Origin of the sequence: uncultured Bacteroides sp. (assembly GCF_902472605.1) — a bacterium.
In the GTDB taxonomy this organism is placed as follows: Bacteria; Bacteroidota; Bacteroidia; order Bacteroidales; family Bacteroidaceae; genus Phocaeicola.
This window is the reverse complement of the sequence record NZ_CABROP010000023.1, coordinates 1-49,836: the sequence shown is the minus strand read 5'-3', so window position 1 is coordinate 49,836 and position 49,836 is coordinate 1. Positions and strand designations below refer to the sequence as shown.

Genomic DNA, 49,836 nt, shown 5'->3' with positions numbered 1-49,836 from the left:
TGACCGTGATGGACCTGGCTCCCCTACACAACTATGACGGGAAGGTATATGACATCACACAGACACAGAAAATCAGTACAAAGGGCTGGAAGCATAACATCTATGCTGAATATGGCTATCAGATAAACGAAGACAACGAGTTGAGCGTGGGCTACAACGGTGCCTTGTCGAACAATGGCAAAGGTACGATTGATGTAAACGGAAACTTTCAGGACAGCCACAACGACAAGTTGCAGGACAGCCGGCTGCACAATGTCTTTGCCCGCTATTCTTCCGGCTTCGGACTGGATTTTGGTGTGGATTATACGGACTACACTATGAATGACAAGAATCGTCTGGAAAGTAAACTGACAGACAATACTCGTCAGCTGCTGGACTATACTTCGGACCAAAAGATACGCAAGTTCTCTGTATATGCCGACCAGAGCCACAGTCTTGCCAATGATTGGACTTTGAAATATGGTGTTCGTTATGATTATACCGATAACAAGAACAGCCAGTTGTTCAATCAGGCGGAGGGAAAGGGGAACGTGGATAATTCCTCTTCGCGCCTTTATGAGCAGATTACCAACTTTTATGCCGGGTTCGACAAGGAGTTTGAGAACGGACTTTCCCTTTCTCTCTCGGCAACCGGTGAGTATTACACCATCGGAAACTATCACAAATGGGCGGTCTATCCGCAGGCCAGTCTGAGCTATTCGCTTTCGGAAAAGCATACGTTCATGCTGGGCGTTTCGTCGCAAAAGGATTATCCCACTTATTGGGACATGCAGACCAGTACCACCTATATGAATGCCTACGAAGAGATTCAGACCATCGAGGGACTTCGGCCTGCCAACGTGTACAGTGTGAATGCCAATTATCTCTTTCTTCAGAAGTACATGCTGTCGCTGTTCTATGAGCGGACCAACGATTATTTTACGATGGACATGTATCAGGCGAAGGATCGTCTGGCACTTGTGTACCGCACACAGAACTGGAATTATTACCAGTCTTTCGGAATGAGTGCCAATATTCCGTTCAGCATCGGAAGCTGGCTTTCCTCTCAGGTAAACGCTACGGTTATGAATGACCGTAACCGTTGCGACAATTTCTGGGATATTCCCTTCGACCGGAATAAATGGGCGTGTATGCTGGCCATGCAGAATCATTTCTCGGTAGGTTCCAATGTTGGTTTCGATCTGGATGCAACGTATCGCTCAAGTATGATTTCCGGTATCAGCGATACGAAACCAGTCTTTACGGTCAATGTGGGGGCGCAATGGAACTTCCTGAAGGATAAGGCAACTCTAAGCCTGACGTGTTCTGACTTGTTTGATACCATGCGCATGAAGGTGAGAAACCGCTATGCAGGACAGCACATCGACTTGAATATGGGACAATACAGCCGTACCCTTTCAGTGAAGTTTGTCTATCGTTTTGGCGGCAGCATCAGCAAGGAGAAGAAAGAGGTGGATTCTTCACGCTTCGGAAGATAATGTATTTTGAACTACAGTTTTTGACTAAAATTTATTGTATAAACTTGACTAATGAAAAAACTATTTTTAGCTATAATGCCCAGCCTGATTTTGCTGCCGGCTTACAGCCAGTATGCTGTCAAAGGAAAAATCATGGACTCAGAGAATGCAGTGATGCCGATGGTGAATGTGGCATTTCTGAACCAGGCAGACAGTACCCTTGTCAGCGGAGCGGTATCCGATTCTTGCGGGATATACAGCACATCGATTGCCGGGGGTAACTATCTTATCCGCTATTCTTATCTCGGTTATAAGACACAGTATAAGAATATTCAAATCAGCGCGAATCTAACTTTGCCTGTGGTGCGGATGGAAGTGGCACAGACGGAGCTGGAAGGAGTGGAGGTGACCGCATACAAAAAGCCATTCAAGCTGGACCGGGATGGCCTCATAGCCGATGTGCCGAATACGATTCTTGCCAAAGAAACCACGCTGAATGACCTGCTTTGTAAGCTACCGGGCATACAGCAGCGGGGCAGCGAGATTGAAGTAATCGGGAAGGGAACGCCCACTTATTATCTCAACGGCAGGGAGGTGACAGATCGGACCGAACTGGATAATCTGGCTATCGACCAGATTCAATCCGTCAAGCTGGTTACGAATACAGGCGTACGCTATCATTCGGAGCAGCGCGCGGTGATTGAAATCAAGACCAAACGGCTGGGGGAAGGACTGGCCTTTAATGTCAAGGGGAACCTGTTGCAGGGAACGTATTTCAGTCAGAATTATCAGATGAACGGAAGTTACAACTATAAGAACTGGGATTTCTTTTTCTCCTACAATTATAACCGTGGAAAGAAGGATTCGGATCTTGACATTTACCAGCAGACCCAAAGTGACACTGTCTGGAATCTGACCAATCTGAACCGGAAGCGCATCTTTCAAGAAAGCCATGCCTACACGGGAGGGGTCTCTTATCATTTTTCGCCGGAATCGGAAATCGGGTTGAAATATGAAGGCAAATACAGTCAGGGTAACACCTTCTCGAACGATACCCTTTCCATGATACCGGACAAAGGAGTTTCTACCTTCATCAGGAATCTCAGTGAGGTGGGTGACAAGTCGGTCAGCAACCATCTTAATCTGTATTATACAAACAACTGGGAGAACGGGTGGAGAATGAATGCATATGGTGATTATCTTCATAAGACCGACCGCAGTCAGGGTAATATCCGTGAATGGGAAAGTGACCGTTCGGAAACCTCTATGGACTATTACCGCAAGGCAGACTGGGATTTGTTTGCGGCCAAGTTCTCTTTGTCGTATGAAACGGAGAAGGCGGGAACTTTCAGCCTCGGTTACGATTTCAGCCACACCAGCGGAACCGACTATATAGAATATGTCCGTGCGTTGAATAATGGCCGTACACGTAATACGGAGATGAAGAATTCGGTCTACCTGTCATACGATTATACCTGGAAGAACCTGTCGTTGGGGGCAGGCTTGCGCTACGAACAGATACGGAGTGACCTGAAAGAAACCCATGAGAACAAAAGCCAGGACCAGACTTATCACAATCTACTGCCCTCTGTATCGCTGGGTTATAATACGGAGAAGTTGCAACAGTCTCTTACTTACTCCATTCATACGGAACGTCCGCCGTTTGATGTGATGAACGACAATGCGGTGTACACAGACCGATTTACCTATCAGAAAGGAAATCTTTATCTGAAGCAGGCCTTAACTCACGACCTGAACTATATGCTGTTTTATAAGTTCCTGTTCCTGAATTTGAATTATACCCTTACCCGCAATCCGCTGGTTACGGCTTTCTACAGTATGCCGGGGAACTCGGCGGTGACGGTCAGCTACACGGATAATTTCGATAAAATGCACAATTTGACGGGTATGGTCAATGTGCAATATCCTGTGAAGTGGTGGATGCCTTCCCTCACGCTGACCTGCATGAAGACCTTCTTCCATTATCCCGGCCCGGATGGAATTACCCTGAAAGCGGGACATCCGTTGGTGATGCTGAACTTCAACAACAGTTTCACACTTCCTTCTGGATTCCTGTTGTCTGCCGATTTTAATTATGGGTCCAAAGGATATTATCAGTTGTACGAATCGAAGAGTTATACCTCCTTCAACCTGAGCCTGAAGAAATCGTTCCTGAATGACAGGCTTCAACTTTCGCTGGATGGGTACGACATCTTCAACAAGAACAATACACGTGCTTCAGCCCGTCTGAATGATATTATCATGTACAGTGTCGGAAAGGATGATACGCGGAAAATCGGCTTTACAATTACCTACCGTTTCCGTACTGAACGGACAATGAACAACCAGAGTGCGGCTGAAAGTGAAATGTCGCGATTGAATATGGGTAATCAATAGAAAAGACGAATGAACAGTATCCAACGCTATATGGTTTTGAATTCCTTTTTGCTGGGAGTGATACCGGCAATGGGCCAGCAAAAGGAAGACAAGGAAATCAAACTGAATGAGGAAGCGATAAAGCACATTCAGTTTGACTTCCTTCCAGAGAATATGGAGCATTATAACAAGCCCCTGGAAGCTCCGCTGGAAAAGAAATGGATGGAAGTGGACAATCCATTCGAAAGAGGTATCCCCCGAAGTTTGACAGATACCTTTATGGTGAGGAAACCGAAGGGATATATCCGTATGTGTCCTTATTCTATCTGGACAAAGCGGGGAGAGGACCCTGTATATGATGTAACCATGGAAGGCCGTCCTCCGGAACTCATTATGAATGAGGGTCCGGATCTGAGTAAAAAGATTCAGACAGATTACGGACATACCCTGAGACCTTCTACGGGCAGAATGTACGATATGCTGAATAATTCCACACCCATTGAAGTGGGCAAAATCTTCAAGAAATATATAAGACCAATTTTTAAGAAAGATAAAAAGTGAGTGTATTCCTTATGATTTTTAGTCTATCTCAAATTTTCAATCCGTGAAGTTTCTGGTAAACTATAGTTTCTCAAGGTACATAACCCGTGAGCAAGGAAAGGATATTGACAAGATCTGTTCGCTGAATTTAATTTGTTTAAGTAAAATAGATACTTTCTAATCATCTGTTTTACAATATGTTTTTATATTTGTATTCACTAACATAGCCAACGGTATGAGCATCAGGATTTTTTTAATTACAGTATTATACTGCATTACAGGCAGTGTATATGCTCAGGAAAATATCTCCGGACTGAAGAAAGATAGTCTGAAGACAATGTCGAATGAATATGTAGGGAGTGAAAATCCTATGGTGAACCCATTCGCTGTAAAAGAAGAAATGCCGGAAATAAAGTCAGAAACGGATATTCCTCAAATGGAGATTCAGAAAATAAGGTATCGTCGCCCATTTTATATGCCTTATTACACAAATCCTTCTCCGATGTTCTACGGCGATTACAGCACAAACGGAATGATTGCTCCGAATCTGTACGGCTATGGTTCACAATCTACATTGCCCGGAATTGGAAGAATCAACGAAGCTTCACTGATGTACCGATATGATATAAACGACTTTTGGGAAATTCAGGGAGGAGTGAATGCTACAAAGTATAATTTCCCATTCAGTACAGGTCAGGCTTTCGGTGCGACTGGAGCCCTCATCTACAGACCAACCGACAAACTGAGTATCAGGGTCTTTGGAACATACACTCCCACAAGTGCCTACGGGTTTTACATGAATCGTTACGGAGGGACAATCAGCTATGAGTTCAACGATCATTGGGGAGTGGAAGTGGGCGCTGAAAGAATGTATGATCCCATGAGAAAAAGTTGGGATACTCGCCCTATAGCAATACCTTACTATAAGTTCAATAAGACCAAGATAGGCTTGGATGTGGGAGGTATTCTGTATGAAATAGTAAGAAGCGTTAAATTTAAAAACCAAGGTGGCAATCCTACCATAATGCCGGGACGATAACTTTCCACGCTTTATGTGAAGCCTGAATGTATTTGCTTTTTCTCTGCTAAGTGAAATACTTTTTAATCATTATTTGAACGGACGGTCTTTTGAATTCTAACTTTTATTCTAAAGTCTAAAAATATTGAATAAGATTATAAAACCAATTTTTAAGAAAGATAAAAAGTAAACTTGTATTCTTTTTATTCCAAAATAAACATATAAATTAGACACCGAATCTTACCCATTAAAGGATTACAGATGAATTTGTATAATATGAGACTTAAACTAATCGTTCTGCTGACTTGCTGTATCATGCAGGTGGGCTGTGCATCCCTTTTGGGAGTGCAAAACAGTAAGTTCACTTCCGAAAAGATTGAGATAGGAATGAGTAAGAGTGATTTTCTGGCACTTGTCGGTGACCCTTACGCGAAGGAAATGACAATGGATATGCATAACCGTCCCCTTGAACGGCTGTTGTATCAGGAAAGTCTTTACGACCGGGAATGGTACACTTTGACTACGGCATTTACTTTTCAGGATGGAAAACTGGTGAGTCAGGAGGTGATAAACAAAGAATATGTAGACAGAAAGACTCATTGATAACCTTGACAATACGATGAAGAGCACACTCCTTCTCTTGATGTTATATGTTCCGTTTTTAGTAAACGCCCAATCACGTACTCTCTCAGGAAAGGTTTCTGATAAGGCGACTGCTTTGCCCATTGGAAGAGTGAATGTGATGGTTTATGTAGAAGAGACCAACAAGCTTGTCAAGTTTGGGACAACCGGAGAGGATGGCCGGTTTGCCATCCAATTGGCTGAAAATCTGACCGCTCCCATGTATGTCAGGTTCTCATGCATCGGCTATGAAACCTGTAGGAAGAGACTGGAAGAAGGGAAAGAAATGGAAGTCTTTCTGTCTCCCCAGGATATAGAAATCAAGGAAGTGGTGGTAAAGGCACCGAGGGTCCGCCTGCAGGGAGATACGATAAAGTATGACGTGCAGCTTTATTCAAAGGAGGGAGACCGCGCCATCGGAGATGTCCTGAAAAGGCTTCCCGGTATAAAGACATCGGAAGACGGTAAGATAAGCTACAATGGAGTACCGATTAACCGTTTCTATATAGAGAACAGCAACTTGTTGGGCACCCAGTATGGAATAGCCACGAACAATATCCCTCAGAAGGATGTGGCAAGCGTGGAGGTCATGCAGAACCATCAGCCCATAAAGGTGCTCGAAGGACTTGTCTTTTCCGACCAGGCTGCCATTAACCTGAGATTGAAATCCGGTGCCAGGATGAAATGGATCGGTACCTTGAAGGCGGCAGGAGGTATCGGAGACGGGGAAGGACTGTGGAATGGAGAAGGAACGGCCATGCGTTTCAGCAAAGGGTTTCAAACCTTGAATACCCTGAAATCAAATAATACGGGACAGGATATCTCAAAAGAATTGAACTCCTTTAATCGTAATGAGATAATCAATGCCCCCAATCTATTGAGGGAGTATATTGACCTCACACCACCTTATTCATTGGGTCTGTCAAGAGATCGCGAACTTCAGAACCGGACGCATCAGGTGACATCTCACAATCTGTTTAAGTTGAAGAGCGGTCAGGATATAAAGTTCAGTCTGACCTATCAGAACCATCGTGAGAATACCTTGAAGAAGACCCAAAGCGTTTATTATGATCCGGCCGGCAATGAGCAATGGAGGATGGATGAAGTGGAAGACGGAAATTTTCACAAGAATGTGCTCAATGGGAAGGTCTCTACCGAAATCAACAGGAGCGACTATAACCTTACGGAGAATCTGGATGTGACATTGGACTGGAAAGACCGGGACGTGCGGTTGGGCGGCTATCAGTCTAACAGCCAGAATATGTATGAGGGAGGGAAGAAACTCGCCAACGACCTGTTTCTGATGAAAAGGAATGGGAAGAAGTTCATCAATTTCGCTTCTTACCTTTTGTATCAGGCTCAGCCGCAAAGACTGAGTGTATCCAGGGAGGAATCGGCTGTCATGCAGCATATCCGGCCCTCAGAATTTTTTACAGACAATTCCGTCAGTTGGGGTGCGGTGAGTGGCCTTTTCACTTTTGACTTCAAGTCCAGTCTTGGCGGTATGTTCCGGAAGTTCGAATCGGATTCATACGGCTTGGAAGCAGCGAATGTGGCGGAACGGAACAATATGGAGATGGGATTTGTCAAGGCCGGTTTCAGTCCGGAAATGAAATATCAGGATGAGAAGCTGGTTGCCACCCTGAGTTTTCCCCTCGATTATTACCATTATCGCAGTGAGGCGGACAACAGCACATTGCGCCACGACAAACTTTCATGGCAGACCTCACTCTATGCGGAATATCGATTGAACAGCAGGATAAAGATTCAGGCCAGAGGAGACTACAGGGAGAATCCGGTCAGTCTGTCTGGCTTCTATCCCGGATCCGTGCTGACCACTTACCGTACACTGACGGAAGGACTGACAGATTTCTTTCATACGGTGGATGCGTCTGTGGGTGGCGGAATAGAATACAATATACCGCTGAGCGAGTTCTTTTCCAGCATCAGGTTCCGAAAATCCTGGAACCGTTCACCGTATACCGTGTCTCAGCGGATGCAGGACCAGTATATTCTGTCAGGATATGTGGCTGTTCCGCAGAAAGCAAATACGACGAATCTGGATTTCAGTGTCACCAAGGCTACCGGATGGGCGAAGGCAAAATTTACGCTGGATGGCGGATGGTCACGCAGGGATGCATTTCTGTTCCGAAGCGAAGGGAAGGTGGAGAGCCGTCAGGATAATTTTACCCTGAGTCCGGAAATCGATATGAATGTCCTCTCGTGGATGAACGTCAATTATCGGATGGGATTCTCGCATACCAGGTTTCACATTAGTGACAGTGAGGAGAAAGAGAAAACCTACCAGCTTCAGCAGAAGCTTTCTGTCAGGTTCCTTCCTTCCGAAAAATGGAGCTTTACGGTATGTGGAGAACACTTTGCCAACAAAATAAGCCAGACCGATACCCGGCATTTCTTTTTAGGGGACATACAGGCCACTTATAAGGCGACGAAACGGCTGCACATAGACTTTCATCTGAACAACCTGTTCAACGAAAAGGAATACGCCTATACGACCTTCCTGCCGGATGCCACTAAAATAAGCCGGAGCTATACGATTCGTCCGAGGAATATCATGGTGGGTGTGTACATTTTGTTTTAGCTCCTGAGCTTTTATCTGGTTTTTATGACTTAAATACATTACGCTATATGAAGAAATTGTGGTTGCTTTTGATTCCTTTGGCTTTCTCCCCGTCCTTATGTAAGGGGCAGCAGAAAAAGGTACTTGAACCGGCATTGCTCGAATGTCATTATACACATCTGGTTAAAAGGGATACTCTGACAGAGAACGATATTCACAGAGACAGTATGATTCTTCGGCTGGGCAAGCGGTTCACTTCGTTTGTCAGTTACTATACTTGTCAGGATGATTCCATTGAGGTTCTGCCGGGGCATGCAAGACTGAAATTGCAGCGCTTCCACGCAAGGGTGTCTAATTTGGATTCCATCCGCAGAGCCGGCATCTCTACGACCAGCGAATACCTGTACAAGGACAGGCAAAAGGACTCCTGTTATGTATATGGGAGAGTTGGAGAAATAGGAAGAAAAGAAGCCGTGGTGGTGAAAGAGAAGATACCTGTAATGAAGTGGATGCAGCAGGACTCGGTGAAAATGGTGTGCGGGTATCGGTGCCGGAAGGCGACAACCAGTTTCAGGGGAAGGACGTATGTGGCCTGGTATACTCCGGATCTGCCTTTTCAGGAAGGTCCCTGGAAATTGTGCGGCTTGCCCGGTCTCATACTGGAAGCCTACGACAAGGACCGGCATTATTTCTATTCTGCGGCCGAGATAGTTCTCTCTCCCGGTTATCCGGTCACATTCTATAACTGGTATGAAAAGGAGCATAAGCCGATGGAACGGACGGAATATCTGAACCGTCTATATCAGCAGGAAAGCCAGTATCCGATTGTGTATCAGGGAACGGAACATGGATATGACTTGCAGGAGAAGGATTATAAAAACAATATTGACTTATAACAGAATCTGATGATGAGAACATTATTGACACTTTTTATTTTCATGGGCTGCACCAGTGTGTGGGGGCAGATTGACAGATATATACAGGCACTGGAACCATCCATAATGGAGTGTGAATACGACTGTACGGAACAAACCGATACATTGGGTACGGATGTCACTACCGAAAGAGTGATCTTGCGTATCGGGAAAACAATCAGCCAGTGTTACGGTTACCCCATGTTTTATTATGATTCCTTGTTTTACGACCCCACAGGACGCAAAATATGGGGTGAAATGATGATAGGGAATATCCGGAAAAGGGACTATGCTTCTTTGCCCATACCCAGAATCCTGCATGACTATATTTATAAGAATTATCCGAAAGGTAAGATGACCTCACAGGTAATGCTTGGCACCACTAATGGAATCGTCAATTGTCATATAGAGGAAGAATATGTACCACAGGACTGGGTCCTTCGGGACAGTATCAGAACCATTCAAGGGTATGCCTGTCAACTGGCTACCTGTCACTATCACGGTCGTGATTATGAAGCTTGGTTCACACCGGAAATTGCAGTGAGTGAAGGGCCTTGGAAATTCAACGGGCTGCCGGGGCTTATACTGGAAGTATATGATACCAAAAAGCATTACCAGTTCAAGCTTGTGGGCTTGAGAAAGGAAGCACCGGATGTATGTCTGTTTAAGTTCAGGGACCATGGGGAAAAAATAGACCGTATAAAATATCTAAGGATGGAAGAGAAGGCGGAAAATAGAGGGATAACCGTAAAGCAGAAAGGGAGCGGAAGGGCGATAAGGAAAAATGCCCAGGGTCAGATTATTGCGCATGACTTTATGGAAACTGACTATCATTGAAGCAATGATGGTAGAAAAATGAAACCTACGATTAGGGGCATACTCTCAAAATCTCCCAGCAAGATGTACGACATGCTGAATATTCTGATTAATAAATATTAACTATGAGCTCATAGTGGTTTTCTGCCCAATGGCAGTTTTCAAAGAAAAAACCATTATGAAGAAATTTGTATGTATCCCTAACAATTTGGGTACTTTAGCTTTATTCGCTGTAATAAGTATCCTCTTGGGGTCTTGCCGCAAAGACGAGTATTCCCCCATGTCAGCCACACAGGAAAACAACCGGATCCTGATAACCTGCAATGATGAAACCGGTAAAGATTTGCTGAGCAATAAGGACTTTGCGGCAGCTGTCTCCGCTTTTGGAAACGAATCACAAGCAATGCTTCCCTGCCAGATAAAACAGATAAAAGGGAAATCTTATCTGTTAATTTCGGCTGATTTGCCTAATAGGAAGAATATAAAATTCTCTGCAAACCGGACACAAGGCACTGCTACGACAGAAATTACCTTAAAGATTCACAAGCAGAAAGTTACTTTAAAATGTGTATTTCAATATCGGGATATGAGCAAACCTCCTATGCCGATAGCTAGTCATACTTCAATCACCATCGAAAGTATTACATTAGACCGGAGAACGATAAAACGATCAGGCAAGAATGTGGTGAACGATGGTCTGGTATTGGCTCTTCAGATAGACCCTAAAGGAAATATACACTGATTGATAATGTGCTATTGGGAGGTTCTGTTCCAATGGTTAAAACCGAAGAATATGAAAACAAAACACATCTTTTTTCTTGCTGGAATATTATTTTCACTCATCAGTCTTGGAGAAGTTGCAGGGCAGGAACTCCAGAAACCGATTAAAAACGCCCCGAAATTCCATGTGCTGTTGGACTATCACTATAATCTGGGACTGGCAAACAAGTTGCAATGGAACAGCGGTAGCATGGCGGGACATTCTCTTCACCTGACGGCCCTGTACGATTTTACCTCCAGATTCGCTGCCGGAATCGGTATCGGGGCCGACCGGTATACTCACCCCGGTTTCAATACCATCCCCGTTTATGCCACATTCCGTTATAAGCCTGTTTCAAGTATTCCGAAAGGGTATATCTATACGAATCTTGGGTACGGATGTTTTTCTAATATTGCCATAGATCCCGGTTGGATGTGGGATTTGGGTATCGGCTACACGAAAATGTTCGGCCGACATTTTGGATTGAATTTTCAGATAGGATACAACTTGAAGGAATTTGCCGGTATTCCTTCCTACGATTACAATCTTGATACTGGAAACATAACCTATTTGGGTACAGTAAGCGATTTTCGTCATTCACTTTCTATGGGAATAGGATTGGTTTTCTGAGTATAGGTTGCATATAGAGGAGAATTCCGGCTTGTCAGGCATAGCCAGTCATTTCTTTGTGGCTATGATAACTGTTTTACGTTGGTATGACGAGACGCTGGATATAAAAAAAGAGTATCACTATCTCCTCTAAAAGAGGGAGAGTGACACTCTTTTTCATGTTATGAAGAGTTAAATGGAGACTTATTCAGCGATACAGATACTTACACGGTTTTCTTCCATTGTGCTGAATGGTTGTACCGTATCACCTTTATGATCTACCGTAATGCGCTGACTGTCGATGCCTTTTTCTTTCAGCATGGCAGCCACAGCTTCTGCACGTTCTTTAGAAAGGCGTTCGTTGATTTCTGCATAACCTGTTTGTTTGTCTGCATAACCACAGATGGTCACCTTGCAGTCTGTATGGTTCTTCATGAATTCAGCCAGTTTGTCAATCTTCTGTGCTTCTTCAGTACGTATCTCAGACGAGTTGATCGTAAAGAATACATTTTCGGTCATGCTGACCTTTGCCGGTTTTACTGGAACTGGCTCTTGTACCTGTTTAGGCTCTTCCTTGACAGGAGGTGCCGGTTGCGGAGTCGGGTCGTAGTATACAGGCTCTGTCTTACGTGAAGTCTTGCCGAACTTAATTGTAAATCCGGCCAGTGCATTAAACTGCCAGTCTGCATTGCCTGCCTTCTTTGAGTTGAACTTATCCGACAGCACATTGGCATTCACCTCAATGTTGAAGAACAAATGAGAAGTCAGTCGCAGATTAGTGCCTAATCCGAATCTTCCTACTGGACTGATTTTGTTGTCATTCCATAAATAACGCAGGTCATAGCCTTTTTGGGCCAATGCCACAGCTTCATCGTTGTTGAACGCTCCGTTCAGGCCTACACCTGCAAACAAGTATGCATTGAAGAAACGGTCTGGGTTGTAATGACAGAACAGATTGCTCAAATCCAATGTAGCATCAACATTTCCTTGCAGGTAATTGTACTTGTATAGTTGATTATAGGCAGCCCATCCTCCTTTAGCCTGCCAACCACTTATTCCGACACGCAGTCCCCAGAGCGGTGTAAACTGATAGCCCCCGTAGATGGCAGCTGCCGGAGAGATTAAATCTCCGAATTTTGCTTCACCACGGGTGTGTGCGGCACCGGCTTGTACTTGCATAAACCAGTGAGGAACAAACTCAGTCTTTCCTTCTTCCTTGATTTGACGAGAAGGCTGATTCTCTTGTGAAAAAACTGTAACTGGCATTAAACCAATACACAGCATTGTTAAAACTTTATTCCAATGCATAATATCAATGATTTAAGAGTTAATTACTTTCCGTAATGAGTAAAATAGATGCTTTAAGCAAGGGGCATTTGTCTTTATAATTTGCATTAATCTGATAGGCAAAGTCTCCATCCTCCAAGATAATTCATGGGTTTGAAGCTGATTTTGCTGGACACCGATTGTCTGTCCTTAATGGTAAACTTACATTCTACTTCATTGTCTACTGCGGTTTTAAATTTTATTTTGCTGATTTCGAAGCTTTGCACCGGAAAGAGCTTTAATGCATTTATTACTTTTTCCATTTCCTCATTGGTGAGAGAAACGGGCTCACTCCATATATCTGCTGTGTCGGGTTTGAATAACATCGCGGCAGCTTCGGCATATTGTCCGTTCTGTGCGTACGTCATATAATCGTTTACCAGTTTTTTTACAGCTAAGGTATCTTCTTTTACCAGTCCGTCGGTAAAACTATTTATTTCAGTGGATACAGATTCTTCTGCCTTCTGGTCTTTTTTCCCAGACTGGCATGAAAGTAAACTGAATAAGCAGATTGCAATAGCAACAATATTAAGTCTTTTCATCGTTTTATGTTTAAAAGTAAAAAATAAGGGGCTTTTTCAAGCCCCTTATCTTATTGTCTTAAGAATTCTAGGCATTGGCTTAGTTAGCTTCTGTCTGAGAAATCTTGCATACTACCCATACTTTGATTGTACCCCAATCGTATGTAACATCAAATGGAACCTTGATCTGGAAGTTACCTACTGTTGTACCATTATTCAGGTATGTAAGTGTTCCAAAGTTGTGGTTATTTTGAATATCTGCTGCTGTTGGAGCGGCAAATGTAAATTCTACATTTTTGGTTACATCCTTTAATTTTCTATCAAATACACCTGATGTTCCATTCAAGTCAGTCAAGATATCACCATTCTGTTCGATAGATTCAACGCCATAATACGTATAATAATTGTGAGTACCAGTTACTGCCTTATTGTCGAAGTCATGGTCACGCCAGTCAATGAATGTTAACTTCAAAGCTGCTTTGGCACCACCTGTTGTAGCATCTACAAAGTTCGTTTCATGTGGGTCGCTGATTGTGATCGGACGTAAGAACTTCGCAGAGAATGTATTATTGCTGAGTTCGAATGGTACATAATCACAATTTTCTGCATTGATTTGCATTTGTGCAGTAAATGTTTTCTTACCCTCTGAATCTTCTGTAAATTGTGCATGGTCAGCAGCATTTAAGATATCTCTTGCAAATGAATAATTTGCATTATCATCTTTTCCTTGATATTCCAAAACAGCTTCTGTAGCAGTTTGGTTGATTACAACTACTGGTTGTTTTACAAGCGGATTGCCCACTACATTTGCATACAATGTCTTACCGTCTGCACTGACTGTGATGTCATACATTGTGCCAGAGTTACCCTTAACCGGGGTCATTTTGCTATCCTGTGGATCTACAAATGTGAATTCCTTAGTCAGTTTATCATTCTGGAATGCAGCATAAGCTTCAGCAACGTTTGATACTGTGACGTCATTTCCTACAAATGTATTCAAGATGTCTGATTTGAACTCGTCGTCAGCATCAGCTGATTGTCCTACAGTTTCAACATTGGCATGAATTTCATCGTATCCAGATCCTGGAGTTGCTGAGTTATAAGCATACCAATAATTGCTAATCTTATCAGAATTTGCTAAATCACCCGCAGGTTTTATATTAAGTGGCTCCGGTGCCCAAGTCAATGTTACGTAAATATACTCATAAATACCGGCTTCAACTTCTTTCGCATAACGTACAACTACAGAGATACTTGCATTGTTCTTGAACAATTGATAAGCCTCATTGTTCTTCAATGTCCAAGTAAGAATTTCAGTTTGTTCTGGACCTTGGTCTGTAATAGTTTGTTTAACGATACCTTTCTTGGTAGTAGGCTGAGAGGTTACAAGCGCTCCATCGAACTGAGTAGCATTGTCATTTCCACCTTCCAACTTAAAGTCGTTGTGGAATTCTTCTTTGGAGATACCTGCTGTTTCTTCAAGCTTAGCCAAGATATCTTCTTCGAAGTCATGCCATGCAATTTCCAGTTTAAGTTCATTTTCTGTACAATCTACTGTGTATTTGTCATCGAATGAGAAGGAAACAGGTAAAACAACTTTGCTTTCAGCTGCTTCAGCTACGATTTTGAATTTAATGTAACCCACAGAAGCAATTTTATTGCTGACTTTATCTTTCAAGATTACACGTACCAGCGGTTCACGGTCGATTTCTGCTTGATTTTGTGCAGCTCCAAAGTCTTGGTGCTTACCTTTATCCGGCATTTGAGGTCTCAAAATAGAACCTTGCAATGCAGCGTGTGCACTTTCAGAAGTTTCGTTGCTTCCTTTGTGGTAACCTACCAATTCGTAGCTATATTCAAATCCGTATTTTTCAACAGTGCCTGATTTAGCATTCACATCCCATGCGGTGTGCTCTCCATTTGGGTAGTCAGGATCGCTCATGTCATCATAGTGTGTCTGAATTAATTCAGCTATATCCATTCCTTCATCGTTCCATACAACTTCATAATCGGCTGGATTTGCAATAGCTTCTGCTGCGGTAGTATACAAATGTCTATCCGCACCGGTAGCATCAACATGTGCCAATTTAAGGTCTTCATAATTAACGGCTTTTACAGCGGCATAGTCAGAAGTAATGACAGTGTCTACCTTTTCTTCTGCATTCTTGTAGTTAGCCTGTAAAGCTAATACGGTAACTTTCTTATCATCTTTAATATCTTTAATTGTACCATCTGTCAGTTGAGCATGTACAGTCAAGATACCGTCTTTTGCTTCTTTGCTGGTAACTGTGGCTTTTACTACATCACCTTCAGCTCTTGTATAATTTTTGTCAGCACTAATGAAAGACAATTGTTCAATCTTGTTAATGTCTGCATTAGACGGGTTCATGTGATAGTTAGCTACCAAGCCCGGAGACATTGCAACTTTTCCCCCTTCAGTTGGAGCATCTGTAGAACAATCCTTATCAATATCAACAGCTGCTACTGTTTTTTCCGTGTACTTGTATGTACCTACAGACATTGCTTCAATACCTTCATAATAGAAATCAGGCTGGAATACCAATGACTTCAATCCTGTAGTCAAAGACAAAACTAAAGTGCCTTCATAGCCATCTACACCACTCAACAACAATTCTCCGTTCACCTTATCATATACGGCAGTGATTGTACCGCTTGCCAAATATGAAATTCCCGTGTCTGTCTTCTGGTCGCCTTCTACTTTCCACCAAGTATTGGTTTCTGCATTTGGTTCGTAGTAAGCGCCATCAGCACCTTTTGACGGTTTCCCGGTGTCTGTACCATTGATTACCCAAGTTCCGTTAGGACCAATTTCTACAGTGCATCCTGCCTGGCCACTACCATTAGTAATGGTGAAGTCGCCTTTGCTTGTTTTGATAACGATACCGTTATCGGTAGTTTCAATGCTATTGATGGTGACACCTCCTTCAATGGCTGTTTTTAAGTCAGCCAGTGTCTTTTCAACAGCGTCTACTCGCTGGTTCAGATTATTAATGTCATCATCATAATCTGAACAAGAAGTTACTGCACCCCCAGCGAGAAGTAAACTTCCCAAAACGAGGGCTCCATAGAATCTTTTTTTCATAATTCTTGAAAGTTTAATTAAAAATAAATTTCTTATCTCATTTGGTGTTAAAGGTCCTTTCTTTGTCCTCCCCTTAGCATCGTGATTCAAATTTATCGCATTTAGCTCGTTTCTACTTGTCTAATTGTAGATTATTGCATATATTTATAAAAAGACAAATCATACGATATGAATAGACAAATTTTATAATTTGGATGATTCCTGTGGGTTTTTGTGATAATTTTCTCTTTTTATCCTTTATGAAAAAGAATATTTGTTCTTTTTGTCTAAAAAGTTTGTCTAAGTATGCTAAATAGGCTATTTATACAAAAATATTCTAACTCATTTTCATTAATATCTAATGTGGAGGTGAGTTTTTTTACCTCTTTTTATTATAAATTGTTTATCTAAGTAATGACATTGGCGAGGCAAGTTATGATTGATATAGTCCGACAGAGATAGGGACTTTTTATTGGCATTTACCAGATTCATCATTAACTGTGAAATCTGTGACGTTTTCAGTTGTCGTAAAGAATTAGGTCAATATTCTCCCCTTATGTTCGAGATAGATTTATACATAAACCCTTTTCGGTAGTGTATGGTAGAATGGTTGAAAAAGTTATATTGCATAATCCCAAGAACATTGCTAATGTAAACAAAAATGTGTCCATTTTTTTACAAAAAGAATGATCCATGTTTTGCAATACTGCTAAAGTATAATAAATAATTCATATGTCAAAGAATATATTTGTTTATCCGTATATTTATGTGCCTTATAATTAGCAGAATATCCTCTTTCTAAATAGGGATGATCGTATCTTTGGACTGTCGGTAACATTGTGCGAGGAGATGTTTTTTCTGACTGTATTGTAGAAGAATTCCTAAATTCAGTTGTAGTTGTGTCTATTTCTGTATGTCTTTGTCTTTTCTCTGTCCCACACTGCGGGATTTGTGTACCACAGTGTGAAATATATATCCCACACTGTGGTTTTTGTATCCCACAGTGTGAAACAGAGAATTTGTCCTGAGGTTTGTTTTTTGATATAGGGGGATTCTGAATGATACGGTGGTTATCAATGGTAAAAATAAAAAAGAGACTGTTTCGGAAAAATGAAACAGTCTCTTTCGGTTCTAAAAATTTATTTGTGGGCGGGTTTGAATTTATAGAGTAATACTCCATGGGCTGGAACATGAAGTGAAAGGGATTCCTGGCGGGTATCGAGTGTCTTGATGTCCTTTTGTCGCCAGAGGTCGCGTACTGTTTGTGTACCGGTGATGCCCAATTTGTCAAACTCATGGAAAGAAATGTCTGCTTTTTCCCGGTCGAAGTTACAGAAACCGACCGCTTTTCCTCCGTCGGCCAGTTCTTTTACGTAAATTCGCAGTTCTCCAATTTGATATACACACGTGGCTTGTTTGCCAAGAGGATCCTGATCAATAGCTATGGCTTCATTGTTTGTCAGCAGGTTGAATGTGAAGTCATCCAGTTTTTCCAAATCACATCCTATTAAGAGAGGAGCGGAAAACAGGCTCCAAAGACTGAAATGAAGATATTGCTCGTCGGGCTTCAGTTTGGTTTGATGTGGATTTCCCCAACCTACAATACCGAGAACCAGCATATCCGGATCGTTCCAGTTTCCAGGTTTGGACCAGGCTGCAGAACGGTCTTGGGAGAGAGCGATGTTTTTTACGCTTTCCCAGGTGTCGGTAATGTCGTTGGTCGTACGCCAGCTTTGTCCGCCTACGGAGTCTCCCCATTTCCATACGTCTCCCATGCCATACTGGCATAAGCTATAGACGATGTCTCTGGGTTGCTGCCGTAAATAATCTCCCATGATTTTGAAGGGTTTTCTGCCTACGAGGGAGTCTCCTCCTCCTTGGAAAGCCAGAGAAGAGACACTGTAGGGGTCGGTGTCCAGATTGCGGTCAAGTACGCCTCCATAGCTGCACCAGTCATATTTCAGATAATCAAATCCCCATCGGGCGTACTGGTCTGCATCTTGTTTCTCATAACCGAAACTTCCGGCACAACCTCCACATGTCCATGGACCGGGCGAGGAATAAATGCCCGTTTTCAATCCAAGTGAGTGTATGTAATCTGTCAGTCCTTTCATGTCAGGGAATTGTGCGTTGGGGATAATGTAACCCTGTTCGTCGCGCAGTTTGCCTCCCCGGGTAGGGTCGTTGGGGTCACGGTGATGCTGCCATGAATCGTCTATGTTTATATAAGTCCATCCATAGTTGATTAACCCGCTTTTTACCATGGCTTCGGCAGCTTTCTTCACTTTTTCAGCTGATACTTCATGTCCGAAACAATTCCAGCTGTTCCATCCCATGGGTGGAGTGAGAGCGATTCGGTCGCCGCACTTGATTTGGAAGGTCTGTTCGGCTTTCCCTTTGGAATTCTGTGCTTTCAGTGTTACTTTATATGTACCTGATTTATCCAGTTTTCCGGTGATGAGGCCTGTCTCCGGATTTATTTCCAGTCCTTTGGGAAGGCCTTGGGCAGAGAACTTCATGGGACGGTCGCCTGTAACGGCTATCTGGAACTGGAAAGGGGAGCCTGGACGGACTCCGAATACAGAGGCATTGTTTATTCTTGGAGTAGCCGGAGCCGGGGGAGTCAGTATATAGGGCTCTGTGGCGATAAACTTTATGGTTGGGAAACTTTCGGGGCCCGTGGATTGGATTTTGGCATCGGCCCAGTCGGCATGGTCGTAATAATTGTTATCATTTCCTTCATCTACTATCAGTTCCAGCATTTTTATTCCTTCCAGCGATACGGAACAAGGTTTGGCGGCATCTCCGGCAGTCATGATTCCGCTGGACCATAATTGTTTGCCGTCGCCAATAACAATGAACTCAGCGGAGGGTTTATGGGCCAGAATTTCATCATCCATTCCTACGTGTGCTGTGAATAAAGTGGCTTTTCCGTCCAGTTGGATGGCCAGTTCGCTGACGGAATGAGTACCTACTCCACGTTCGAATGTCTGTCCTCCGATGGTGAGGGTTTTCCCGTCTACAGATTTGTTTTTCATGGCTACTCCATTACCTTGTGTGACAGCCGTTAAATCCAGGTCGTCAAGCCAAACGGTTTTTGATTGTCCGTAAAGCATGGTTGTGCTGATCAGAAGCAAGCCTGCGGTAATTAAGATTCGGTTATTTTTCATGTGTCTTGTTTATAAAATGAGTTGTGAGTTTCATTTAAAGGTCATTTAAGTGTAGTGATTACTCTCCAAATATACATGTATTATTTTGAATAGAGAATGAATGTTTGTGTGAGGAATCTCTGTTTCAGATAGTTGGGAGTGAATGTCTGTGGTATCTTATTGTTTGTTCTGATTCTCCTGTTGAAGGCCTGATTATGCTTGGAAATGTTTCAGTTCTTTCGGTATGGATACTTTTCTGTTTTGCTTGCTTATTGTAGTTTCATTCATGTTCGGATAGACAAATCATATTTATGTGAATAATTCTTAATTTAAAAAGAGAGGCTGTAGTATACTTTACCTGTTTGGAATTTTGTTTGCTGTGGGGGGAATGGAGAACTTGTCATCGGCCTTCAGACAGAATAGAAACTGCTACGTTCAAAAGCGTGCTTTTGGTTTGGTCCTTCTCTTACCTTTCTGTATCTTTGCGACTTAATTGGAGTATTGTTTGAAGAAAGGAAAAGAATATGATAAAATTTACAGATATGAAGACTAAACTATTGATGCTGTTTGTCCTATTGGGAAGCTTGTGGGCAGGCAGCTTGCATGCGCAGGTGCGTTATCCCAAACGGGAGTTCCGCGGAGCATGGATACAGTGTGTGAACGGACAATTCCAGGGAATGCCTACGGAGAAGATGAAAAAAGTGTTGGTAAGCCAGCTGGACAATTTGCAGAAAGCGGGTATCAATGCCATCATTTTCCAGGTGAGAGCGGAAGCAGATGCCCTGTATAAATCGCCCTACGAACCGTGGAGCCGTTTTTTGACAGGTGTGCAGGGGAAGGCTCCTTCACCGATGTGGGACCCGTTGCAGTTCATGATTGAGGAATGCCACAAGCGGAACATGGAGCTGCATGCGTGGATCAATCCGTATCGGGCCAAGACGAAAGGGACGGGGGCATTGTCGCCGATGCATCCTTACAACCAGCATCCGGAATGGTTCGTGCAGTATGCCGGACAGCTGTATTTCGATCCGGGATTGCCGGAATCCAGAAAGTATATCTGCAAGATTGTGCGCGACATTGTGAGTCGTTACGATGTGGATGCCATTCACATGGACGACTACTTCTATCCATACCCGAATCCGGGAGAGGATTTTCCGGATAATATCAGCTTTGCGGCGTATGGTCGCGGATTTACCCGTCGGGCCGACTGGCGCCGGGATAATGTAAACGTGCTGATTAAGGAGATTCACGAGACGGTGCGCGAATGCAAGCCGTGGGTGAAGTTCGGGGTATCTCCATTCGGTATTTACCGGAACCGGAAAAACGATCCGAACGGAAGTGATACCAATGGGTTGCAGAACTACGATGATTTGTATGCCGATGTGCTGTTGTGGGTGAACAACGGTTGGGTGGACTACAATATCCCGCAGATTTACTGGGAGATTGGTCATCCGGCAGCTGATTATGAGACCTTGATTCGCTGGTGGGCACGTCATGCGGCTGCTCGTCCGTTGTATATTGGTCAGGATGTGATACGTACGGTATCGAAAGCAGATTTGATGAATCCGAATCAGAGCCAGATTCCGGCAAAGTATAATTTGCAGCGCTCGTTGCCTACCGTACAGGGTAGCTGTCAGTGGTATGCGGCGGCAGTGGTAGAGAATAAGGGAAATTACCGGGATATGCTGGTGAAGGAATACCACAAGTATCCAGCTCTGCTTCCTACTTCGCCGTTCATGGACGACAAGGCTCCTGGAAAGGTGCGCAAGCTGAAACCCGTGTGGACGGCAGACGGTTACATTCTGTTCTGGACGGCACCGAAAGCCAAGACAGAGATGGACAAGGCTTATCATTATGTGGTATATCGCTTCGATAAGAAGGAAAAGGTGAATTTGAATGACCCGTCTCACATTGTAGCCATTACGCATGATGAATTCTACAAGCTGCCGTATGAAGACGGAAAGACGAAGTACCGTTATGTGGTGACCGCACTCGACCGTCTGCACAATGAATCGAAATCGGTATCAAAGAAGATTAAGTTGTAAAGCGTAGGAGTGTAAAAAATAGAAGTGTTCCTTTTTGTTTATTTTCTGGTCTGTTTTTAGTGAAAATGAACAAAAAGGAACACTTGTTTTTTATATATAGAAAGGTTTAGAGTTTGGTGAATGGAAACATGGCCGAATGGCGAGTCTCTATGTTTCTTTAAATAAATGAATTTGTTTCGAAGGAGACAGAAACGTAACTTAAGATTTATAGGCTATGAAAAAAACATTATTGACTTTGTTATTGGGCTTGCTGGCTATTGCAGGTTATTCTCAAGCAAGATTTGACATTCATGGAGGTATGTCAATGGCGAACATCACGAACAGCGAGGCGGATATGAAAGTGGGTTATACGCTGGGAGTAGGTATGGATTATGCTTTTAATGAAATGTGGTCTTTCCAGTCTGGATTAAACTTTACCAGCAAGGGTTGTAAGACAAGTGAGGAAGGAGTCGATGCAAAGATAAATCCGGTGTATCTGGATATTCCGTTGCTGGCAGCTGTAAAGATAAATATTGCAGAGAAAAATCGTTTTGTGGTTAACTTTGGTCCGTATGTAGGATTTGGCTTGGGTGGAAAAATGACTGTCGAATCTAGTGGGGCAGAAATAGGCACCAAGTTGTTTAAAAAGGTTGGTAACAGTGATGAGGCCATGATGAACCGCTGTGCTGTAGGTTTGCAGTATGGTGTTGGGTTTGAACTGGACGACCATTATTTGATAAACTTGACCGGACAGTATGGATTTACCAATATGATTAAGGACAGTTTTGCAGATGAAAGTAACAAGAATCTGGCTTTCTTGTTGACGGTAGGCTATCGGTTCTGATTGCAGATGAATATCTGTTGGAGATAAAAGGAATCTATTTGTGATTATATAAAAATCCTCCTGTTTTTAGCTTTAGTTTGTTTTGCATTCTATGGCTAAAGGCAGGAGGATTTTTATTTTTGTATTTTTAGCTTGAGACTTCTTCTCAGTTTATTATTTGATGTTCTTACGGATTTTGGTCAGGTAGGCGTGCATGCCTTCCGCGTCCTTTCGGCTGATAATGTCCAGCAGTTCGTTCAGTTCCGTACGGATACCTTCCACTTGTGCCGGAGTGCGGGGGTTGAACAGGATTTCCTGCAACAGGAAATCGTCTTCACTCAGCACACCTTGGGCAATGGCCATGTGGCGCTTGAAGGTGGTACCCGGCGCATCCTGATGTTTCATGACGGCCGCAAACACGAAGGTGGAAACGAACGGGATGGACAAGGAGTAGGCCACGGTTTCGTCGTGTTCCTCGAACGTGTATTCAAAGATATTCAGCTTCAGACGTTGGTAGAGGTCTTTGAAGAAAATCTTGCCCAAGTGGTCGCCTTCCTTGATGATGATGGCATTCTCGGTGCTCAGCTTGTCGAGGTTGGCAAACGTGGGACCGAACATCGGGTGGGTGGACACGTAACGGAAACCGCAGTGTTCGTAAAATTCTTTCAATCCGGTTTTCACGGAAGCAATGTCGCTGATGATGCAGTCTTTGGGCAGGAGCGGAAGCACCTGATTAAACGCATCGAGGGTATATTTCACCGTGGCGGCATTGATGACCAGTTCCGGCTGGAATTCCTTGATTTCATCCGGTTGGGTAAAACGGTAGCAGTTGTACATGAAGCGCAGTCGCTGAGGATTTACATCGTACACGGCTACTTCATGTTCAAAACTCAATACATCAGTAAAGAAGGAGCCCATTTTTCCGGCTCCTAAAATCAATATCTTCATTTCTTGTTCTTCTCGTACTTACTTGTTGATGATTTCCATTTGCTGGCGGACACTTTCTTCGTGAATCATCTCAAACACTTGCTTGATGAAGTCCGGGTCCATTCCGCAAAGTGAACCTTGTGCACCTCGCTTGTCCAGAATTTCGTTGTAACGGCCGGTCTGCAGGATGGTCATATTGTGTTCCTTCTTGAAGGTTCCGATTTCGCGGCATACCCGCATACGTTTGGCCAGAATGTCCATCAGTTCATTATCGCATTCATCAATCTGGCGACGCAGTTCATTCAAGTTTTCGGTGCTTTGGTGTTCGGAACGGATGACCAGCAGGTTCAGGATGTAATCGAGTACATCGGGAGTGACTTGCTGTGCGGCATCGCTCCATGCGCATTCTGGATTGCAGTGTGATTCGATGATGAGGCCGTCGAAGCCCAAATCCATGGCCTGCTGGCAGAGCGGAGCAATCAGTTCACGCTTTCCGCCGATGTGGCTCGGGTCGCACAGGATAGGCAGGTTCGGAATACGGCGACGCAGTTCAATAGGAATATGCCACTGCGGCAGGTTGCGGTATATTTTCTTGTCGTAAGAAGAGAATCCGCGATGGATGGCTCCGATACGTTTTAGTCCGGCATTGTTGATACGTTCCAAGGCACCAATCCAGAGTTCCAGATCCGGATTGACCGGATTCTTTACATAGACCGGAATGTCCACACCTTTCAGGGCATCGGCAATCTCCTGTACGGCGAACGGGTTGGCAGTGGTACGGGCGCCAATCCATACGATGTCTACGTCGGCTTTCAGGCATTCGTATACATGTTTGGCGGTAGCGACTTCGGTAGCCACGTACATACCGGTTTCTTTTTTCACTTCCTTCAGCCAGGAAAGTCCTTCCACACCGATACCCTCAAAGCCTCCCGGTTTGGTACGGGGCTTCCAGATTCCGGCACGGAAAATCTTGATGCCTTTGTCGGCCAAGGCTCTGGCCGTGGTCATGACTTGCTCTTCAGTTTCAGCACTGCAGGGACCTGCAATAATCAGAGGGCGTTCCTGAGAAACACCTTCCAGTTCGATGGGTAATAAATCCAATTGTTCCATGGTAGTATTTGATTTTTGTAATGTTTATTTGTTCATAACTGCTTGAATGCGTTTCAGAGCCTCTTCCAGTTGAGGTTCCTTGGCGCAAAGTGAAATGCGGATGTAGCGCTTTCCGTTGCTGCCGAAGATGAATCCCGGAGTGATGAAGACGCGGGCCTCGTGAAGAATCTTTTCGGTCAGGTCTTCCACATCGGCGTAAGAGTCGGGAATACGGCCCCACAGGAACATACCTACTTGTTCCGGGTCGAAGGTACATCCTAAGGTATGCATGATTTCTTCGGCCAGTTTCCGGCGGCGTGCGTAGGTACGGATGTTGGCCTCTTCATGCCATTCTGCACTGTTGCGGTAGGCTTGAGCGGCGGCCAGCTGTAAAGGCCGGAAGGTTCCGGAGTCGATGTTGCTCTTTATCTTCAGAATCCATTGTACGAAAGTGGCATTGGTGGCCAGCATTCCTACACGCCAGCCCGGCATGTTGTGGCTCTTGCTCATGGAGTTGAACTCAATGCAGCATTCCTTGGCTCCCGGAATGTTCAGGATACTGAGAGGTTTGCGGTTTAGGATAAAGCTGTAGGGGTTGTCGTTCACCACCACCAGCTGGTGACGACGGGCAAAGTCGACCAGTTTTTCGTAAAGTTCCAGTGTGGCATTGGCGCCTGTCGGCATGTTCGGATAGTTGGTCCACATGATTTTCACCCGGCTCAAATCCATCTTTTCCAGTTCGTCGAAGTCGGGTTGCCAGTGATTGTCTTCCCGCAGGTTATAGTTTACGATTTCACTGCCTAAAATCTTGTTCAGTGAAGTGTAAGTGGGGTATCCCGGATTCGGAACCAATACCTGGTCGCCTGGATTGACCAGTGCCAAGGTGACATGCAGGATTCCTTCCTTGGAACCGATGAGCGGCTGGATTTCCGTAGCCGGGTCCAAGTCTACGTTATACCATCTCTTGTACCAGTCGGCCATGGCCTTGCGCAGTTCCGGTATTCCTACCGTAGGCTGGTAACCGTGTGCGTCCGGCTTGCGGGCATTTTCGCACAGCACGTTGATGGTTTCTTCTGAAGGCGGCATGTCGGGACTTCCGATTCCCAGGCTGATGACGTTCTTTCCTTCTGCATTCATTTGTGCCACTTCTTTCAGTTTCCGGCTGAAATAATATTCGCTGACACTGCTTAACCGGTTGGCCGGCTCTATTTTATATGGTTGATTCTCCTTCTGCATATTCTCCTAAAATTTTAAGTGCTTTGGTTAATGGCATGACTGCGTCGATTGATTGTTTGTATCTCAGGTAGTCGTTGAACAGGACATCCACGTAGAATAGGTATTCCCATTCGCGTCCGATGATGGGCAATGACTGTATTTTGGTCAGGTTGATGTGATAGAATGAGAAGATGGACAATACTTGTGAGAGGCTCCCTTCGCTATGGGGCAGGGAAAAGACGATGTTGGCTTTGTTGATTTTTGAACGGTCTTTCAGTTCATCGGCCATCCAGGGGTCACATATTACCAAGAAACGGGTGAAATTGTGCTTGTTGGTTTCGATGCCTTCCTGTAGGATTTTCATTCCGTAAAGTTCGGCGGCGTATTTGGAGCAGATGGCGGCATGTCCTTTCAGTCCCTTTTCCTTGATATCGCGTGCGCTGCCTGCGGTGTCTTCTGTTTCCACCACTTTCAGTTGTGGGTGATGTTGCAAGAAATCCCGGCATTGTGCCAGTGCTACTGGATGGGAGTTGACTTCGGTCAGTGTGCTCCAGTCTTCTCCGGGCAGGCACATGATGCTGTGGCTGATACGCAGCTTATGTTCTCCGATAATCGTTGCCCCGCTGTCTCTGAGCAACTCATAATTGTGAAGGAGGCTTCCGGCAATCGTGTTTTCAATAGCAATCATTCCGATAATGCTGCTGTCTTTCCGAAGGTTGTCGAACACTTCTTCGAAAGTGTTGCAGCATATCAGTTCGATTTCTTCGTCCTTGAAAAATTTGTGGGCTGCAATGTCATGGTACGAGCCCGGAACTCCTTGTATGGCTATCTTCTTCATGTTGTATAACTCTAACTATAAAAAAAGTCCCGCTCCATAGAAGCGGGACTTTGTATTATCATTTCAATTAATTTTTCTTTTTACCGTATGCATGCAAACTCCCGCTTCACTTCATTGCTAAAGTAAAAGAAATAAAAGTAAAAGAAGAAGTAAGATGCAAATGTTCTCATGTTCTTGTTATTTTGTTGTTATTTCTGCTGCAAAAGTAATACTTTTCTTTAAAAAACAAATATTACATCAAAATTTTTCTTCTCATTTTTAAAAAATACGTTCATAATGCCGGATGTAAAGGTATTTTCTTACCTTTGTTGTAGAGAGATATTTCATTGATAGAACAGACAAACTGATAAAAGACATGAACTATAATTTCGATGAAGTGATAGACCGTCGGGGTACTTGCTGCGAGAAAGTTGACGGTATGGTGAATGTATGGGGGCGTTCAGATTTGATTCCCATGTGGGTAGCTGACATGGATTTTGCTACTCCTCCGTTTATATTGGACGCTATCCGCAAGCGTTGCGAACATCCGGTGCTGGGATATACTTTCCGTCCGGACAGTTATTTCCAGTCCATTATCGACTGGGTGAAGAAACGTTATGGTATGACGGTGAAGAAAGAGGAGATTAATTTTGTACCCGGCATTGTGCCCGGACTGGGGATGGCCATCAACTGTTTTACGGAACCGGGCGATAAAATTATGATTATGCCACCCGTATATCATCCGTTTGCCTGGCTGGTAACACGCAACAACCGTCGATTGGTGGAATGTCCGCTGAAAGAGGTGGACGGACACTATCGCATGGACTTGGATTTGATTCGCCGTTCCATCAAAGGTATACGGGTGTTGATTCTCTGTAATCCTCATAATCCGGGTGGGGTAGTCTGGAAGAAGGAAGAATTGCAAGAACTGGCAGAGATTTGTGCCGATGACAATGTGATTGTATTCTCCGACGAGATTCATGCTGATTTGACCTTGCCTCCTTTCCAGCATATACCGTTTGCCATGGTTTCGGAAAAGGCACGCAATAACTCTGTCACTTTTATGGCGCCCAGCAAGACCTTTAATATGCCGGGGGTAGCAGCTTCGCATACCTTTATTTATAACGAAGTACTACGGGAACGGTTTGAAACATATCTGAATGCCGGCGAATTGAATGCTGGTCATGTGTTTGCCTGGCCTGCTGTGACGGCCGCTTATACAGAAGGAGAGGAATGGCTGGCGCAGTGTCTGGCGTATATTCAGGGAAATATTGATTATGTGGCAGACTATATAAAGACTCACATGCCTAAGATGAAGGTGATGCGTCCGCAGGCTTCTTACCTGATTTGGTTGGACTGCCGGGAACTGGGACTTTCGCACGAAGCATTGAACGCTTTCTTTGTGGACAAAGCCGGACTGGCCTTGAACGATGGAGAGATGTTTGGTAAGGAAGGAGCCGGTTTTATGCGGATGAACGTGGGTTGTCCGCGGGTTACCGTGGAAAAGGCCTTGCAGCAGTTGAAGGCAGCTTACGACACGCTTTGATAGAGGGTATATATAGGAAAAACGGCTGTGGAATGCTTCTTTGAGGAGGTTTCCACAGCCGTTTCTCTTATATAATACGGATTAATAAATTCCCGTCTGCAAGTTATTCTTCTCAAAATTATCGAAATGACCGGAAATCAGGTTCTCTTTTTCGGGAGCCAGTTCGATGGCTTTTTTCATGTCTTCCGTAGCTCCGTCCTTGTCACCCATCAGCAGACGTACCCGTCCTCTTTCCTGATACAGCTGGGCATCTTGCGGAATCAGTTCAATGGCTTCCTGATAGTTCTCCAAGGCCTGGTCCAGTTTCTTCTCTTCTGTCAGCAGACTCCCTTTCAGCAGGTAAGCCTTTACGTTAAATGGGTTCAGTGAAATCACCTGATCCAAGCATCCCTCACCATCTTCCGTCTGTCCGAGCTGGATGTGGATGGTAGCTTTCAGTAGCAAGGCTTCTTCCTCTTCCGGATTAAGTTTCAACACTTGTTCCAAGTCGTCCAACGCATCTTTGGCCTGGCGCATTTCCCACAATACTTCGGCCCGTAGCAGGTACGCTTCGGTGTAACTCTCGTTTTGGGCGAGGGCTTTGGTCAGCATCACAATAGCCTGTATTCCGTTTTTCATGCCATGCGCCGCTTTCCCGGCCAGATAATAGGCTTGTGCATTTTTATCATCTATGGCGATGGCTTTCTGGCAAGCATTGTTCATGCCGTCATAATCTTCCTGCAAGAAGCATACGCTGGCCAGCGACAGCAAGGCCTGTATGTTGGTTTCATCTTTTGCCACGAGCCGGTCGAGGGTGATACGTGCATCGTCTGTGCGGTTGGCTTGGAGGTAGGCACTGGCCAGCAGTCCCAGTGTTTCGTTTTCATCGTTGAGCGCTACAGCCTCTTCAAAACATTTGATGGCGTAGTCCAGTTTTCCCATATTGCGGGCACGGATGCCGTCGTATTTCAGAATGTCGAAGTTTTTCTTGTCTTGTCTTTCCTGTTCGTTTTCATCGGATTGGCTTTTTCCGAATAAAGATGATAATAATCCCATGTATAGTCGATTTAATGTTTTTTCAGTGGCAAAGATAGACAGAAAAAAGAAAGAAATTTGTATGTTTGCACCGTATTTTGTTTAAAAAAAGAAACTATGAAGAGGCTTATGTTTTTGGTTGCGGCCATTTTAGGCTGCCATTCTATGCAGGCACAATATTTCTGTACGACAGAAGGAACAGAATTGCACTATGTAAATTATGATGAAATCGGTCAAAGCACCTCTAATGAAACCATGACGGTGAGCAAGGTGGCAAAGGCCGACGGGAAGGTGCAGGCTTCCTATTATGACAAGATTGTCACTACGAAAGCAAAGAACAATACCAGCTATACGTTGTTCAATTGGAGTTATGATGGAACAAACACGGTTTGTACCGAAGATTTGATGTATGGTCCGTATATCGATTCTGATTCCGATCCGGAGAAATACAATGAGGCAGCCCGTTTAGGCTTGTTGGAGAAACTGAAATTTAAAGGAGACAATTCGTTTACTATTAAAGATGAGGCTAAAGGAGGCGAGAGCATTCCTGACCGTTCGTATCAGGTGGTACGTAACATGCTGAAGAATGAAGTGAATATTTCCGGTGCGGCTTATATGGGAAATGAAACCATCAGCACCACTGCCGGAAAGTTCGATTGTGTGAAGATTTCTTATTTGCAACGTACGAAAATCGTACTGAAAACCACTACGCTCCGCGTGACAGAGTGGTATGCGGAAGGAGTCGGACTGGTAAAATCAGAGGCGTACGATACCAAGGGTAAGCTGGACAGCAAGACTTTGCTGGTCAAGATTGTGAATAAGTAAATGGCAGATACTATATTGCTACAAAGAGACTGTTTCACCGAAAGGATGAAGCGGTCTCTTTTGTTTTGTCGGGATAGTCGGGAATTCGGGTATAAAAAGCCGTAATTTATATACCTTCATCGGGCGGAAGAAACGCTATTTTTGCTTCGTGAATTTGCGTCTTTAATGTGTAACTTGTTTAAATATTATTTTATGTATCTGGAAAAAATCAATTCACCGGCCGACGTCAAAAAACTGTCGGTAGCAGAGATGAATGAATTAAGCCATGAAATACGCCAGGTTCTGTTGCAGAAACTGAGCGCACACGGAGGACATTTCGGTCCCAATTTCGGAATGGTGGAAGCGACGATTGCCTTGCATTACGTGTTCCACTCGCCGGAAGATAAGATTGTGTTCGATGTGTCACATCAAAGTTATGTCCATAAAATGCTGACCGGACGTAAAGATGCCTTCCTGCATGCGGAACAGTATGACGAGGTGTCTGGTTATTCGGAACCGATGGAAAGTGTGCACGACCATTTTGTGATGGGACATACTTCTACTTCTGTCAGCCTAGCAGGCGGACTGGTGAAAGGCCGGGACCTGACGGGGAAGGGCGGCAACGTGATTGCAGTCATCGGAGACGGCTCACTCAGTGGGGGAGAAGCCTTGGAAGGACTGGATTATGCAGCTGAATTAGGTACGAACTTTATCATAATAGTCAACGACAACCAGATGTCGATTGCCGAGAATCATGGAGGACTGTACCGCAATCTGCAGGAACTGCGTGAAAGCAACGGGCAGTGTCCTTGCAATCTTTTCCGGGCGATGGGATTGGATTATCTTTACGTGAACGAAGGAAACAATGTGGAGGCACTGATCAATGCCTTCCAGCAGGTAAAGGACATTGACCATCCGGTTGTGGTACACATCAATACACTGAAAGGGAAGGGATATGCTCCTGCCGAGAAAGATAAGGAAACCTATCACTGGACAATGCCGTTCAACCCAGAAACAGGGGTGGTGTTCCACCCGAGCGAAGAGCCGCAGGACTATGCCGACCTGACAGCCTGCTACCTGTTGCGCCGCATGCAGGAAGACCGTCGTATTGTAGCTATTTCAGCCGGTACGCCTACCGTGATGGGATTCACTCCCGACCGTCGGAAAGCTGCCGGGAAGCAGTTCGTCGATGTGGGCATTGCAGAGGAACATGCCGTGGCGCTGGCTTCCGGCATTGCCAAGAATGGAGGAAAGCCTTTGTTCGGCGTATATAGTACGTTTATCCAGCGTGCATACGACCAGATTTCACAGGACTTGTGTATCAACCGCAATCCGGCCGTGCTGTTAGTGTTCTGGGGTTCACTCTCGGCCATGAACGATGTGACACATCTGTGCTTCTTCGACATTCCGCTTCTCAGCAACATTCCGAATTTGGTGTATCTGGCTCCTACCTGCCGGGAAGAGTATATGGCCATGCTGGAGTGGAGTATCCGGCAGAACGAACATCCGGTAGCTATCCGTGTGCCGGCCACGGAACTGGCTTACGGGCATCGTCCGGTGGATGCAGACTATAGTCAATTAAACCGCTATCAGACCGTCCGGAAGGGGAGCCGCGTAGCTATTCTGGGGCTGGGGTCTTTCTTCGGGCTGGCAGAAGAGACAGCCGCTTTGCTCAAGGAACAGAAAGGAATAGAAGCTACTCTGATCAATCCGCGTTACATTACGGGAGTGGATGAGGCCCTGATGGAAGAACTGAAGGCCGACCACGAACTGGTGGTAACCTTGGAAGACGGGGTACTGGACGGCGGATTCGGCGAGAAGATTGCCCGCTATTTCGGTTGCAGTCCGATGAAGGTGCTTAATTTCGGTGCCCGGAAGGAATTTGTAGACCGTTTCGATGTGCAGGAGTTCTTGGAGAAGAATCATCTCACTGCCCCTCAGATTGCCGCCGACATTCTGCAACAGCTTGCCTGACGTGTATCATTGGGAGGAATAAAAATGAATGGCTCCCCAAGATGGATTTATCCGTCCGGGGAGCCATTTCTTTTGGTTGTTTGAAAGTTTATATAATCTCGATGCCTCGTTCGGCACAGAGTTTTACGCTCAGTTCTTTCAGCTTGAACTTCTGGATTTTCCCGCTTCCTGTCATCGGGAACTCCTTGACGAAGAAGATGTATTTGGGAATTTTGTAACGGGCAATTTTTCCCAAACAGAATTCCCGGACATCCAGTTCGTTCATGGTGCATCCCTCGTGCAGAATGATGAAGGCTCCCACGGATTCCCCGTATTTGGGGGAAGGTACTCCGATTACCTGTACATCCTTGATACCCGGCATCGTGTAGAGGAACTTCTCGATTTCACACGGATAGATGTTTTCGCCGCCACGGATAATCATGTCCTTGATACGGCCCGTGATGCGGAAGTTTCCGTTTTCGTCTTTTATGCCCAAGTCGCCCGAATGAAGGAAACCCTTGGCATCGATAATTTCCGCGGTGGCTTCCGGATTTTTGTAATATCCTTTCATGTTGTTGTAGCCTCGGTTGCACATCTCACCTTGCACGCCGACGGGACATTCTTCACCGGTCTCGGGGTCGAGGACTTTTACTTCGGTAAATTCGAAGGCATGGCCTACGGTATTGTATCTCACCTCCTGGTCATCGTCCGGACTGCTTTGAGTCATGCTGGGCGAGGCTTCGGTAAGTCCGTACACGCTGGTGACGCGCATGTACATTTTCTCTTCCACTTCTTTCATGAGTTCGACCGGGCAGACCGATCCCGCCATGATGCCCGTGCGCAGACTCGACATGTCGAACATGTTGAACATCGGATGATTCAGTTCGGCAATAAACATGGTCGGTACACCGTAAAGTACTGTACATCGTTCCTTGTGAATGGAAGCCAATACCACCAGCGGGTCGAAACGTTCAACCATGACCAGGGTGCTGCAGTGGGTCAGGCAGTTGATGACACCCAGTACGATACCGAAGCAGTGGAACAACGGTACGCACACGCACAGTTTGTCGTCGGGGGTGAATTTCATGTGCTCCCCTGTCAGAAAGCCGTTGTTCACAATATTGTAGTGGCTCAGCATTACGCCTTTAGGAAATCCCGTGGTACCCGAAGTGTACTGGATGTTCACCGTGTCGTGGCAGCTCACTTGTTTTTTAGCCTGTATCAGCTCTTCCTCATCCACGTTGTGTCCCAACAACAGTACTTCCGCCGTGTTGTACATCCCCCTGTATTTTTCCGGTCCGATGTAAATCACGTTGCGCATGTAAGGAAAACGCTTGCTCTTCATGTGTCCTCGCTCAAAGAGTCTCAGTTCCGGCAGCATCTTATAGGTCATGTCCACGAAATTGCTGTCCTTTTCTCCGTCCACGATACACAGGGTGTGCATGTCAGAGTGTTCACAAAGGTATTCCAGCTCGGTCTGTTTGTAGTTCGTATTGACGGTGATGGTTACAGCTCCGATTTTGGCACAGGCAAACAGGATTGTCAGCCAGTCGGGTACGTTGCGGGCCCAGATACCTACGTGCGTACCTTTTTCCACTCCGATGGCCAGCAAGCCTTTGGCCATCTGGTCTACCCGTTCGTTAAACTGTTTCCAGGTGAAGCGCAGGTTGCGGTCGGAATAGACAATGTATTCTTTGTCCGGAGTCACTTCTGCCCAATGCTCCAGCCAGTCACCCATGGTTCTTTCAGATAGTTGTAACATGTTGTTAAAGGTTTGAAGAAGGTTTATGAAGGCAAGTAAATCACGGCCAGAATTTGTGCCGGCTTTCCGTTGGCGGCATGTATATGGTGCGGTACAAGGGCATCATAATAAATTGTGTCACCTTCTTTCAGCAGATAAGTACTTTTTCCGTAAGTGATTTCCAGTTCACCTTTCAGTACCATGATAAACTCTTCTCCTTCATGGTCGGAGAGAAAGAATTTTCTATCGTTGTTGTTTTCAATGTCGATGATAAACGGCGCCATGTGGCGGTCGATTTTATTCTTTGCCAGTGAATGATAGTGCATATGCTGCCATTCCTGTGAGGTATGGTTTGAAAAGCTGATGGTATCGTCTGCCTTTCCTTTCCGGCAGATGACCGGTCCTTCTTCGTTAAGTTGTTCGTCCAAGAAAGTACCCAGTCGTACGCCTAAGGCACGGGCTATTTTCATCAGTGGAGTAAGCGATGGGATGTCTACGTTCTCTTCGATGCGGCTCACTTGTTCCATTGTCAGGCCTGTACGTTCGGCCAGTTCTTGGATGCTCATTTTCTGATTGTTTCGGATGGATTTTATTTTTTCTCCGATAATAGTTGTGCAGTCCATTAGTTGAGTCTTTTTTGAATTCTTTATGCAAAGGTAATAAAGTTTCAGCATAAACATTCAGGACCTTTCATAAAATGCGTGTTTCTCTTTTTATATGGCTGTTTCTTAAATTTTTGTGTTATCTTTGAGCCGGATTATAATTTAGAATGAATATGAAAAAGCTGTTTTTAGCATTGGCATTGATCGGATGTATGGGCAGTCATGCTCCTCTTCAAGCCAGCCAGCCTGTCCCTGATGCAGCTGGCTATATTGTAAAGGTGGGGGATACGGCACCCGACTTTGAGATGACGCTGGTAGATGGCAGTAAGGTGAAGCTGTCTGATTTGAAAGGTAAAGTGGTGATGTTGCAGTTTACGGCCAGTTGGTGTGGGGTATGCCGCAAGGAAATGCCTTTTATTGAGAAAGATATCTGGCAGAAGCATAAAGACAATGCGTCATTCGTGCTCTACGGGGTAGACCGTGATGAACCGTTGGAACGCGTGAAGGCTTTTGCCAAGCAGACAGGGGTGACTTATCCGCTGGGGCTCGATCCGGGGGCAGATATCTTTGCCAAGTATGCGGAACGCAATGCCGGAATTACCCGTAACGTTCTGATAGGGAAGGATGGAAAGATTGTCATGATGACGCGTTTGTATAATGAAGAGGAATTTGCTTCTCTTTGCCGGAAAATAGAGGAGTTGCTGAAGTGATGAAGAAGTATGGATGTGTGTTGTTGGCCTTTCTGCTGTGTCTCCCCTTGGGAATGTATGCAAGAAAGAAAGGCAACTATGAACCGCTGTTAGGAAAGAAGTATGCCTCGTATGCCGTGACGTCCAGTTCTTTGAAAGGAGCTGTCTTTTATCTGGTGAGCGGACACGGTGGTCCAGACCCTGGTTGTATTGGTAAATATCAAGGGAAAGAACTGCATGAAGACGAGTATGCCTACGATATTATTCTTCGTCTCGGTCGGGAGCTGTTGAAGCGGGGAGCAAAAGTGTATTTCATCATTCAGGATAAGAAAGACGGTATCCGTAACCAGGCAGTGTTGAACAACAGCAAACGTGAGACTTGTATGGGACAGGAAATACCGCTGAATCAGGTGGCTCGTTTGCAGCAACGTTGTGATGCCATCAACCGTCTCTATAGGAAGGATAAGAGCCGTTACAAGCGGGCGGTGTTCATTCATGTGGACAGTAGGGCACGCCATAACCAGACCGACGTGTACTTTTATCATGCTCCGGGCAGTTCAAAAGGAAAACGGCTGGCAAAAGAGGTGCAGCGTACGTTCCGTGCCAAATACGACCGCCATCAGCCTAATCGCGGATTCGACGGTACGGTAAGTGAACGCAACTTGTTTGTGCTTCGCAAGACCAATCCGGTAGGCGTATTCTTGGAAGTAGGAAACATCCAGAATGCACAAGACCAGAAACGTCTGGTTATTGCCGACAACCGGCAGGCGTTGGCCAACTGGATTACGTTGGCATTGGAAAAAGATTTCCGGAAGAAATAAAATAAAGTATCATAAAAAAAGTCAGGCACCTTTCTAAGGCGACCTGACTTTTTTTGTTGGGATATGAAATTGTTTATCGGTTATTGGCTTTCAATACCTTTTGTGTATTCTGAATGATTTCCGGATTGGGCAAGTCCTTTTTGCCGATCAGGGTGAAGGCAAAATTGTCGGCCATGATTTCCTCCGGATTGATTACATAACTGGTGTTTTTCCCTACTTGCGTGTAGAAATCTTCTGCTTCGTCCAACGAGTAAACAATGGTTTTGCCGGATTTCTGAATAGGGATAAACTCTTCGTTCAGCGGAACCAGTCCGATTTTCAGGTAATCAAACAAGGTTTTCCCGTCGTAAGGCTTGTCGGTATAGATTACCATGGTGCAATATTGTTTCTGTCCTCCGATCGTGAATGTACCGTAGCTGTCGTAGCGGCTGATGTCAGGGTTGGAGATGCGCATCTCCGCCAAGTCGGACGGGAAGAGGATTTCTTTCTCTGTCGTATCAAATCCGATGATCTGATACATGTCTTTCTTGAAGTCGGCATTCTGTCGGGTCAGCAGGTGGAACAGTTCATGGGCAATCAGGTATTTAAAGTCTTCCTCGGAAGCACTTTTCAGAGCTTCCTCTCCAATGGCAATCCAGTTCATGCGGGTGTAGGCCTGTGCGTTTCCCTCTTCCTTTTGAGTGGTTTTCACGAAAATAATCTCTTTCGGAAACTCCAGCTGATATTTTTGTTTCTTGATTTCTGCATCCAGACTCTTCATGGTTTTGCTGATGCGTGTTTTTTCTTCATCGCTCCAGTTGAGTGTCTGGTCCATGGCGAATTGCAGGAGTTCTGATTTACGTCCCTGAGGCTTCTGCAAGCGGACGTCAATGTCAAATTGGTTCCAGTTACGGGTGTAGTCGTCCAGTTCCGTAATCAGCATTTGTGCCTCGGCACGGGTGGCAAAACGGAAAACCGAATTGGCAAATTTATTACTTTGTGCCCAAGCAGCAACTGTGGAAAGAGTCAGGCAAAATATGAAAAGAAATTGATGCTTTAAGGTCATAGTTTCGTTTTTTTAGTGGTTCACAATAATTCATCGTGGTAAATATAGCGTATTTTTTTGTTTCTTTCGCTGATTTTTGTCAAGAAAAACGTATGAAGAGAAAAATAGAATGATTGTGTGCGTAGACGGTGTGAGGGAGGAGCTCAAGTATGTTGTGCGATACAGGTGTCTGGAAAAGGTAAAATGCAGGCGTTCATCTTGTTTTTTGAAGGAGAGATAGTTCTGTTTCACAGTGTGGGATTTGTGTCCCACAGTGTGAAATATATATTCCACACTGTGGTTTTTGTATTTCACAGTGTGAAACAGAGAATTCGCCTTGAGATTCGGAAAAAATGGGATAGAAGATTGTTATTTGTTTCTTGCATATAATTCAGTATATTTGTAATCAGTATCAGATAATTTAACTACTGAAAGATAGATGATAACAAAAAAAAATATAACTGACATACTTGTTAGTAATCTCTTCGGCTTTAATAAAAATAACAATGTTTACGTTCGGCATTATGGTTCTAGTGAAGGTGGATTCGATCTTGCTTATAACTCAGCCTCTGGACAATTTGAGTATCCTGATGGTGTAATTGCTAATCGTAATACAACACAGGAAGATTATCAAAAAGAAAGTTTTGTAGTTTTTCTTTGTGTTGCTCAACTTTTTGAACGTGGATATCAACCATGGAATATATTACTTGAAGGTAAAAACTATAGTGGTACTGATAAAGGATATTGTGATATACTTGTAGTTCCGGATAATAGAAATAATAAATATAAGGAAGACCAATATTTGATAATTGAATGTAAAACAGCCGATGTTTCACAAAAGGATGATGAATTTCGTAGACATTGGTTAAAAACACTTCGTAATGGTGATCAGCTATTTCGTTATTTTAATACTTATCGTAAAGCAAAATATCTTTGTCTATATGCTGCAGATTATTCAGAATATACAAAGAATGGACATAAGGAATATCGTTTTGAAAATATATATCACATCATTTCCCTTGTGGATAATGACGAATATTTACAAACTGATTCTAATTTAGTTGGTTTTGGCAGATTACGTAAAGAACAAGGAAGTTCGGAGGACTTTTTTAATGTTTGGAAACAGACTTATAAGCAAGATTTTAATACGCGTGGTTTATTAGAAGAGGGAATTAAACCTTTTGAGATTGGAAAGAAAAATTATAGTTTGTCTGATCTCAAAACAGTTGATGAGTATTCTTTGGAGAAGAAATACAATGAATTTGCTGTAATTTTGCGTAAACATACCATATCAAGTCATGAAAATGCTTTTGATAAACTTATCAATCTATTCATTTCTAAAATTGTTGATGAAAAATATAATGCTCATCAACTCAATTTATTGTGGAAAGGGGCGGCATATGATGACTATTTTTCATTACAAGATCGTTTAAATGAATTGTATCGTATAGGGATGAAAGAGTTTTTTGATGATGAAGTAACTTTTATTGAGAATCGTAAGATTGATGAGGCTTTTAAGTTTCTTACATCTAAAGCAGATGTGGCACGAGATACAATTAAACGCTATTTTCGTCAGATTAAATATTTTAATAATAATCCATTTGCTTTTCTTGATGTGCATAATGAACAACTTTTTTTTCAAAATGCAGTTATTTTGAAAGATGTGATTTCTATGCTTCAAGAAATATATTTAACTAGCAATACAGATAATCAGTTTCTTGGTGATTTATTTGAGGGATTTCTTAATAAGGGAGTTCATCAGAGTGAAGGTCAGTTTTTTACTCCAATACCTATCGTGAGATTTTTGGTATCTTCATTGCCACTCAAAAAAATAATTGAAGGAAGTAGTTCTGTACCATATGTTATTGACTATGCTTGTGGAGCAGGGCATTTTCTAACTGAATACGCGAGACAGATAAAAATTATTATTGAAGAATTGAATGAAAAAAACACTAATGAAAATAAGATAGCTATTGCTCCATATTTGAAGAGTGTTATTGGTATAGAAAAAGATTATCGTCTGTCTAAAGTTAGTCAGGTAGCAGCGTTTATGTATGGTATGGATGGTATACATATACATTTTTCAGATGGTTTAGTGAGAATTCATAATGTGAAAGAACATTCTTTTAATGTATTGATAGCTAATCCTCCATACGCTGTTTCTGGGTTTCTTGAAACGTTAGATGAAGAAGAACGTAAGAGATATCAACTTAATTCATATGTAAGTAATATTGAGAAGAATAATGCTATAGAGACTTTTTTTATAGAACGAGCTTCGCAGCTGCTTGATAGTAGAGGAGTTGCAACAATCATTCTTCCTTCTAGTATTCTTTCAAAAGGAGGAATTTATATGCGTACTCGTGAACTTCTTTTAAAAACATTCGATATTATTTCTGTAGTTTGTTTAGGTCCCAATACCTTTGGGCAAACTAGTACTAATACAGTAGCTCTTTTTCTCCGGCGTAAAGCTATAGAACCAGATGAAGCAATACAAATAGAATATCGAGTGAATGAATGGTTTAGTGGCAATACAAAAGATGATAAGTTTTATAAAGACTCTGATTTATTGGATAGTTATATTAAACGAATGGGATATGAGCGAGAGGATTATTTTTCTATGATGCGTGGGGAGCTTACTGATTCATTTCTTGCAACAGCGATGGTACAGGAATATATTAAGGCGCTTAATATCCATAAACAAGGTAAAAATTCAATCTCAAATTCACTTGCCAGTGAAGCTAAAAAAGTACGTGATGAAGCACAGAGGTATGTAAAGATTAAAGCGTATAAAAATTTAACATCTTCAGGTAGGAAAAATGTAGAGATGAATTTCACTCTTCGTTTTATCCAAGAAATTGAAAAAGAGAAATTGTATTATTATATATTGGCAGCTGGTAATCCACAGCAGGTACTTGTAATACAAAGTCCGAACGATAAGAAGAAAGAAAAGCTTTTTTTAGGGTATGAATGGAGTAATCGTAAAGGAGATGAAGGAATACATTATCTCAATACTATTGTTACGCAGAAATCATCTTCTGATGATGAAGAGGAGGAAGATGATACACTCGAACGATTGAAAGGCGTTGAAGGGATTGTTACACCTTTATTCAATCCAATTAACTTTAAAGATGATAATAAGATAAATTCTTTGATTCGTAAAAATTACAGTGGAGAAGATTTTGAGATTGGAGAAGATTTAAATGATATTGTAAGTATATGTGCATTAACGGATTTATTAGATTTTTCTCGGGTGGAATTTGATAAAGCTATTAAGACAACTGCAATATTATCTTATCCGCAGATAAGTACAAAATATCCAACAGAGAAATTGGGTAAGATCGCTTTATTTGTAAATGATAAAATACCGTTTGGCACAATTGAATTGAATTCTTATATTTCTACGGAAAATATGTTACAGAATCGTTGTGGAATTATTCCCTACGATGGGGTACCTATTATTGATAAAGTGACAGAATATAAAAAAGGTGATATTTTAATTTCCAATATACGTCCCTATTTGAAAAAAATTTGGATGGCTAATCGTGATGGTGGCTGTTCTAACGATATATTGGTATTAAGGAATATGAAACCTTCAGAAGTGATGACAAAATATCTTTATGATATTTTGTCATGTGATTTATTCTTTGAATATATTATGGTTGGAAAAACAGGCGTTAAAATGCCACGTGGAGATCGGAAATCTATTCAGAATTTTGATGTACCTATTCCAGAGAAAGAAATTCAGTTGAAAGTTGTTAATGAATCGACTGAAATAGAAAATATTTTAAAGATGAATATAGATAGAATAGATATATTACGAAAAAATATAACGAGTCTTGCTGATAAATTTTTCTTTAATGCGAGATTTGTATCTCTTGGTTCATTATGTTATGAACCTATGTATGGAGCTAATGCTTCAGCACGTGAGGGTGATCCAGAAACTGATTTTCGTTATATACGTGTTACAGATATCAATGATTATGGAGAACTTAATTCTGAATGGAAAACTGCAACAGAAATTGATGAAAAATATGTATTGCAAGATGGAGATATGCTATTTGCAAGGTCTGGTGCAACAGCCGGTAAAACCTTCCTATATAAACAATCATATGGCAAAGCTTTATATGCAGGTTATTTGATTAAATTTCATCCGAATGAGAATATGCTTCTTCCAGAGTTCTTGGATTTGATGACTCGGTCTACAAATTATCAACAATGGACTATTCAGACACGTGGTGGTACAGCTCAGCCAAATATTAATGCACAACAGTTTTCTGCTTATATGATACCTAATATAGATTTGGATTCACAAAGAGAAGCTGTAAGAAAATTTTTGATATACAAAAAAGAACTTTCTAAAGCTATAGCTATTGTAAATGAAGCAGCGTTTAGGAAACAAGAGGTCTTAGATAAATATTTAAAATAACTATTTGATAATAAGTGAAATTGATTCTTTCTTTATTCGTTAATAATAAAGCTAATATATCTTTTTATGAACAACGTATCTGAAATAAAGTGTTTTATAGCTTCTCCTAGTGATACAGGTGAAGAACGTGATGCTTGTGAAAAAGTTTTTGAGGATATAAATAATGGTATAGGTAAATTGAAAGGAATCAGATTTTCATCTTTGCGTTGGGAAAATGATGTTTATCCAAGCGTAGGAGCATATGGTCAGGATGTCATAAATACTCAAATGGATGGGAAATACGATTTGTTTATAGGTATAATGAAAACTCGTTTTGGAACTCCGACTCCTAATGCCGGTTCGGGTACGGAAGAAGAATTTGATATAGCTTACGAAAAATATAAGAATGGAGAAATAAGTAATATTTTCTTTTATTTTGGAAATCCTAAATTACCTATTGATAAAATTGATTTATCTCAATTATCCAAAGTATTATGTTTTAAGAAAAAATTAGAAGAAAATGGTGTTATGTATATGACATATAATGATGTCTCTAATTTTGAAGAAAGATTGAAACGAGATATTGAGAATTATGTTATAAATAATCAGCCTTATAAGAAAAAGATAAAGAAAGGATTGGATATAGTAAATTTAAGGGCGAAATCTCAAATTTATGAGTACCGAAAATTATGGGAAGAATTAAACGAACTAATTTATAAAAAGAAAAGCCTTTCTAATTCTATAAAAAAAATTATTAAGTTAAAAAAAGAAATTAGGTTTTCGAAAATCATTTTTCCGCAAGAAAATGTTATTAATCAACTAATGACGAAAGAATTGCTTAGTGCAGAGAAAGCCAATTTATTTGCTTGGGCCGTTTTGGATATAGGTCAGCTTCCAAGTTATTACAGGAATTATCACAATGATGATGCTGAGTTAAATAAGTTACCTATATGGATTCAATTAAAAGAACGCGAAAAGACGCTGTGTGGCTCAAGCGATGTTATTAATGATAGAAGTTCTGATTGGAATATATATGAGCAAATTCAGCGTCATTTATTTCATTTGGATTTTACTCATGCAAAGCAACTTATTGAAATTTGGCAGGCAAAAGATTTTTGGATTCAAGCTAAAGTTATGAGAATGGCTGTTTATTCTGAATATCAGGATGAGGCCCGAGTTTTGTTAGATAATGCTATTAAGAAAGAAAAAAATCCGTCTGAGAAGTTGTTTGAAGTTATATTGGCAAATTATATTTCTAGACAATGGCCTAATCCTTATAGTATGGATGAATTCTGGAAATACGGATTGGATGGTCAAGGAGACTTTTTGGTGAGTATGATGTCATCTTTACGAGGTAAAGAAGAAAAGCCAAAAAGACGTGGTTGGGTTGGTAGTATAATGTCTTTTGGTGGTGGAAATGAGGATTATGTGAAAAGTTTACGTATTCTTCAGTTTATAATTGATTCAGGTATATATCTTGCCATTCCTGGTAGTTATATTTTTGATATTGCATCATGGTATAAAGTGTTTTTTAATTTGTATGAACACTTCCCTTATCCATGTTTTTTTTATTCAATACAATATAATGATAGAGATGTACAAAGACGTATTGGAGAAGATTTTACATACAATGAAGATTTGCAAGAATTTGTTAATGATATACTGAAAAAGTCTCTTAATGCAATAGGAAACAGAAATACACCGTTCTCTTTTAAGAGGGGTATTCTAAATATTACCGCTGCAATGTATGCAGCAGTAGACGAAGATGAATGGTTTATTCCATTTAAGGAAACAGTGTTCAGAGATTTGTTGGAAGGATTAAGAGATATTCAAGATTCGGATGATTTAGTTTTTAATGCGAAAAGTGCATTTGTAAACATCAGGAAACAGGAGAATGTAAATGATATCTTTCAACAATTGATGGAACTTTTTTCTATTAATGAGAAGGTTGTGTCAGGTCTTATTGTAAATGGTTTGTCAATTAATCTTATTACTTCAGAATTTAAATTGGAAGATATTTTTATATTTCGTGATATATTAAGTATAGAGGCACTAGATTTACTTGATGTATTTAATAAAAATAATATGATATCTAATAATTGTAGGGAGAAAATTTGTAAAACTATAATAGATACCCCTACGGATAAAATACCTCATAATCGTGTTGCTTTATTTCAATTAATAAATCTAACGAGATGTAATGAGGCAGCTTTTATTAAGATAAAAGAAATTTTTTTATCAATGAATATTTGGCATTGCGGTGTACTTAGTGAGGAAGAGTGGGGATGGGCAGAACCGATGTATATTCGATTAAATTTGCTTAACAATACAATAACGTGGAATGATAATGAATTTGAAATCATAAAAAAGAATTTAATTTTAAATGTTGGTGTATACGATAAAATACATCATAAGCTTCATAAGAATTCATTTATGAAATCCGTTCAGGTAAGATATCTATCAGATATGCTTGCATATATTAGAGGATTAAGTGAGGTAAGACGTTCTGAACTTTCAGAAGTATACATAAATATAGAGAAATTACTAGCTGATAGACTTCAATATGCAAGTAATGTTGATCTTTTAATGTCTAAGCAATCATTTGATGTAGATTATGCCTGTAGTAATATATGCGAGGGTGTAAAAAACTATGGAATAGAGAGATATCGTAATGATATAGATTTTTTGATTGATAGGGCTATAATGAAGATACCGATAGCTCTAACTGATAATATCAGGTATATTAGTTTCTTGATAAAGCAAAATATAAATGAATTTTTAAAATTGGGGTATGAGGATAAAATAATTAAACTCCTTTCTGTATTTAAAGACTCTGAGACTTGGGTCTTATTAGATTTGCATTTTGCATTTAACTATTTGTATTCTATAGCACAAATGATGCAAGATGTTGTAGATTCTAATGATGAAATTAATTTCTGGATAGACAATCCTTTTGTTAAAAAGTTTGTTAGGAAATTACTTTGATTATAATAGTTACTATTTATGCTACTCACTAATGCTGGAATTATGTAAAATATTATGTGTAAATAGTAATAAACGGATTCACTCGCTGAACCTCAGCAAAGTGAATCCGTTCTTAAATTATAGAAAAGAATGAAATTATTCCTTGTCTTTCAATGCATCGAAAATCAGTTTTTCCAGTTCGTCGGCCAGTTCCGGATTGTCCTGGATGCACTGTTTGGCGGCATCGCGTCCTTGTCCTAACTTGGTGTCGTTGTAGCTGTACCATGAACCGCTTTTCTTGATGATGCCCAGTTCAGCACCCAAGTCGATGATTTCTCCGCTGCGGGAAATACCTTCACCGAACATGATGTCGAATTCGGCTTTGCGGAAAGGAGGAGCCACCTTGTTCTTTACGACTTTTACACGTACCTGGTTACCGATGACTTCATCACCGTCTTTCAACTGAGCAGCACGGCGGATGTCTAGGCGGACAGACGCATAGAACTTCAGCGCGTTACCACCGGTAGTAGTTTCTGGGTTTCCGAACATGACACCGATTTTTTCACGCAGCTGGTTGATGAAAATACAAGTCGTGTTGGTCTTGCTGATGGCAGAAGTCAGCTTGCGCAGAGCTTGTGACATCAGTCGGGCTTGCAGACCGACTTTGTTGTCGCCCATGTCACCTTCAATTTCAGCTTTCGGAGTCAGAGCCGCTACAGAGTCGATGACAATGATGTCGATGGCAGAGGAACGAATCAGCTGCTCGGCAATTTCCAATGCCTGTTCGCCGTTGTCGGGCTGTGAAATCCACAAGTTGTCGATGTCCACTCCTAACTTGGCTGCATAGAAACGGTCGAAAGCATGTTCTGCATCGATGAAAGCGGCAATACCGCCGGCTTTCTGTGCTTCGGCGATGGCATGGATAGCCAATGTGGTCTTACCGGAGGATTCCGGACCATAGATTTCGATGATACGTCCTTTCGGGTAACCGCCTACACCAAGTGCCGCATTCAGGGCAATGGAGCCGGTTGGGATGACTTCTACTTCCTGCACGTGGTCGTCGCCCATTTTCATGATAGAGCCTTTTCCGAAGCTCTTCTCAATTTTGTCCATGGCTGCCTGCAGGGCTTTCAGTTTCTCACTGTTATCGGGTTTGGGGGCGCTATTTTCGATGCCTCCTTCAAATTCTAATTCGTCTTTCTTGGCCATAATTATTGTAGGATTTGTGCGGCATGGTCTTTGGTCTTCACTTCCTTGGGTGAAATAATCCGTTCGATGATGCCTTGTTCGTTAATGATGAAAGTGGTACGGAAAGTGCCCATATATTTGCGTCCGTACATGCTTTTTTCTCCCCATACACCGAAAGTTTCCACCAGCTTGTGGTCGGTATCGGCAATCAGTGTAAACGGAAGCTGGTTCTTCTCGATGAATTTCTGGTGTGACTTTTCGTCGTTGATGCTCACGCCGATGACTTCGTAGCCGGCTTTCTGGAGCTCGGCATAGTTGTCGCGGAGGTTGCAGGCTTGTGCCGTACAGCCTGAAGTCATATCCTTTGGGTAGAAATAGAGGACGATTTTCTTGCCCGCGTAGTCGCTCAGGCGAACTTCTTCACCTTTTTCGTTGACTCCCAGTATTTCGGGAGCTTTGTCTCCTATGTTCATAATTGTTTGTTGGAAAAAGTTAGAAAAAAAGAAAAGAATCAAGAATGAAGAATGAGTGCTTCGGTTCTCCATTCTTGATTCTTTATATATAGGTAATCTTTCAGTCAATTACAGTTCCAGGTCGCCGTCGAATACTTCATGCCAAGGCAGTCCGTATTTGTTCAGCGCGTCCATGAATGGATCCGGGTCGAATTCTTCCACGTTCCATACACCCGGGCGTTTCCACAGGCCTTTCAGGAACATCATGGCACCAATCATGGCCGGTACACCGGTGGTATAGCTTACACCCTGCATGCCTGTTTCTTTGTACGCAGCCTGGTGAGAGCAGTTGTTGTATACATAATAAGTATGTTCTTTTCCGTCCTTGATACCCCGGATACGGCATCCGATAGAAGTCTCGCCTTCGTAGTTCTCGCCCAAATCCTGTGGGTTAGGCAATACGGCTTTTAGGAACTGCAACGGAACAATCTGCATGCCGTTGTAGTTGATAGGCTCGATGCTGGCCATACCGATGTCCTGAATTACGCGCAGGTGAGTCAGGTATTCCTGACCGAAAGTCATCCAGAAACGGGCACGCTTGATGGTCGGGAAGTTCTTAACCAGTGATTCCAGCTCTTCGTGATACAGAAGGTAAGAATCGCGCGGGCCGATGTTCGGATAAGTCAGGTCCTTGTGGAATTCCAGCGGTTTGGTCGTAATCCATTTGCCGTTTTCGTAGTAACGTCCGTTCTGTGTGATTTCGCGGATGTTGATTTCTGGATTGAAGTTGGTGGCAAAAGCCTTGTGATGGTTTCCGGCGTTGCAGTCCACGATGTCCAGGTACTGGATTTCATCGAAATGGTGTTTGGCAGCGTATGCAGTATATACACCACTTACTCCCGGGTCGAATCCACATCCTAAAATGGCAGTCAGTCCGGCTTCCTCAAAGCGTTTTTTGTAAGCCCATTGCCAGCTGTATTCAAAGTGAGCCTCGTCTTTCGGCTCGTAGTTTGCGGTATCCAAGTAGTTTACTCCCGTTTTCAGACATGCTTCCATAATCGTTAAATCCTGGTAGGGGAGTGCTACGTTAATAACGATTTCGGGTTTAAAACTATTGAATAAAGACACAAGTTCATCCACATTGTCGGCATCGACTTTAGCGGTTTTGATGTGGGGGTTACCAATTGCTTTGACAATGGCATCACATTTTGACTGTGTGCGGCTTGCAATCATGACTTCGGAGAAGACTTCCGGATGCTGAGCCACTTTGTGTGCAACAACGGTACCTACACCGCCTGCACCGATAATCAATACTTTACTCATTTATTAATTTGATACTTTAAATGCCCGGTAAACGTTACCGTTCAATATGCAAAGATAGAAAATAAATCCAAACATGGTGCAGTATTCAAGGGATATCCGTATTTTTGTAAATGAACAATTCTTAAAAATAGATTGTTTGTGAAAATGTGATTACGATTAAAAGAGAAACAAGTTATGAATAAGAAGTATTTTGCGGCAGCAGCTTTTGCTTGCCTGCTGATGAGCTGCGGCTCAGGAAAGAACTCGGTAGCCGTAGTTGATTTTTCAGGGGAATGGAACATCGTAGAAGTGAACGGGGAAAAAGTAAGTGCAGAAAATACGCCTTTTTTGGGTTTTGACAATGCTGAACACCGCTTGTATGGAAATGCGGGTTGCAACCGTCTGATGGGTACATTCAACTTGGATACACTGAACGCAGGAAAGATTTCATTTGGACAAGTGGGGGCTACCCGGATGATGTGTCCGGACATGAAGGTAGAACAGAGTGTGTTGGAAGCCTTGAATAAGGTGTCCGGATATGAAGAAGTGGGTGAAGGCGTATCCTTGAACGATGCCGATGGAAAACCGCTCATTCTTTTGCAGAAACGGGAAGTAAAGGAGGTTTCATTGAACGACTTGGATGGCACATGGCAGATTATGGCCGTGAATGGAACGGAAATCGGCAAAACGGAGAAAATACCTCAGCTGACGTTCGACCTGGCAGAGAAGAAAGTATATGGAAATGCCAGCTGCAACACCATCAACGGCGGGTTCTCTCAGGAAGAAGGAAAGTCTTCTTCTTTGCAGTTCACTCAGATGATTTCCACGATGATGGCTTGTCCGGATATGACAACCGAAAGAAATATTCTGGATGCCTTGAACAAGGTGCGCAGCTTTGAGGTAAAAGAAAATGGTATGGTGAGCCTGTTGGGCGAGGACGGGAGTGAATTGCTGACCTTGAAGAAGCTGGTTGAGACGGAAACTGAGGCTTGATAAATCGGCAGGTCATGGTATAAGGTCCGAAGAAAAATATTATCTTTGCAGGAAAGAAGCATAAACCTTATAATATATGACTAAAAAAATACTTTTGTTAGGTTCCGGAGAACTTGGTAAGGAATTTACCATTGCAGCCCAGCGCTTGGGCCAGTATGTGATTGCGTGTGACTCTTATGCAGGTGCACCGGCTATGCAGGTGGCAGATGCGTGCGAGGTATTCAGTATGTTGGATGGAGAGGCTTTGGACCGTGTGGTAGAAAAGTATCATCCGGATATCATTGTTCCTGAAATAGAAGCGATACGTACTGAACGGTTGTATCACTTGGAAAAAGAAGGCATACAGGTGGTGCCGAGTGCGCGTGCGGTGAATTTTACCATGAACCGTAAGGCTATCCGTGATTTGGCTGCCAAGGAACTGGGCTTGAAAACCGCGAAGTATTTTTACGCTTCCTCTTATGAGGAGCTGAAAGAGGCTGCCAATAAGATTGGTTATCCGTGTGTCATCAAACCGTTGATGTCATCTTCCGGCAAAGGCCAGTCAGTAGCCAAATCTGAAGACGATTTGAAGTATTCATGGGAATATGGATGCAACGGTAGCCGTGGCGATATCAAGGAACTGATTGTAGAGGAATTCATTCATTTTGACAGTGAAATCACTTTGCTGACAGTGACCCAGAAGAACGGACCGACGTTGTTCTGTCCTCCTATCGGTCACGTACAGAAGGGAGGAGACTATCGTGAAAGTTTCCAGCCGGCTCACATCGCACCCGAACATCTGGCTGAGGCACAGCGTATGGCCGACAAAGTGACAAAAGCACTGACAGGATATGGTTTGTGGGGAGTGGAATTCTTCCTGAGCCATGAAAACGGAGTATATTTCTCTGAACTTTCTCCACGTCCGCATGACACGGGTATGGTGACTTTGGCCAATACACAGAACTTGAATGAGTTTGAATTGCATCTGTATGCGGTACTGGGATTGCCTATTCCGGGTATTACGCAGGAACATATCGGTGCAAGTGCAGTCATTCTTTCTCCGATTGCCAGCCAAAAGGCTCCGCAGTACAGAGGAGAGGAACTGGTTTGTTCTCAGCCGAATACTTACCTCCGTATCTTTGGTAAACCGACCACCCGTCTGAACCGCCGTATGGGAGTAGTGGTATGCTACGATAAGAACGATGGCGATTTGGATGCGCTTCGTGACAAGTGTAAGTCACTGGCTGCTAAGGTAGAAGTATACTAAGCAGTTGATTTATGTCATGAAAAGAGAATAAATACACGAATTTTTTTGCTGTTTGGTTTATAACTTATGCGTGAAATGCATATATTTGCGCCCGCAAAATTAAACTAAACAACGTATATGGCAGAAAACAAAACAGTGAAGTATCATATTCCTCAGCGAGGAATATATATGTATTCTCATGTACATGACGGAAAAACTGAAATGATTGTGCTGAATAGTACAAGTGATGAGCAGACACTGGCTGCTGAGTACTATGGTGTCTTGACTAAGGATTCTAAAGAAGGTAGAGATGTATCGAGCGGAAAGAGAATCGATTTGACAAAGAATCTCGTAGTTTCTCCTCGTAGATCGTTGATTATTGAATTCTAATGAAGGGACATTCAGTAAATAGTATAAAATTAGCCAACTAATTCATACACAAAGTGTT

At 42.8% G+C, this 49,836-nt stretch carries 37 protein-coding genes; 22 read left to right on the top strand and 15 right to left on the bottom strand.

Annotated elements, in window-relative coordinates; genetic code table 11:
* From RDP42_RS07035 to RDP42_RS06990, 10 genes are all read left to right on the top strand, one after another.
* On the top strand, nt 1–1,478 hold a 1,478-nt coding region (locus RDP42_RS07035; protein ID WP_308763114.1), incomplete at its 5' end, for an outer membrane beta-barrel family protein.
* 51 nt (nt 1,479–1,529) lie between these two features.
* Nucleotides 1,530–3,854 carry a TonB-dependent receptor family protein gene (locus RDP42_RS07030; protein WP_308763113.1) on the top strand — a complete coding sequence of 775 codons (2,325 nt, stop codon included), beginning with the start codon at nt 1,530–1,532 and terminating at the stop codon, nt 3,852–3,854.
* A 9-nt stretch (nt 3,855–3,863) separates the two neighbouring features.
* A complete protein-coding gene (locus RDP42_RS07025) occupies nt 3,864–4,394 on the top strand; it encodes a DUF4858 domain-containing protein (protein ID WP_303916424.1) in 531 nt (176 codons plus the stop codon).
* Between the two features lie 214 nt (nt 4,395–4,608).
* On the top strand, nt 4,609–5,412 hold the full coding sequence (locus RDP42_RS07020; protein ID WP_308763112.1) for a hypothetical protein: 804 nt from the start codon (nt 4,609–4,611) through the stop codon (nt 5,410–5,412).
* Between the two features lie 255 nt (nt 5,413–5,667).
* Nucleotides 5,668–5,994, top strand: coding sequence for a hypothetical protein (locus RDP42_RS07015; RefSeq protein ID WP_308763111.1), 327 nt, complete (start codon nt 5,668–5,670; stop codon nt 5,992–5,994).
* 16 nt (nt 5,995–6,010) lie between these two features.
* Nucleotides 6,011–8,614 (top strand): carboxypeptidase-like regulatory domain-containing protein, encoded by a 2,604-nt coding sequence (locus RDP42_RS07010; RefSeq protein ID WP_308763110.1) that lies wholly within the window; start codon nt 6,011–6,013, stop codon nt 8,612–8,614.
* Between the two features lie 47 nt (nt 8,615–8,661).
* On the top strand, nt 8,662–9,489 hold the full coding sequence (locus RDP42_RS07005; RefSeq protein ID WP_308763109.1) for a GLPGLI family protein: 828 nt from the start codon (nt 8,662–8,664) through the stop codon (nt 9,487–9,489).
* A 9-nt stretch (nt 9,490–9,498) separates the two neighbouring features.
* The gene (locus RDP42_RS07000) at nt 9,499–10,344 is read left to right on the top strand and encodes a GLPGLI family protein (RefSeq protein WP_308763108.1); all 846 of its coding nucleotides are present in this window, start codon (nt 9,499–9,501) and stop codon (nt 10,342–10,344) included.
* 157 nt (nt 10,345–10,501) lie between these two features.
* Nucleotides 10,502–11,065 (top strand): hypothetical protein, encoded by a 564-nt coding sequence (locus RDP42_RS06995; protein ID WP_308763107.1) that lies wholly within the window; start codon nt 10,502–10,504, stop codon nt 11,063–11,065.
* Nucleotides 11,066–11,116: 51 nt separating this feature from the next.
* Nucleotides 11,117–11,713, top strand: a complete 597-nt coding sequence (locus RDP42_RS06990) for a hypothetical protein (protein ID WP_308763106.1) — start codon at nt 11,117–11,119, stop codon at nt 11,711–11,713.
* Between the two features lie 183 nt (nt 11,714–11,896).
* On the opposite strand, the gene RDP42_RS06985 is transcribed toward RDP42_RS06990, so the two are convergent.
* The 4 genes from RDP42_RS06985 to RDP42_RS06970 all read right to left on the bottom strand — a co-directional run bounded on the left by RDP42_RS06985 (nt 11,897) and on the right by RDP42_RS06970 (nt 19,791).
* Nucleotides 11,897–13,000 carry an OmpA family protein gene (locus tag RDP42_RS06985; RefSeq protein WP_374046935.1) on the bottom strand — a complete coding sequence of 368 codons (1,104 nt, stop codon included), beginning with the start codon at nt 12,998–13,000 and terminating at the stop codon, nt 11,897–11,899.
* Nucleotides 13,001–13,086: 86 nt separating this feature from the next.
* On the bottom strand, nt 13,087–13,560 hold the full coding sequence (locus RDP42_RS06980) for a hypothetical protein (RefSeq protein WP_308763105.1): 474 nt from the start codon (nt 13,558–13,560) through the stop codon (nt 13,087–13,089).
* Nucleotides 13,561–13,639: 79 nt separating this feature from the next.
* On the bottom strand, nt 13,640–16,732 hold the full coding sequence (locus RDP42_RS06975) for a hypothetical protein (RefSeq protein ID WP_308763104.1): 3,093 nt from the start codon (nt 16,730–16,732) through the stop codon (nt 13,640–13,642).
* 1,028 nt (nt 16,733–17,760) lie between these two features.
* A complete protein-coding gene (locus tag RDP42_RS06970; RefSeq protein ID WP_308763103.1) occupies nt 17,761–19,791 on the bottom strand; it encodes an NPCBM/NEW2 domain-containing protein in 2,031 nt (676 codons plus the stop codon).
* A gap of 521 nt (nt 19,792–20,312) precedes the next feature.
* On the opposite strand from RDP42_RS06970, the gene RDP42_RS06965 reads away from it, so the two are divergent.
* Both RDP42_RS06965 and RDP42_RS06960 read left to right on the top strand, forming a co-directional pair.
* Nucleotides 20,313–21,815 (top strand): family 10 glycosylhydrolase, encoded by a 1,503-nt coding sequence (locus tag RDP42_RS06965; protein ID WP_308763102.1) that lies wholly within the window; start codon nt 20,313–20,315, stop codon nt 21,813–21,815.
* Nucleotides 21,816–22,029: 214 nt separating this feature from the next.
* The gene (locus RDP42_RS06960; RefSeq protein WP_308763101.1) at nt 22,030–22,638 is read left to right on the top strand and encodes a porin family protein; all 609 of its coding nucleotides are present in this window, start codon (nt 22,030–22,032) and stop codon (nt 22,636–22,638) included.
* A 153-nt stretch (nt 22,639–22,791) separates the two neighbouring features.
* On the opposite strand, the gene RDP42_RS06955 is transcribed toward RDP42_RS06960, so the two are convergent.
* From RDP42_RS06955 to RDP42_RS06940, 4 genes are read right to left on the bottom strand one after another with little or no spacing between them, the layout of a single operon-like run.
* Nucleotides 22,792–23,565, bottom strand: coding sequence for a prephenate dehydrogenase/arogenate dehydrogenase family protein (locus RDP42_RS06955; RefSeq protein ID WP_072543199.1), 774 nt, complete (start codon nt 23,563–23,565; stop codon nt 22,792–22,794).
* 18 nt (nt 23,566–23,583) lie between these two features.
* The gene (locus RDP42_RS06950; RefSeq protein ID WP_308763100.1) at nt 23,584–24,654 is read right to left on the bottom strand and encodes a bifunctional 3-deoxy-7-phosphoheptulonate synthase/chorismate mutase type II; all 1,071 of its coding nucleotides are present in this window, start codon (nt 24,652–24,654) and stop codon (nt 23,584–23,586) included.
* A 24-nt stretch (nt 24,655–24,678) separates the two neighbouring features.
* Nucleotides 24,679–25,869 (bottom strand): pyridoxal phosphate-dependent aminotransferase, encoded by a 1,191-nt coding sequence (locus RDP42_RS06945; RefSeq protein WP_303916432.1) that lies wholly within the window; start codon nt 25,867–25,869, stop codon nt 24,679–24,681.
* Complete coding sequence (locus RDP42_RS06940) at nt 25,844–26,686, bottom strand: prephenate dehydratase (protein ID WP_308763099.1); 843 nt, start codon at nt 26,684–26,686, stop codon at nt 25,844–25,846. The genes RDP42_RS06945 and RDP42_RS06940 overlap by 26 nt, the downstream gene beginning before the upstream one ends.
* A gap of 355 nt (nt 26,687–27,041) precedes the next feature.
* Here RDP42_RS06940 and RDP42_RS06935 point away from each other — a divergent pair, with 355 nt between their 5' ends.
* Nucleotides 27,042–28,211, top strand: a complete 1,170-nt coding sequence (locus RDP42_RS06935) for a PatB family C-S lyase (protein WP_308763098.1) — start codon at nt 27,042–27,044, stop codon at nt 28,209–28,211.
* 81 nt (nt 28,212–28,292) lie between these two features.
* Here the strand turns inward: RDP42_RS06935 and RDP42_RS06930 are convergent, their stop codons facing one another.
* The gene (locus RDP42_RS06930; RefSeq protein WP_308763097.1) at nt 28,293–29,246 is read right to left on the bottom strand and encodes a tetratricopeptide repeat protein; all 954 of its coding nucleotides are present in this window, start codon (nt 29,244–29,246) and stop codon (nt 28,293–28,295) included.
* 96 nt (nt 29,247–29,342) lie between these two features.
* On the opposite strand from RDP42_RS06930, the gene RDP42_RS06925 reads away from it, so the two are divergent.
* Together RDP42_RS06925 and RDP42_RS06920 are read left to right on the top strand one after the other, a co-directional pair.
* Nucleotides 29,343–30,050, top strand: coding sequence for a hypothetical protein (locus RDP42_RS06925; RefSeq protein WP_204478520.1), 708 nt, complete (start codon nt 29,343–29,345; stop codon nt 30,048–30,050).
* A 192-nt stretch (nt 30,051–30,242) separates the two neighbouring features.
* Nucleotides 30,243–32,003, top strand: coding sequence for a 1-deoxy-D-xylulose-5-phosphate synthase (locus RDP42_RS06920; protein WP_308763096.1), 1,761 nt, complete (start codon nt 30,243–30,245; stop codon nt 32,001–32,003).
* Between the two features lie 88 nt (nt 32,004–32,091).
* Here RDP42_RS06920 and RDP42_RS06915 read toward each other — a convergent pair whose 3' ends face one another.
* Together RDP42_RS06915 and RDP42_RS06910 are read right to left on the bottom strand one after the other, a co-directional pair.
* Complete coding sequence (locus RDP42_RS06915) at nt 32,092–33,744, bottom strand: AMP-binding protein (protein ID WP_308763095.1); 1,653 nt, start codon at nt 33,742–33,744, stop codon at nt 32,092–32,094.
* 23 nt (nt 33,745–33,767) lie between these two features.
* Nucleotides 33,768–34,346 (bottom strand): helix-turn-helix domain-containing protein, encoded by a 579-nt coding sequence (locus RDP42_RS06910; protein WP_303916789.1) that lies wholly within the window; start codon nt 34,344–34,346, stop codon nt 33,768–33,770.
* Nucleotides 34,347–34,537: 191 nt separating this feature from the next.
* On the opposite strand from RDP42_RS06910, the gene RDP42_RS06905 reads away from it, so the two are divergent.
* A complete protein-coding gene (locus RDP42_RS06905) occupies nt 34,538–35,035 on the top strand; it encodes a TlpA family protein disulfide reductase (RefSeq protein ID WP_374046936.1) in 498 nt (165 codons plus the stop codon).
* 53 nt (nt 35,036–35,088) lie between these two features.
* Nucleotides 35,089–35,835 carry an N-acetylmuramoyl-L-alanine amidase gene (locus RDP42_RS06900; RefSeq protein ID WP_303916795.1) on the top strand — a complete coding sequence of 249 codons (747 nt, stop codon included), beginning with the start codon at nt 35,089–35,091 and terminating at the stop codon, nt 35,833–35,835.
* Nucleotides 35,836–35,908: 73 nt separating this feature from the next.
* On the opposite strand, the gene RDP42_RS06895 is transcribed toward RDP42_RS06900, so the two are convergent.
* Nucleotides 35,909–36,880 (bottom strand): DUF4157 domain-containing protein, encoded by a 972-nt coding sequence (locus RDP42_RS06895; RefSeq protein ID WP_308763094.1) that lies wholly within the window; start codon nt 36,878–36,880, stop codon nt 35,909–35,911.
* Nucleotides 36,881–37,298: 418 nt separating this feature from the next.
* Here RDP42_RS06895 and RDP42_RS06890 point away from each other — a divergent pair, with 418 nt between their 5' ends.
* Nucleotides 37,299–41,285, top strand: coding sequence for an N-6 DNA methylase (locus RDP42_RS06890; protein WP_308763093.1), 3,987 nt, complete (start codon nt 37,299–37,301; stop codon nt 41,283–41,285).
* A gap of 66 nt (nt 41,286–41,351) precedes the next feature.
* On the top strand, nt 41,352–44,249 hold the full coding sequence (locus RDP42_RS06885; protein WP_308763092.1) for a hypothetical protein: 2,898 nt from the start codon (nt 41,352–41,354) through the stop codon (nt 44,247–44,249).
* 135 nt (nt 44,250–44,384) lie between these two features.
* Here RDP42_RS06885 and recA read toward each other — a convergent pair whose 3' ends face one another.
* From recA to RDP42_RS06870, 3 genes are all read right to left on the bottom strand, one after another.
* Entirely contained in the window at nt 44,385–45,437 is a 1,053-nt protein-coding gene (gene recA, locus RDP42_RS06880) for a recombinase RecA (RefSeq protein ID WP_303915466.1), read from the bottom strand.
* 2 nt (nt 45,438–45,439) lie between these two features.
* A complete protein-coding gene (gene bcp / locus RDP42_RS06875) occupies nt 45,440–45,889 on the bottom strand; it encodes a thioredoxin-dependent thiol peroxidase (RefSeq protein ID WP_204474912.1) in 450 nt (149 codons plus the stop codon).
* A gap of 108 nt (nt 45,890–45,997) precedes the next feature.
* Nucleotides 45,998–47,191 carry a saccharopine dehydrogenase family protein gene (locus tag RDP42_RS06870; RefSeq protein WP_308763091.1) on the bottom strand — a complete coding sequence of 398 codons (1,194 nt, stop codon included), beginning with the start codon at nt 47,189–47,191 and terminating at the stop codon, nt 45,998–46,000.
* Nucleotides 47,192–47,365: 174 nt separating this feature from the next.
* Here RDP42_RS06870 and RDP42_RS06865 point away from each other — a divergent pair, with 174 nt between their 5' ends.
* From RDP42_RS06865 to RDP42_RS06855, 3 genes are all read left to right on the top strand, one after another.
* On the top strand, nt 47,366–48,163 hold the full coding sequence (locus tag RDP42_RS06865; RefSeq protein WP_308763090.1) for an META domain-containing protein: 798 nt from the start codon (nt 47,366–47,368) through the stop codon (nt 48,161–48,163).
* Between the two features lie 76 nt (nt 48,164–48,239).
* On the top strand, nt 48,240–49,409 hold the full coding sequence (purT, locus tag RDP42_RS06860; protein ID WP_308763089.1) for a formate-dependent phosphoribosylglycinamide formyltransferase: 1,170 nt from the start codon (nt 48,240–48,242) through the stop codon (nt 49,407–49,409).
* A gap of 117 nt (nt 49,410–49,526) precedes the next feature.
* Nucleotides 49,527–49,778, top strand: a complete 252-nt coding sequence (locus RDP42_RS06855) for a cyclomaltodextrinase C-terminal domain-containing protein (RefSeq protein WP_303915460.1) — start codon at nt 49,527–49,529, stop codon at nt 49,776–49,778.
* Nucleotides 49,779–49,836: the final 58 nt, after the last annotated feature.

What these genes read in the sequence shown, in the direction of transcription:
- RDP42_RS06945 (WP_303916432.1), bottom strand. Translation starts at nt 25,869, where the DNA reads ATGCAGAAGGAGAATCAACCATATAAAATAGAGCCGGCCAACCGGTTA.
- RDP42_RS06865 (WP_308763090.1), top strand. Translation starts at nt 47,366, where the DNA reads ATGAATAAGAAGTATTTTGCGGCAGCAGCTTTTGCTTGCCTGCTGATG.
- RDP42_RS06885 (WP_308763092.1), top strand. Translation starts at nt 41,352, where the DNA reads ATGAACAACGTATCTGAAATAAAGTGTTTTATAGCTTCTCCTAGTGAT.
- purT (WP_308763089.1), top strand. Translation starts at nt 48,240, where the DNA reads ATGACTAAAAAAATACTTTTGTTAGGTTCCGGAGAACTTGGTAAGGAA.
- RDP42_RS06935 (WP_308763098.1), top strand. Translation starts at nt 27,042, where the DNA reads ATGAACTATAATTTCGATGAAGTGATAGACCGTCGGGGTACTTGCTGC.
- RDP42_RS06900 (WP_303916795.1), top strand. Translation starts at nt 35,089, where the DNA reads ATGTATGCAAGAAAGAAAGGCAACTATGAACCGCTGTTAGGAAAGAAG.
- RDP42_RS07005 (WP_308763109.1), top strand. Translation starts at nt 8,662, where the DNA reads ATGAAGAAATTGTGGTTGCTTTTGATTCCTTTGGCTTTCTCCCCGTCC.
- RDP42_RS06950 (WP_308763100.1), bottom strand. Translation starts at nt 24,654, where the DNA reads ATGGAACAATTGGATTTATTACCCATCGAACTGGAAGGTGTTTCTCAG.
- RDP42_RS06970 (WP_308763103.1), bottom strand. Translation starts at nt 19,791, where the DNA reads ATGAAAAATAACCGAATCTTAATTACCGCAGGCTTGCTTCTGATCAGC.
- RDP42_RS06995 (WP_308763107.1), top strand. Translation starts at nt 10,502, where the DNA reads ATGAAGAAATTTGTATGTATCCCTAACAATTTGGGTACTTTAGCTTTA.
- RDP42_RS07020 (WP_308763112.1), top strand. Translation starts at nt 4,609, where the DNA reads ATGAGCATCAGGATTTTTTTAATTACAGTATTATACTGCATTACAGGC.
- RDP42_RS06925 (WP_204478520.1), top strand. Translation starts at nt 29,343, where the DNA reads ATGAAGAGGCTTATGTTTTTGGTTGCGGCCATTTTAGGCTGCCATTCT.
- RDP42_RS06895 (WP_308763094.1), bottom strand. Translation starts at nt 36,880, where the DNA reads ATGACCTTAAAGCATCAATTTCTTTTCATATTTTGCCTGACTCTTTCC.
- RDP42_RS06940 (WP_308763099.1), bottom strand. Translation starts at nt 26,686, where the DNA reads ATGAAGAAGATAGCCATACAAGGAGTTCCGGGCTCGTACCATGACATT.
- RDP42_RS06930 (WP_308763097.1), bottom strand. Translation starts at nt 29,246, where the DNA reads ATGGGATTATTATCATCTTTATTCGGAAAAAGCCAATCCGATGAAAAC.
- RDP42_RS06905 (WP_374046936.1), top strand. Translation starts at nt 34,538, where the DNA reads ATGGGCAGTCATGCTCCTCTTCAAGCCAGCCAGCCTGTCCCTGATGCA.
- RDP42_RS06955 (WP_072543199.1), bottom strand. Translation starts at nt 23,565, where the DNA reads ATGAAGATATTGATTTTAGGAGCCGGAAAAATGGGCTCCTTCTTTACT.
- recA (WP_303915466.1), bottom strand. Translation starts at nt 45,437, where the DNA reads ATGGCCAAGAAAGACGAATTAGAATTTGAAGGAGGCATCGAAAATAGC.
- RDP42_RS06890 (WP_308763093.1), top strand. Translation starts at nt 37,299, where the DNA reads ATGATAACAAAAAAAAATATAACTGACATACTTGTTAGTAATCTCTTC.
- RDP42_RS06870 (WP_308763091.1), bottom strand. Translation starts at nt 47,191, where the DNA reads ATGAGTAAAGTATTGATTATCGGTGCAGGCGGTGTAGGTACCGTTGTT.
- RDP42_RS07000 (WP_308763108.1), top strand. Translation starts at nt 9,499, where the DNA reads ATGATGAGAACATTATTGACACTTTTTATTTTCATGGGCTGCACCAGT.
- RDP42_RS06965 (WP_308763102.1), top strand. Translation starts at nt 20,313, where the DNA reads ATGAAGACTAAACTATTGATGCTGTTTGTCCTATTGGGAAGCTTGTGG.
- RDP42_RS06990 (WP_308763106.1), top strand. Translation starts at nt 11,117, where the DNA reads ATGAAAACAAAACACATCTTTTTTCTTGCTGGAATATTATTTTCACTC.
- RDP42_RS07015 (WP_308763111.1), top strand. Translation starts at nt 5,668, where the DNA reads ATGAGACTTAAACTAATCGTTCTGCTGACTTGCTGTATCATGCAGGTG.
- RDP42_RS07030 (WP_308763113.1), top strand. Translation starts at nt 1,530, where the DNA reads ATGAAAAAACTATTTTTAGCTATAATGCCCAGCCTGATTTTGCTGCCG.
- RDP42_RS06960 (WP_308763101.1), top strand. Translation starts at nt 22,030, where the DNA reads ATGAAAAAAACATTATTGACTTTGTTATTGGGCTTGCTGGCTATTGCA.
- bcp (WP_204474912.1), bottom strand. Translation starts at nt 45,889, where the DNA reads ATGAACATAGGAGACAAAGCTCCCGAAATACTGGGAGTCAACGAAAAA.
- RDP42_RS07010 (WP_308763110.1), top strand. Translation starts at nt 6,011, where the DNA reads ATGAAGAGCACACTCCTTCTCTTGATGTTATATGTTCCGTTTTTAGTA.
- RDP42_RS06915 (WP_308763095.1), bottom strand. Translation starts at nt 33,744, where the DNA reads ATGTTACAACTATCTGAAAGAACCATGGGTGACTGGCTGGAGCATTGG.
- RDP42_RS06980 (WP_308763105.1), bottom strand. Translation starts at nt 13,560, where the DNA reads ATGAAAAGACTTAATATTGTTGCTATTGCAATCTGCTTATTCAGTTTA.
- RDP42_RS06855 (WP_303915460.1), top strand. Translation starts at nt 49,527, where the DNA reads ATGGCAGAAAACAAAACAGTGAAGTATCATATTCCTCAGCGAGGAATA.
- RDP42_RS06985 (WP_374046935.1), bottom strand. Translation starts at nt 13,000, where the DNA reads ATGCATTGGAATAAAGTTTTAACAATGCTGTGTATTGGTTTAATGCCA.
- RDP42_RS06920 (WP_308763096.1), top strand. Translation starts at nt 30,243, where the DNA reads ATGTATCTGGAAAAAATCAATTCACCGGCCGACGTCAAAAAACTGTCG.
- RDP42_RS06910 (WP_303916789.1), bottom strand. Translation starts at nt 34,346, where the DNA reads ATGGACTGCACAACTATTATCGGAGAAAAAATAAAATCCATCCGAAAC.
- RDP42_RS07025 (WP_303916424.1), top strand. Translation starts at nt 3,864, where the DNA reads ATGAACAGTATCCAACGCTATATGGTTTTGAATTCCTTTTTGCTGGGA.